The following is a 53,997-nucleotide window of genomic DNA, read 5'->3' on the forward strand; positions in this document are numbered from 1 at the left end:
TTTATTATTCCCTCTTTTATTCCCCCTTTCATTAACCCGCACCGCATTTTCAAACCATTTGATTCCATAAGCCCCATTTTTAAATCAGTGGGGCTTACAGAGTTAAATTCAAAGGAGAAATGATGGCAAAAGTAGAAGTAGAGTTAAAAAAAATCCATCAAATTTTAGTGGATAGTGAATATTTTTACCAAGTTCCCGATTACCAACGCCCTTATGTGTGGGATAAAGATCATTTAGGGGCTTTGATTGATGATTTGGTGGGTAGCTATACCAACAACAGAGAAGACGAGTATTTTTGCGGCTCTATTGTGATCGCTGAAAATCCAAAAGATAAAAGATGGGATGTTGTGGATGGCCAACAGCGCTTAACGAGTTTTATCATTCTGGCTTGCACGATTTTAAGGCTTTATAAAGATAGTCTTGGGCAAAAATCTAAAGCTTTTATTAAAGAGAGTATTTATGACAGATACGATAAAGAAAAAGAGCGTCTGAAGTTTTTAACCGCTCAAAATTACAATAGAATTTTTGAAAACACGGTGTTAAACCATTTGGAGTTTGAAGACAACATTAAAAAGAGCGAGTTGAATAAGAAATTTGACGAAAACACTTATTTGCGTAACGCTTATTATTTCAAGGAACTATTGAATGAGAGCATGGAAAATGGTTCCATAAGCGATATGGATGATTTTGTCGAGTGGTTTTATGAACACATTGTTGTGACTAGGATCATTTGTTTTGAGCAAGACAGCGCGATGCAAATCTTTCAAGTGTTAAACGACAGAGGCCAACCCTTAAGCCCTATTGATATTTTAAAATCCAGTTTGATGCAAGAAATCAAACAAGATAGTGAAAAGCGTAAGGATTTTATAACCACTTGGGACAAATTGGTTGAAGCTTGCAAGAGCGTTGAAGGCATAGATATTGATTTGGAAGACTTTTTTAACATGTATTTAGAATACGCTGATCCTAGCGCTTCTAAAAAGAGAGCCGATAAGGGATTAAAAAAGGTGTTCAAAGACAGCAAAAAAGACGCTTGCGGGTTCATCTATGAGATTAGCGAGTTCATGAAAGCCTATACCGCATTGCTAAAAAAACAAGATCGATACATCTATTTATTGAGGTATCTCCCCTCTAGGTATTGGGCTAGTATTTTAACGACAGCCCTTTATGTCAAATACCCTGATTTTGACGCTTTAAAAGAGCTTTTAGTGTCTTATTATTACCAAACTTGGATTGCAGGAGGCACGATCACGCGCATCAAGCAAACGAGTATCAACATTATCAAAAATGTTAAAAGCAATAAGGGCATTGAAACCATCAAAGAGCTTATATTGTATAACATAGACTCTTATAACACCTTTAACCAATACTTTTATAACTTATGGGAGAGCCCTTCTGTTTATCCTAGCAAATGGGTGCGTCCTGTCTTAGCCCTAGCTAATTATTTCATGACAGATGAAGAGAAACCCCATTTTATCGTTATGGATGCCGAAACCCAAGTGGAGCATGTTTTGCCCCAAAGCCCCAAAAAAGGCAGTCAATGGAATGCGGATTTTAACAAAGAAAAAAAAGAAAAGTGGGTGAATAATATCGCGAATTTAACCCTTTTAAAGCGTAAAAAGAACGCGCAAGCTTTAAACGGGGATTTTGATGAAAAAAGAAAAATTTATGGCGGCAAAGACCCAAGCAAAGTGATTAGCTGTTATGACATCACTAAAGAATTGTATAGCAATTATAGAAAGTGGAATGAGAAGTCCCTAAAAGAGCGATACAAATCTTTGTATAACACTATCACGCCCATTTTACACATAGAAGGGCAAAAAAAGGAATTTGAAGAGGAATGTGAAGATGATTTTGATCTAGAATGATTAAAGATCATCAAGCATCAAAACAACAAAGGGGATAATCAATGCCTAAAAAAGAGCTATTAAAGATGTCAAAGAAAAGGATTTTTAAAGACTTCTTAAAAGAAGCCAAACAACACCGCCCCATTGTTTTTTATACAGATAACGATTGCGATGGCATGTTGGCTGGCAGCGTTTTAATGTCTATGTGTTACAGATTGGGTATTAAGGATTTCTTTTTCTTTAGCCCCTTAAGGAATGCACATGGCTATGGTTTCACCGATTTAGCTATAAATGATTTGTTGTCTAAACCTTGTATTTTTAACCCTAAAACCAACCAATTAGTCCGCCTAGATTGCATTAAAAACCAATTCCAAAAAGACCCCTTATTGTTTAGCGCTGACTTGGGGGCGGATTTGGCCGCTAACACCGAATTACAAGAAATCTTATTAGAACATTTTGAACAATGCATCATCACAGACCACCATAAGAGTTTTGAAGTTGATTGGATTGATGAAAACAAAATCGCCTACATTAACCTGAATGATGAAAAAGACGCTAACTATTATAGTGGGGCTTTCACAAGCGCTTTAGTGTTTGGTCAAATCTTTCAAATACAAACCACTCCTTTAGAAGAAGAATTGATCGCTATCACGCTTTTAAGCGATCGCATTGATTTGGATCATGGGGATAATTTGGATATGGTTTTGAATTTAGCACAACCTAAACATGACCGCATTAAATGGTTTTTTAAAGATAAAGAGCTTTCTTTAGCCCAAGACGATTTAGATGGAATTTCTAACTTATACGGCTTTAATTGCATCAATTATATCAACGCTTTAAGCCGTTTGAGTGGGGCTAGAGAGTTTAAGGGTTGTTATGATAGCTATTTGCACTATCTGGTTTTAAAACATTTCAATCCCCTAAACGATCCGCGCTTAAGCGTCTTTAATGTTAAGGAATTCAAAAGATACAACGACATTAAAAAGAAAATGGTGAAAGAAAGCGAAGAAAACGCTCAAATTTTTTCTTGTAACAAAATATTAGTGGCTCTTTTAGATGAAAGCTGCTCTATTAAAGTAGGTGTTAGCGGTTTAGTGGCTAATAACTTTTTAAAAAAATACCCTTCCAATCGCTCCCTTTGTATCTATAGAGACAATAAAGACGGGTATAGCGGTAGCGCTAGAGGTGGTGGGAATTTTTTAAGCCAGATTAAAACCATTCCTTTAATACAAGCTGGCGGGCATGAAGAAGCTTTTGGGTTGAGCTTTGCAAAAGAGGATTTTAAAAAAGTGATCAAAAGCTTACAAGCCTTATAAAGTCAAATAACGCTAATGATGAATTTTAAAAAAAGGACTTGACATGTTATTGGATTATGATTTTTTATTGTTATTGAATGATGAGAGTGGGAAGCCAACTAGATACTACTATTTGTTACAAGATTTTGAAAAGGATTTTGTGGCTAGTGAAGTGGCTCAAAATAGAGCGAAGCGATTCGTTAAGGAGATCATTGGGAGCGAGAAAGTCTCTAAAACTAAAAACAGCGCCATTGAAGTTTCTAACACGAAAGCTTCTGCTATTAAGAACGAAGCGATTGGAAGCGGCGATCTTAAAAAGGTGTGTGAGAAAATCAAAAGCGGGCTACCCTTTGGGATCATCTCAGCCTTTAAACCCTTTAAAGACGCTTTTTACAGAGATTTCAATGATAATGAGCAAAAATTACTGATAGGGGCGGCTAAAAGCGGTTGCATTCAATCTAGCGCTGACAAACTGGCTCAGTTAAAAACGCGCTTAATCTACTGGCAAGACAAATCTGTTAAAGTGGATTGGGATAAACCCATTTTGATTAAGGACTTCTTTAAAGGCAATAATTACCTTTATAGGAGGCTTTGTTTTTTATTGGGGAAGCATTTTATAGACAGATTTTTAAAGAATAACGCTAAGGCGAGCGTGAAAGACTTTATGTCTAGTAAGGAGTTTGTCGCTAAATACCGATACACCCCCAAGCAAAATACAGAAAGAGCGAAAAAGTTGCAATCGTATTTAGAGAATAAGCGTGATTTTATAGGGTTTGTTCAAACGCTTAACTCTTTAAAAGACAGCCCGCAAGATCCTTTTTTACCCAATGAAGAAATAAGCTTTTTGGTGTTCGCTAATGAGCCTACTATCATATTTAATTTAAGGGACTATTTATTGGTGTTAGTGCAAATATTTAACCAACAAGCGATCTGTTATTGTGAGAGCAAATGCCCTATAGAATTAATCAACGCTTCACCGGGTAAGGACTTTAACAAAACACAAGACAGCTTCTCAGACATCAAATTCTCAACGCCCAATCAATTAGAACAATCTCTCAACGCTCTTAAAAACAAGCTAAGCGCATTCTTCTCAAAACACCCTGATAAACATAACGGCATGGAGTTCAATGAAATGGCTAAAACTCAAATAGAAGCGCTTTATATGCCGCAATCTAGCGATGGTTTTGATGATTTTCGCGAGCATCTTGAAGATAGTATTAAAAGTTTTATCAGAGCGAAAAAAAATCGTTATGGTTTTCCTAAAATCTTTGATGTTGCAGACATAGAACAAGAAGAGAGGGAAGTCATTGAATGGCGAGAAAAAAAGAGAGCGTCAAAACAAAGTTATAAACAAAACCTTCAAATCAACAAAATCGCTAACGATTTAAAGCGTGATAAGGTAGTGGATAAAAGAACGATTTTAAGCGTGATAGACGCTGATATGGAGCGTGGTTTTATCCCGCCTAAAGATTTGTTAAAGCAATTAGAAAAAATCAGCGCTTCTCTTTCTAAAGACATCGTCATAGCGATAAAGCAAGTAGAAAAATTAGAGCTTAACTACGCGCTAATAGATAATATCCAACACAACACGCTTGATGACACGCTTGATTTTACCTTTATTGTTGGGGATTCTTTGAGCGTTCAGTCGCTTTATGTTACCTTTAATCTTGTGATTGACATTGATAGACCCATGAGCGAGCAGTTTCTCAACCATATTGGGGAATTGGGGAGTTTTAAATCTAGAGAGGAAGCGTTAGAGTGGGTGCGATTATCGCAAACTAAACTGATCATTGAAGCGCCTAGGGAAGCGCTAAAGAATGCGGAATTATCGCAAATTGAAGAAATATTGACCGGCTGTATTTTTAATGGCGCTTACCGCCTTCAAGACGATCTTAAAAAAATAAAGTTGGATTAAATTAAAGGAGTAAAACATGTTAAAAGGGTATAAAAAATTTTATTTTCCAAAGTATTCTAGTTTTGGTTATTCTTGCGAAATCAGACCCTTTGAAAGCCATAGAAAAGTGAAAGACTTTTTGAAGTCCTTTTACAATAAGGAATACGAAAAAATTGCCGAGCATTACCGCAAAGGCATAGGCGTTAAAAAGGATTTAAGAAAGGCTAAAAAATACTTTTTTAAAGACAAAGAACAAAAAGATTTTTTAGATAAAAAAGAGACAAAAGAGCATGAAGAAAGCACTAAACTAAAAATTACAACATTAAAAAATAAGCTTGAAAAAGAGTCGCACGATACAGAAATCCTTTTAGAGTTAGGGGAAATCTATGCTCGTGATCTAAAAGATTACAAACTGGCCATGGAGTGTTTCAAACAAGCTTTACCAATTTTAGAGAAAGAGCCAAAAGATGATTATAAACTCGCACGCACTTATGAAACCGTGGCATCATATGGAGCAAAAAATCTTGATACTAATGGATGCGATAAAGAAAAACAACCTGATTTTAACAAACTCGCCCTAGAGCGCTATCAAAAAGGGGCTGAACTCAATAATGCACCTTGCTGTGTGGCTTTAGCCAATCGTTATGAAAACACATTTTATTTTTATGAGAACAAGCCAATCAGCGATGCGCTTAAAAAAGCCAAAAAAATGCTTTTTTACTACCATAAGGCTAGAGATTTAGGCTCTATTGAAGGGCTAAATGGTTTGATTGGCATCTATCGTTATGGCTTAATTTATGATGTTAGAAAAATAAAAAGTAAAGTTATCATTCCTAAAAATACCCCTAAAGCGATTGAATATCTTAAAGAAGCTCTTTCTCTCAGTGATAGCGAAAGAAAGGCTGATTATTACCACGCTTTAGGAAGAATCTATAGTTATAAGAAGAATAAGAAAATCCTGGATCATGACAAAGCGTTAGAATATTTTTATAAAGAATTAGAATACAGCCCTAAAACATTGCGTAGTTATTGGGATGCTTGTTTATTAGAAATCGCGCAAATCTATAGAAAAAAGGGGGATTTAAAGAAATTTTTAGAATTGAATTTAGAAGTGTTAGCTTTTTATAACACGCATCAATATTTTAAGAGACTTGGAAGCAAGAGAAGGTATTTAGAAAGGTATTATTCGAACCAAAAGGGTTTTGCTAACCCACTAGGGCATATCATTAGCCTGTGCCACAAATTGGGTCAAAATACGGATATAGTCATTACTTATTTAGAGGGTGCGGCAAATCGTTTTGACTTTTTGTATCACAAGTTTTTAGGCGAGATTTTTGAATACGCTAAAGGCGTTGAAATGGATTTAAAAAAAGCGTTATTTTACTACCAACAAGGAATTAGAACGTTTTGCGAATTAAAAGAGAGAAAGAAATTACAAGCATGTGAAAAAAGGGTTCTAGAAAAAATCAAGCAATATAAAGGGCAATAGACATGGAAATTTTAAATAAAATTCAAACCCCAACAAGGAGGAACAAGCCATGCCAAAAAGATAAAAAACACTAAAAAACATTGAACGACCGATTATAGCGGAATTTAAAACAAATTTTTACCAAGGAGTATTTTATGGGTTTTCAAAATGAAAATAAATTAAAAGTAGGGGCGTTAGTCAAAGCCACCATCAATAACAAAGTGGTGGAGGCTAAAGTCATTAGCATTGGGTTTAATCGTGTAACCTTAAGGAGCCAAAAAGGCAACGAAGCCACTTACGCTTTCAATAGCGAAAAATTCTTAAAATGGTTTAAGGAAGTGCCTTTGAGTGAAGTTGCGAATAATCACGCTGAAAAAAGCGGTGAGGATTTGTTGAAAGGGATTAAAATCGTTACGAGCGGACAGAGTGTTAAAGAAAGGACTTCAACTCCTAAAGAAAAAGAGGATAGGTTTAAACTCGCTTTTGGATTTAAAGAGGCTAACGATGAGAGTGCGAGTGTGTCGGAGCTTATGATTAGGGAATATACTCTAACCGAGAGAAAAAGTAGGCTCGGTGTGTTATTATCTCCGATGCTCTTTGGGGGTATTGGTAATCAAATCTCCACGCTTATTATTACCGCCCTTGCTAATGCAAAAGGCTTTAATAAGCATACTGATGTGGAGTGGGTTAAAATGATTGATAACCGAGATGAGGAATTGTGCGATGTGGATAGTTTTGATAACTTGGATAGGGTCGCTCTTACCTTGTATTGTAATGTAATCAAGTATTATGCGGAGGGTAGAGAGGAGTTTCAAAACGATTTTAACGATTTTTCTCCGAGTGGTTTTTGGGCGAAAAATTTACCTAAAAACAAAAACGAGGCGTTGTTTGTCGCCCAACTCTTATGCGATGGCGGTATCAATAAGTATGGTTTAAGCTGTGCGGGTCTTACTGAAAATTTATTAAAAGACATTGAACCTAATCTCGGTTTAGCGACTATAAGTGAAATTGATGAATATCTCGCTAATTTAGATAAAGAGGAGGGTGATGTAGAATAAACCCCTCCCCTCCCCCTTGTGGGGTGGCTCTCCTTTTTTAATCTCTTTTCTTTTTTATTCTTTAGTTTTCTTGTATCATAAGCGTTATAATTGATTTATAGCGATTAAAGCCGTTTAAATCCATTTATAGCGCTCTTTAAGAAATCGTGCGCAAATACCCGTTTTCGCTCAGCATGACATACAAGCGCCCCATGATTTCTTTCTTTTCTTCCATGTCCAGTTGGTTGTTGTCTTCAATTTTTTGTTTTAAAAGGCGCTCAATTTCTTTAGTGTCATAGTCCAAATCGTCTAACACGTCTAAAATCGTTTGGGCTTCGCAAATATCTTCCACTTCATAATCGCCTTTTTCATCAAAAACCACGCTAAATTCCGTAGGGTGCGTGAATAAATTGTGCTTCATGCCTAAAACTTCTTGATACGCTCCCACTAAAAAGAACGCTAAAAAGTATTCTTCTTCATCTATATCTATATCATGCAAAAACAAGGGCTTCGTGGAATCAAAAGCGATTTCCCCATCGCTATCGCAAGTAATATCCCACAAGCTCGCGCTCCTGGTGGGCTTTTCATCTAATTTATTCAAGGGCATGACCGGGAAATTCTGTCTCAAACCCCAATAATCCGGCAAGCTTTGGAAAAACGAGCAATTCAATAAATAGCGCTCTTGGACCTGCTCTTGAATACGTAAAATATCGTTATGATCCTTGACATAAAGCAATTGCACCGCTTTTTTGACGATCAAATGGGCTAAAACTTCAGTGTTGCTCCTGTCAATCAAATCAATATAGCCCAAATCAAAAAGCGTGAATAACGACTCGGTGTGATCAAAACTGTCATGCAAGTATTCAATGGCGTTTTTTTCATTGATATTAGCGAGCAAGTCTAGCATTTCATCAATCAAGGGGGGGTTATTATTTTCTTTGATTTTTAGGGATTTTTCATTGTATTCATGCGAAAACAATTCTAACACCGGGGCCACTAAAACGGCATGGTTAGCGGAAATATAACGGCCTGATTCAATGAAAATATCCGGCTCTATTTCTTGCTTATTTTTCACAATTTCCCTCAATAAAAACACCACATCAGCGCTGAATTCCTCTAAAGTGTAGTTTTTATCTTGGTGGTGCTTGTGCTGGGTGTATTCTACGGCTAACCCCCCTCCAATATTCACGCTATTAAGATTTTTAGCGCCCATTTTACGCAATTCTGCATACAAGTTACCCGCTTCTCTTAAAGCCTTTTTTAAGGGCGAAATATCGCTGATTTGAGAGCCTATGTGGAAATGTATCATGTAGAAATGCTCTAGTAAGTCGTTTTCTTCTAAAAGGCGCATCGCTTCTAACACTTCAGTGCTGCTAAGACCAAATTTAGAATTGATCCCCCCACTCTTTGCCCAAACGCCAGTGCCAGCGCTGTGCAAACGGATGCGAATGCCAATTTTAGGGCATGCTACAAAATCGTTTTGTTTAGCCACGGCGATAATGGTTTTTAACTCATTCAAACCCTCAATCGTTAAAGTGATCTCATGCTGCATGCTTTTAGCGATAAAGCCAAGCTCAATCATTTCTTTGTCTTTAAAGCCATTCACGGTGATAGGGGCTGTGGGGTTGGTGTAACTCATCGCAATGATGAGTTCAGACTTGCTCCCGGCCTCTAACCCGTAATTCAAACCCTTAGCCCCCTGCACTAAAGGGAAAACAAACGAGGGCATTTGATTGACTTTTAAAGGGAAAACCGCCTTAAAAGCCCCGCTGTATTGATACTCTTTAATCGCTGAAGAAAACGCATCAAACAGGCTTTTGATTTGTTTTTGCACCAAATGAGGGAATCGCACCAACAAAGGCCCTCTATAGCCCTTATCGCGCACGCTTTGAACGATTTCTAAAAGCGAGGGGTTTTTGCCATGACAAACTTTAACCAAGCCTTTTTCTATCTTAAATTCGTTATTGCTCCAAAATTTAATCCCATAATCATGGACTTCTTGCATTTTTTATCCTTTTGTTACGATAAGGTTTTAAAGAGATGGGGGTTGTTTTTAAAATCTTTGATCGCTTCTTCATAAACTTTTTCAATTTGAATGACTGAATTTTCTAAAGTGTAGTTTAAAGCGCTTTTAGCGTATTCGTTTTGCATTCTTTCTCTTTCAAGCTTGTTTTCTAACCACCAGTCTATTTTAGCGCTCAAATCTTTAGCGTTATTGGACTCAAATAATGATCGTTCATCTAGCGCGAATTGCCTGGTCGCGCTTAAAGGGCTATTAGCGATAACAGGCACAATCCCCACGCTAATGGCTTCTAAACACGCAATCGCTTCGCTTTCCACATTGGCTGTGTGCGCATAAAGGGTACAAGTTTTTAAAATCTCTAACAATTCATTGGAATTGACAAACCCAAACTCCGTTTTTACGCCTAGTTTTTGGGCTAGAAGTTTGATTTTTTTCTCATCAGGCCCTTTGCCTTTGAGTAATAATACAATGTCTTGTTTGTATCGGCTTAAAGAGATCGCTTTAATGAGAACGCTTTGATTTTTTTCACTAGAATAGCGCCCTACCATAGCGATTTTAAAGGGCGTGGTGTCAAAAAGGCTTTTTTGTGGGTGTTCGCATTTAAACATGGGATCAAAGCCGTTAGAAATAGCGTATTTTTTCCCTCCATAGTTGTATTTTTCTAATTCTTCTACAATGAATTTTGACGGGCAATGGATATGGTGGATATAGCGGTAATGCGAAGATTTAAACCACGAAAAAAGCATCATGTTAAACCAAGAAAATTGCCCCAATTTCATGTTATAAGAAATATGCTCTGGCTGTAAATGGAAAGAGCCAATGTAAGGCACTCGCATTTCTCGTGCGATTTTTACGGCTGTTTTTTCTAGCAAAAAAGGCAAATAAGTATGGATCATATCCGCTCCCTTAAAAGCCTTTCGTAGAATTTTTTTATCCGGTTTAGCAAAAAGAATGTGTTGTTTGTGTGAAATTTCTGTAACTAGGGGGATATAGCGCTCTTTAAGGTTGTAATACCCCTCTTCTTCACTCCCTAAATTATCCACATGAGGGGCAACCACTCTCATCGCATGCCCTCTTTTTTTCAGCGCTTCAAAGAAACGAAACGCTGTCATAGAAGTGCCATTACTGGTGTCTTTAAAGCTATCCACGACTAAAACAATAACCATTTAACTACTCTTCTTTAAAATTGAATTTAAAAGGCTTTTTATCAAACACCACGATTTCTATCATTCCCTCTAAAACCTGAATGTCTAACACAAACGCCTCTATTTTTATTTCAGCTTTTTTCACGCCATCTTGAATGACTTGCGCTTTAATGAGCGCTTCTTGATTCAATTCTAGGGGGGCGTAAAAATTGATGTTATTAGAAACCACCACACTGTGTCTTTTATTCAACGCGCACAAGGCCGCATAATTGCACGCAATAAGCACAAACCCGGCATGCACAAAATTTTCTTCATACACCATGCTTTCATTGCCCTTGAAACGCGCATGGGCTATATCTTTTTCCAAAACGATTAATTCAGTGCCAACGCTTGGTTTGAAATTCTTACAAGTCTCTAAAGAGTCATAATCCACACGAACGACTGATTCTTGCACTATTTAATCCTTTATTAAAGCTTGCTTGGTTTGAGCATTTTAAAATACCCCCTTAAAGGAGCGTCATACCCCTCTAAAGTTTTAGAGTGATCCGTTTTATCCAAAAAATCTTCCAAACTTTGCCCCAAAATAAAATCCGTTTTACGCTGTTCTTTAGGCGTGGTCTTTGAAACGCTAAGAATCTCAAAATTTTCAAACCCCACCCTTTCGCACCACCCTTTTAAAGCGCTAACGCTAGGGATAAAATAAACATTTTTCATTTTAGCATAAGTTTTTTTAGGGCAAAGGGCGATGTCTAGGGGCGAATCAATAATAAGCGTATCTAGCACCAGCTCCCCTTTTATTTTCAAAGCATGATACAAGGCTTTTAAAGCTTCTAGCGGGCTTTTCCTGTGGTATAGCACCCCTAAGCAAAAAATGACATCAAAAGCGTTAGGGTATTTTTCACGCAAATCCTCTACCCCCAAAGACTCATAAATGATTTTTTTTTCTTTATCAAAAAAGGGGGCTAAAAATTCAAATTGTTTTTTGACTAAAACGCCCGGATCAAACCCCACCAAACTTTTAGGCTTATATTCTAGCATCTTAAACAAGTAATAGCCGTTATTGCAACCCACATCAGCCACGATTTTATCTTTTAAAGGAGTGGCGTTTTTGACTAGATCCCATTTAATGGAGCTATCCCATTCGCTATCAATCTTGATTTGAGAAATTTCAAAAGGACCTTTACGCCATGGCCTTAACGCCATGATTTCTTCTAAAAGGGTTTTTGGATTGAGATTGTCGTTACAAATGAGCATGACTTACCATAGCGTGGGGGTTTTTTTAAAAAGGGGGGGGTTTAAAAGGGATTCTAAATGATGAGAGCTAATCCCATAAATAAAAGCGAAATTAAACGCTAAATTTTTTAATTGCTCTTTTAAGTTGTTTTGGGTGGTGTAACAATAAGGGTTATTTTTTTCAAAGAAAGCCGCGCTGTTTTTACGACAAAATACGACAATTTTCCCCCACGATAAAGTCTCAAGGGCTTTTTGAAGCATCATTTCAAACAATTCTTTTGACGCCTCAGCAACAACCACCCTTGCCGTTGCACCATAAGGGGCTATTTCTAAATTTTTATTCACAAAAAAGGGTTTGCAATGATCTAAAGGGTATTCTTTTTTGCTTAAAAGATTCAAATCAAACGCAATTTGTAATTTCTCGCACAATTGAATGACCCTTTTTAAAGGCTCTAAAAAGATGCATGGCATTTTGAATTCGTATTCTTGTTTTTCATAGACTAAAGCGTTGCAAAAAAACGATTGGTTGAGAATCATTAAACGGCTTTCTTTTAAATCTTCTTTCAAGCGCTCCTGCTTATAAAACAAATGAAACCACTCCAATTTATCAAAAAAGGCTATTTTACACCCCTCTATAATGAACAAATCTTCAAGGCTCTCTTTCAAGCACCATACAAATTCGCTCACGATGATTTTAGAAGCGATCTCTAATTCTATGGGGCTTAATAACGCCCCGACCACGTGCTCATTCAACAAGCAAAATTTAAACAAATGGTTCAAAGAATGCTCTATATCTTTAAGCTTGATCCATGCCACATCCTTATCGCTTAAAGGATATTCTCCTGTGTATAAAATCCCATAAGCCCCTAACTCTAAAGCTTTAGGAATGAGCGTGTGATCTTTAGCGACAAATAAAGAGCCTTTTTGGACTTTGTTTAAAGACAAAACAATGGAATTAAAATAGCTGATTGAGGGCGTGTTTTGCAATTCGCCCAAACTCAACTCTACGGCTTCATTCACCCCTAATCGCATTTAGCTGATCAAACTTCCTGCAATTTTTTCTCTGGTAGGGCTAATTAAAGCCAAATTATCGCTATCTTGCACCGTTAAAATCATGCCCTCACTCATTTCACCCATAAGCTTTGCGGGTTTTAAATTAGCCACCACGCACACCATTTGACCCACCAAGCTTTCAGGCTCATAATCCAAAGCGATCCCTGAAATAATCTGCCTCAAACGATTTTCGCCTAAATCCACTTTTAAGCGCAATAATTTATTGGATTTTTCAATCCTTTGAGCTTCTTTGATAAGCCCTACTTTAATCTCTACTTTTTTAAAATCCTCAATGCCGATATAGTTTTCTTGTTGTGATTGGGCTTTTTCTTCTGGCTTTTTTTCTTCTTCTTTTCTGGCTGGGGTTGTTTCCTCCACTTTCTCCACTTTCTCCATTTTGGAAAATAAAGGCTCGGTGTCTTGTAAAACCATATCTTGTAATTTTTTAGCCTTTAAAAAGCGTTCGTAATTATTGGGCGTGATTTCTACACGAAAAGCGCTCGCTAATTTAGCCGCGCTCTTTGGCATGAACGCATAAAGTAAAAAGCTTGATTGCAACAGCGCATTTGCGATCAAGCTCAATAAGGCTTCTAGTTTTTCTGATTCGTTGTTTTTATGCAAGACCCACGGCTCTTCTTTAGCGATGAGTTTGTTTAAAAAATCATAAACATTAAACAATTCCTCTAAAGCTTTATGCAATTGCATTTTAGGCACAAAAGAATTAGCGTTATCTAAAATTTGATGCGCTTTTTCTAGCTCTTTAGGATAATACGCGGTGATTTTGGCGCTTTTTAGAGAATAATTGAAATATTTTTTAGCCATGCCTAGCAAACGATTCAGCAAATTCCCCAAATCGTTGTTCAAATTCGCATTGATCCTTTCTACTAACGCTTTTTTAGAAAAATCCCCATCTTGCCCAAAAGGCACTTCACGCAATAAAAAATAGCGTAATTCTTCAATCCCATACTCCATAGCGAGCTTTTGAGCGTCTAAAACATTACCCAAGCTCTTACTCATTTTCACGCCCTCTATCGTCCACCACCCATGCACGCAAAGCTGTTTGAATAGCGGTAAATTCAAACTCATCAAAAAAGCTGGCCAATAAATAGCATGGAAGCGCAAAATATCCTTACCCACAATATGCCTAGCGCGTTCAAAATGCGCCATTTTATTGTCTAAACCGTTCAAATACCCTAACGCGCTCGCATAATTCAATAAAGCGTCCAGCCAAACATACACCACATGTTTAGGATCGTTCATCTTTTTAGGCAAAGGAATGCCCCATTCAAAGCTCGTGCGCGTGATAGAGAGATCCAATAAACCCTGCTCAATAAAAGAAGTTACCTCATTTTTACGATAAATAGGCAAAATCGCTTCAGGATTTTTAGCATAAAATTCCAATAAAGGCTTTTCATACGCGCTCAATTTAAAAAAATAACTCTCTTCTTCTAAAAGCGTGGTCTCCCTCAAGCAATCAGGGCATAGGACTTTATCGTTCGTGTTGTCCGTTTTAGAGATCGCGCAATAACTCTCACAGCTCACGCAATAATACCCGCTATAAGCACCTTTATAAATATCCCCTTTTTCAAACATGATTTCAAAGGCGTTTTGCACGCATTTTTGATGCTCGCTGTCTGTGGTGCGGATAAAACTATCATAATCTAAATTGAAAAAATCCCATTGGTCTTTAAAAATCGCGCTAATGCTATCGGCGTAAGCTTTGGGGCTTTGATTCCTAAGCCTCGCGCTTTGTTCGATCTTTTGCCCATGCTCATCGGTGCCGGTTAAAAAAAAGACTTCTTCGCCTTGAAGCGTGTAATACTTCTTTAAAGTGTCCGCAATCAAAGTCGTATAAGCATGGCCAATATGAGGGATGTCATTCACATAATAAATGGGGGTTGTGATCAGTGATTTTTGCATCTTTATAATCGTGTTACCTTAAATTTGTTTAAATCTCTTAATTTTAACATGCTTTTAAAAATTTAGAGAATAGAGGTTGAATTTATGCTTATTTGTGGGGTGTTTTTAGCTTAAAATTCATTATAATTAACGCTCAAAAAATTGAAAAAGAGTTCAAGGAATAGACAGATGATTTCAAAATTTTTGCTCAAAAGCATGTTCAAGCAGTGGAAAAACGGCGATTATCAGGTCGTTTTTTGGGACAATAGCGTTTATAGGAATGGCGAACATTCGCCTAAATTCACCCTTAAAATCCATCGCCCCCTAAAATTTAGCGATATTAAAAAGGACATGTCTTTGACGATCGCTGAAGCTTATATGGACGGCGTGATTGATATTGAAGGCTCTATGGATGAGGTGATGCACTCTTTGTATTTGCAAACCAATTATGAGCATTTGCACAAGCATGATAGCGCTAAAGCCGTTCAAAAACCCATCAAAGAAAGCTCCAACATTTCTAAACATTACGATTTAGGGAATGACTTTTATTCTATCTGGCTGGATGAAACCTTAAGCTATTCATGCGCTTATTTCAAAAAGGATGATGACACCCTCCATGCCGCCCAACTCCAAAAACTGGATCACACTTTAAAAAAGCTCCATTTAAAGCCTGGCGAAAAACTGCTGGATATAGGCTGTGGTTGGGGCTATCTCTCTGTAAAAGCCGCGCAAGAATACGGGGCGGAAGTGATGGGGATCACCATTTCTAGCGAACAATACAAACAGGCTAACAAACGAGTCCAAGAGCTAGGCTTAGAAGATAGGGTAACGATCAAATTATTGAATTACCAGGATTTAGACGGGCGCTTATACCGCTTTGATAAAGTGGTGAGCGTGGGCATGTTTGAGCATGTGGGTAAGGATAATTTACCCTTTTATTTCAAGAAAGTTAAAGAAGTGTTAAAAACGGGTGGGATGTTTTTGCTCCACTCCATTTTATGCTGTTTTGAAGGAAAGACTAACGCATGGGTGGATAAATACATTTTTCCAGGTGGTTATTTGCCCTCTTTAAGGGAAGTGATGAGCGTGATGAGCGAATGCGACTTCCACTTGCTCATGGCTGAAAGCTTGCGCATCCATTACGCTAAGACTTTAGACATTTGGCGAGACAATTTCAACCACAATCTAGACCAAGTGAAAAGACTCGGCTATGACGAACGCTTTATCCGCATGTGGGATCTGTATTTAAGGACTTGTGCATCGGCTTTCAGGGTGGGGAGCGCGGATTTATTCCAATTGCTTTTAACCAACAGCGTGGATAACACTTTCCCCTTAACCAAAGAATACATCTACCAATAATTTCAGATTTTAGCCCCTTCTTTCAGGCTAACTTCTGGCAAACTCTCCACATACAAACTCTGTGATGGAAAAGCAAAGCTCAAATGGTGCTTTTCTACAATCCCCATGATTTTTAACATCACATCTTCTTTGACTTCTAGCCACTCTTCCCAAACCACTGTTTTAGAAAAGCAATACACTAAAATATTAATAGAGCTGTCCGCAAACTGATCTAAAAAGACAAACAAATTGTTTTTATACCCTAAAAAATCATCAATAGAAACAATATCTTTTTTAAACATGTAGCGGTAATCGCTCACATTTTGCAAAGCACTATCGGCTCCATTAGCGATTTTAGGGTGGTTTTCTAACATTTCTTTAATGTCTTTCACGCAAAGCTGTAAAGCGCTTTGACTGGAGCTATAAGTTAAACCTATTTCCATTTTAATACGCCTTCCCACTTTACGACGACTCCAATTCCTGATGGGTTTTCCGGCTAATTCTGAATTAGGCACGGACAAAAGAGCGTTGTCAAAGGCTCTGATCGTGGTGCGCCTTAACCCCATTTCCACCACCGTGCCCTCCACTTCACCGCACACGATCCAATCCCCTTGAGAAAACGAATTGTCTAATAATAAAATGACCGAAGCAAAAAAATTCGCCAACACATCTTTAACCGCCAAAGCCACCGCTAACCCCCCAATCCCTAAAGAAGCGATGATGGCTGAAACGTTAAACCCTAGTTGTTTCAAAACCCCTAAAAGCGCGACAATAAAAATCAAAAAATACACGACTTTTAAAATCAAGTTGATCACTTCTTTTCTAAAATTGTGCGTGCTTTTGGTAGCCATATTCGTAACTAACGCTTCCCCATAGCCTTTAAAAAGCGCTATCACTAACCATGCTAAAAGCATGATATACACCGCGCCCACCCACATAGAAACTTTAGGGGGCGATGCGTTAGGGTAGTAGAAAATATCTAAAGCCACATCGCAACTAAATAACGCTAAAAAGACAGAAACCGGCGAAACAATGCTGCTTTGCACATTGACATGCATTTTTTTATTGCGCTGCATGATTTCAAAAATACGATCTAACAATAGGGCTAAAAGCCAAGTGATCAACTTCCTTAAACCCAGCAATAAGGCTAAAATCGTCAAAGCCAGCACGATTTTACTCACTTGCAAGCTATGGGTTGTGAAAGGCAAGACCTTGCTGATTTTGTTTAACACAAAATCCATATTCACTTCCATGATCAAGTTTTTAGGAAGCACTTCTTTAGGGTGGTTTTTAATGTAACGCAAGACTTCGGTATAAGTGTTCAAACGCAATTCATAATCGCTAAACATCTGCTCTAATTCATGCATTTTAACATTGTCTAAATTTTTAGGGAAAGTGTAGAGTTTGAATTGCCCTAAACGCAAAAGGAAAGAATCGCTGATACTTTCCACATCTTTTTGTTCGCTAAAAATATCAATACTGCTCCTAATTTTATCTATAAAACGATACAAAATTTCATCTATCAACAAAATATCTAAAGACAATCTGTCTTTCATGAAAGTGTAGAAATTATCACCCTTAATGCTTCTAGACAAACGCTTTTTGATTTTCTCTTGCTCTTTTAAATTTTGATTGATATCAATGCCAATTTTATCCCTTTCATTCAACACTTTAGAAGTCAAACTTTTAATCAAGTCGTTCTTTTGGGTGTTATACAGAGAGATTTCAGCGCTTCTTTCAGGGTTTTTTTTGTAAGTTTCAATGACTTGATTGAGCTGGTTGATTTGATTGAAAATCAAAAACAAATCCACCGCATCTGTTTCATGCTCTTCAACCGCCCTCAAAGGATTTAAAAACAATAATACCAATACCCACCACAATAATAAACGCATGCAAAAACCCCACTAAAACAAGATAAAATCTTTCTCACAATTTCTAGCGATTATACCAAAAATAGAAACACTCCACCCCATAAAGTTACCCATGCAATTTGAAAGTGCTTTTTATTTATCCCTAAAAAGCGGGCTTTATCCCAATTGTGAGCCTCTTTTCAGATCGCTATATCGCTTGATGCGATGCTTTGAGTATTTTTACATTTTATGATTGAAATTCAATTAAAAACAGAGCCTTAATTTTTAACAAGTCTTGCTTTATATTTGATATTTTTATAGCAGGATTTTGCACAGGTCGTAGTCAAAAAGCTTTCCTTGTTCGGTGCGATAAAGTCACGGATAATGTGCATGTCTTTTATTCTTATTACATGTTTCACTTTTTATGTTTTTATAACCGCTTTTATTAATGTTTTCATGTATAAGATCTGTGTTTTAGAGATTTCCAACCCTACCACTTGTGATTGGGCTATTTTGATGATCAATCTTTAGAAGAAAGAACCATAAAAATGTAGTATCCTATGCCTATAAGAAAAACAAGAATTAAGAAAATGAGTAATCCCCACTCTAAAGAATCCATAACTCCTCTTTAAAGAATGTCAAAAGTGGTGCGCTTGGCAGGACTCGAACCTGCGACCTACGGCTTAGAAGGCTGTTGCTCTATCCAGCTGAGCTACAAGCGCATGGTATTTGGCGTTAGGTGGTGCGCCCGAAGGGAGTCGAACCCCTAACCCCCAGATCCGAAGTCTGGTGCTCTATCCAATTGAGCTACGAACGCTTACAATTCAAATAAAGGAATGACTAACATAAAACTTGGTAAAACGCTTATTTAATGAGATGGGGTGGAAGATGGGAATTGAACCCACGACCCTCAGGACCACAATCTGATGCTCTAACCGACTGAGCTACTCCCACCATTCAACGAAAGGAAGCGACATTCTACCAAAGAATTTTAAACAAAACAATAAATTATGCAAAAAAGTGGTCGGGGCGAAAGGATTCGAACCTTCGACCCCTTGGTCCCAAACCAAGTGCGCTAACCAGACTGCGCTACGCCCCGAAATTTTCACATGAAGCGTTATTATAGCTGAATTTTTTGATTTTTGAGCGTAATTTTTCAAAAATACCGCTAAAATCAAAAGTGGCACTCAAAAATGGTATTAATCCAACTCCCCCACCCTTTTAAAAAGCTACTTTTTAAAAACAGCTCTAAAGGATTTTTAAGCTTTTTATTTCTTAAAAACTACTTTCGTTTTTTCATTTCACTAGAAACTTTTTCATAATGTTCCATGTGTTTTTTGCTTAACTCTTTGGTGATATTCACCATCACTTTGTGATAGGCTTGATTCATGATTTTTCTAATGGCTTGGTCATGGTCGGTTTCTTTAATCCTATGCACAAAAGTTTTGGGGACAAAACCTCCAGAATTGGTGCGTCGCAATTCCACTCTTTCAATCACAGCCTTAATCTTTGAAACATCAATACCAAAACTATGGATAATATCTTCACTTTTTGGCTCAACAAAATTCAAGTTCAAATACCCTGAAGACATATCTATCACTCTTTCTTCGCTAAGCGCATCGTTCTCTTCTACAATATCTTCTAAGATAGCCACATCCCCGTCCATGCGTAAAACGAGCAACGCTTTTTCTTTGATGTCTTGAGGGATTTCGCTAGCATCTTTAAATTGCGAAACGCTATAGCCTTTTCTCTCTAAAAAACTACTCAATTGGAGGAATAAAGACTTCTCAAACTCTTTTTGATAATTTTCAGGGATAACTTTATTAGCCTCTATCTTAGGATCGATTAAGACAACTAAATGGCCGTTTTTAGGCTCTTGCTTGCCTTTAATAGGATAGTGGAAATGCAAATCCACGGACTCGCCCATGTTATTGTGCTGCTGTTGCTTTGCAGGCATTCCATCAGCTAGAGCCGTATAAAACGCCCCACTCACTAGTAACGATCCTAAAACGATTGCCAAACTACCTTTTTTCATTAAATTCCTTTCTTTCTTTTTCTTTAAAATCAATTCCTAATCTTACCCAAAAAATCCCACTTTTAGCGCTATTTTTAAGATAATCATTCCCATTCAATCGTTCCTGGTGGTTTAGAGGTAATATCATACACCACCCTATTGATACCGCTCACTTCATTAGTGATGCGGTTAGAAACCTTTTCTAAAAAAGAATGCTCTAAAAATGAGAAGCTCGCTGTCATGCCATCGCTCGCGTTTACCGCTCTTAAACAAATAGCGTTTTCATAAGTGCGGTTATCCCCCATAACCCCCACAGAATTGACATTCAACAGCACGCAAAAAGCTTGCCAAACCTTGTCATACAAATTGGCTTTTTTTAGTTCCTCTATAAAAATAAAATCCGCTTCTTGCAAGCGTTTGATCTTACTCTCGCTGACTTCGCCTAAAATCCTTACAGCAAGCCCAGGCCCTGGAAAGGGGTGGCGCATTAAAAAATCCTGGCTAACGCCCAATTCCTTACCCAACAAACGCACCTCATCTTTAAACAATTCCCTTAAAGGCTCTATGAGTTTAAAGTCCATCCATTCAGGCAGTCCGCCCACATTATGGTGGGTTTTGATCACTTTTGAAGGCCCTTTAACGCTCACGGATTCAATCACATCAGGGTATAAAGTGCCTTGGGCTAAAAACTCAATTTTGCCTTTTAAATGGTGCTTCTTAGCTTCTTTTTCAAACACTTCAATAAAGGTTTCGCCGATGATTTTTCGCTTCAATTCAGGCTCGCTCACGCCATTTAATTTAGACAAAAAGATTCCTTTAGCGTCTATCGTGTTTAAAGGGATCTGCAAGTCTTTAAACATCGCTTGCACCCTTTCTTTTTCATTTTTACGCAACAAGCCATGATCCACAAAAACAGCGATCAAATTATCCTTAATGGCTCTGTATAATAGCGTAGCAACCACCGTAGAATCCACGCCCCCACTCACCGCACACAAAACCTTAGCGTTAGCGATTTTTTCTTTCAACCGCACGATTTCTCTTTGAGCGAAATGCTGCATGCCCCAAGTTTTTTCACAGCCGCAAACTAAAAGGGCAAAATTTTCTAAAATCTTACCCCCTTCCTCGCTTTGAATGACTTCTGGGTGGAATTGCAAGCCAAAAATCCTGCCGTTTTCAATCGCGCAATGGGGGGAATTAGAGCTTTTTGCGAGGGTAGTGAAGCCTTTAGGCAATTCTATGACTTTATCCATATGGCTCATCCACACAAGGCTTTTAATTTTCACGCTTTCAAAAATCACAGAATCTTGAGTGATTTCTAAAACAGCCTTACCAAATTCTTGCTCATTCGCACCAACCACTACCCCCCCAAAAAAATCCACCAAATATTGCATGCCGTAGCAAATCCCTAAAATCGGCACATTCAAATCAAAGATTTTCCCATTAGGCTTGTAAGCGTCTTTAGCATACACGCTCGCTGGCCCCCCACTCAAAATCAAACCTTTAGGGGCTTTTTTTTGAATGTTTTCTATGCTTTCAAAAAAAGGGACTATTTCTGTATAAATCCCGCTCTCTCTCAATCTTCTAGCAATCAGCTGTGTGTATTGGCTCCCAAAATCTAATACTAAAATCATCGCTCATTCTTTATTTTTGTGGGATCTGTGTTTTATTGTATTGATTTTTGTAATTCACCCTATAGCTTTCAGCCAACTCAGGCGCCTTTTGCACAAACCAGCGTTCTAATTTTTCTAGTTCGTATCTGTAATTTCCACCTTTTGAGCAATATTGAGAATCAATCAGCGAAAACGCATAGAGCGTTTTATTTTCTTTAGATTGGAATAAAAACTCCTTATGGAATAGCGCTTTTTCAGGCATGCCGCTCATCAGATCCTCAGGCAATAAAAAAGCGTCAAAATCACAAAGCACTTTTTTACTCAACTTATTGCTTTTGGTGAAAACAAAAACGATCTCTTTTTTCATGTCTTGTTTAAAAGCTAATGAAAGCACATTCAAAAAGGGCGGAGTCAAACCTTTATCCACCCTAACCTTAAAAGCTTTAGAATCCCCTAATAAGACCCCCATAGACAAAACCAACCCCACGCAACATTTCAAACTCGTTTGAAAAATATTCATCTTTTATCCTTATAAGCGTCAATATTGAAAACAGAAATTAAACGCATTGATTGGGTATTATAATATAAAAATTGAGAATTACGCTTCAGCTTGGCTAGCGCTCAAGCCTTTAGCGCTTAAGTCTTTCTAAAACACCCTCATGCTAGTATTTCCACCCCTTTTAAGCCCCAATAATGCTTGGCGTTGAAATGGAATGATAGGGCTTGACCAGTTCATACTTTCTAAGTCTCCTGATATTAACTAAGGCGGTATTGGCTGAAATGGCTTGTGTCATGCTGCTTGTGGGGCGTAAAGAAGTGAGCGTATTCACATGCCCTGCATTGCATCGTGGGTTTCTAACCCTAACATCTTCTGGATCATACCACGCCCCTTTTTGGATACTCAAAACCCCTTGACGGATATTCTTAGTTACAAACGCCCCTGCTAACAACCTCCCCCTAGCGTTAAACACTTCTACAATTTCACCATGCCTAATGCCTAATTTATTAGCGTCTAGTTCGTTGATCATTACAGGCTCTCTGCCTTGAATTTTATACACATTCCTAACCCAAGTGTTATCAAGCTGTGAATTGACACGGTATTTTGGGTGCGGAGAGATTAAATGGAACGGATAAATCTCAGCCATTTTAGAGCCTAGCCACTCAGCTGGCTCAAACCAAGTAGGATGCCCTTTAAAATCAGCCAGTTTAAAATCCGCGCATTTTTGAGAAAAAATTTGAATTTTCCCGCTCTCTGTATCCAGCTTATTATTAATAGGGTCTTGCCTGAATTTCGCATGACGCACAAACTTTCTCGCATTTTCAGGGATTTCAAACTCCACAAAGCCATCCCTCCAAAATTGATCAAACGATTTCAAAGTAGGGCCATCGCTTTTTTCATAAAGGCCCTTAATCCATTCCATGTAACTCTTAGATTCCGTGAATTTCTGCTCTGTTTCATTGCCCCCAATGCGTAAAGCAAGCTGTCTGAAAATCTCATAATCGTCTTTAGATTCATAAACAGGCTCTACCACCTTACGCATGGCATAAACCACATTTTTAGAATAACTCCCTCCAAAAGTAATATCATCTCTTTCCATAGTGCTAGTGGAAGCAAAGACAATATCAGCAAATTTTGCCGTAGGCGTCCACCAAGGCTCATGCACGATCACGCAATCTAAGGTTCTTAAAGCGTGAATAAGCTCGTTTGTATCAGCTTCATGCCCTAACAAATCCGCCCCACAATTATAGATCATTTTGATTTTAGGCAATTTGAGTTTTTTACCCATAAAATCAATTTCTTTATCCGGATTCAAAACCGCTTCAGAAACCCTAGATGCTGGAATAACGCTTTTTACAGAATTATGCCCTTGTAAAATCATAGGAACAATTCTTGCCCCTGAGCTTGCTTGAGCGTTCCCTCCATAATGCATAGAAAAGCCAAAGCCCCCACCAGATAAGCCCACTTGACCAATCATGCTGGCTAAAACAATTAACGCCCAATCCGGCTGCTCGCCATACTGAGCTCTTTGCATGGCCCAATTACCCGCTAAAAAAGTGCGTTTAGAGACAAACAAATCCGCTAATTCTTTGATTTTTTCTGCGTTCACTCCAGTGATTTGAGACGCCCATTCTAAAGTCTTAGGCACCTTATCGCTCTCTCCTAGCAAATAGGGTAAAAATTTATCAAAACCATCAGTGTATTTAGCGATAAACTCTTTATCGTATTGATTGCTTGTATAAAGATAATGCATCATGCCCAGCATTAACGCTACATCAGTGTTAGGGCGAATGGGTATCCATTCAGCGTTAAAGGCTTGAGCGGTTTCGGTATAAATGGGATCAATACTAATGAATTTAATACCGGCTCTTTTATACTTAGGGTAGTAGCTGTCATTGACATGGTTTGGCACAAAATAATCAATGCGGTTGCACTTGAATAAATCCGCCCCCCACATGACATACACCTTACAATTTTTAATCATCTCTTCATGCGTGGTTTGTTGCGAATAAACTTCCATATCCCCTACAATCATAGGGTTTATTCTTGCGGCCGCGCCATTACTATATTCCCCATCAGTGCCAATAGCCCCCCCTAAAGTCGTATTAAAAAAACGCCATGCTAAATGATGACAACGATGCAAGCTGCCCGCATGCCCCCAACCACCATAACTGGCATTATAAATGTTTTCTTTAGGGATTTCTTTAAGCTTTTTAGCCGCTAAATCCAACGCCACATCCCAACTCACGCGCACAAACTCTTCTCTCCCTCGCAATTCTTTGTGGTTTTTTTTGTTTTCTAAGAAGCTCTTACGCACGCAAGGATACTTCACCCTGCTATCTGAATACACCCTATCAACCATCGCTTTTAACATCATGGTAGGGTTATAATCGCTCTTTTGGGGAACAATATCTTTAATCACTCCATTTTGAACCTTTGCGATAAAGGGGCCAAAATGCGTTGCATGCGGAATGGATTCTACTTTTTCAAAAACACCAACAGCTTTCAAAACATTAGTGCTAGCGAGCACGATTGGGATTTTTGTTAGGATACTTCTGCGTGAAATGGACATGATTCTCCTTCAAGCTTGCATTCTGTTAAAATACCCCAAATTCTAACACATATTCACCTAAAATTACCGCTAATAAGCCCTCAAAGCATGGGTGTTAATTTAAACTATTTTTTATTCACGCTGCTCATGTCAGCGACTTTCCCCCACATCAAGCGGTATTTCCTTTTCATAAATTCAATTTCTTCTCTCGCTTGATTGAGTTCATCGCGCAAAAGATCAATGGTCTTTTTATCTTCTTCATAGACTTCTTGCATAGAGATTAAAGCGTCTTTTAAAAACATGTTTTCATTTTTAAAGGCTGAAATCGTTTCATCTTTAGCGCCAATGACTTTATCATGCAAGTTTAAAATCGTGTTAATGGTCTTTTCCACAAACACAGGCTCTAAAGAACGCCCGTTCATATCCATAGAAATCAAATTGTTTTCTACCTTTTTAATTAAAGCGTTTGTTCCGCTGCTCGCATCAATTAAAAGCTTGTTGTTGCTTATTTTGCTTTTAATTTTACCAAGATTCACTAATTCCAAAATCCTTTCTTTAGGAAGCCCTGAAAGGCGACTAAACTCTTCTAATTCAAGCCATGCTAAAGCGCTCAAATCTTCTAAAACCACCGGCTCTTTAGACTCTTTTTCTTTATCCTCTACCTCTTGCTCATTTGGTTGCACCGCTTGCACTTTGTTCAAATCTAAAATATCCAAATTTTTCCTTAAAAATAGTTTTAGCTTAACGCAATTTTTTAACCGCTTTTTTCAAGCTGTCTAGCAAATAATCAATATCGTTTATGGAATGCGTGAAGTGCAAACTCACTCTAAGCCATCCGGGTTTAGCGTTAAAATCGCTTGACTTTTGAGCGTTAAGATTCAATAAATCATGCCCATAAGGCCCCGCGCAAGAGCAACCTGCACGGGTCTCAATAGCGTATTCATAGCTTAAAACTCTCGCTAAATCATAGGGCGAAATCCCCCCAATATTAAAAGCCACTACCCCCACCCGATGCGCTGTTAAATTCCCATAAATATTAATAGCGGGCAAGTCTTTTAAGCCATGCACAAGCACTCTTAAAAGGTTGTTTTCTTTCTTATGGATAAAATCCAAACCGCATTCATCTCTCAATTGATACGCTAGAGCGCTCCTGTAAAATTGCAACAATCCTGGCGTGCCAAACTCTTCTCTCAAAGGCAATTCATCAATAAATTCATGCCGTGTGCAATTAGCGTATTTAATCACGCCCCCTGCGCTAAAACTCGGGGCGATTTGAGTGTCAATCAAATCTTTAGAAATGCCTAAAAGACCGCACCCTCCAATGCCCCCTAAAAGCTTATGAGGCGCATAAAAACCGGTTTGGTATTCGCAATCTTTAGGGTTAGCATGCGCGCTAAAATTCGCTAAATCCAAAGCTAAAGCGGCCTTATATTTCTTGCACAATGATGAAACTTCTTTTAAGGGCGTAAGCAGTCCGGTTACATTAGAAGCCGCGCTCATAGAAACCAGGCTGTTAGGGGATTTTTTTAAAACTTGCTCTAAAATTTCTAAATCCAATAAGCCATGTTCATTCAAAGGGATACGCACCACTTCACACAAGCCTTCACGCCAACTGATTTCATTAGAATGATGCTCATAAGGCCCTACAATCACACGCTTTAAAGCCATATCTTTCAAATACGGCTCTAAATTTCTCTTCGTTTTTGAAGGGATACACACCCCTAAAATTTCTTGAAATTTCTTAATCGCTGAGCTCGCCCCATACCCTGCGCTCAAGACACAATGATTAGCGCTCAAATTTAAAGAACGCTTCAATTTTTCTTGGCACTCTTTTAAAAGCATGCCCATTAAAATCGCATGTTTAGAAGCGACAGAATGAGCGTTCGCGTAATAAGGCAGTAAGGATTTCACGCGCTTTTCCACTAAAACGCTCGCCAAACCTGAAGCCCCCCAGTCAAAATAAGACACCCCTTTTTTTAAAATAATACTGGATTTCACCTGTTCTAAAGGGCTCTCGTTAGGGTTGAGCAAGGGAGCAAAACTCCTGTTTAAAAACGCTTGCACGAACTACCACCAACGCTTTTAATGTTTGTCTCCGCTTAAAATATGAAAATGCAAATGCATCACCTCTTGCCCCGCGTTTTTACCCACATTCGTTAAAAGCTTGTAACCCTTCTCTTTGATGCCTAATTTTTCCACCACTTCAAAAATAAAACTTGTCATTTGCGCCATAAGCTCTGGGGTGATGCCATTAAAATCCTGAATGCTTTGTTTAGGGATCACTAACGCATGCACTTTAGCTTTAGGGTTAATGTCATAAAAGGATAAAAAACGCTCGTTTTCTAAAATCTTAGAACAAGGGATTTCGCCTTGGATTATTTTTTCAAACACATTCATGTTTTTTTGCTCCCTTTTAAGGTTTTTCTTTTATTAAAGTTGTATTATAGCTTTTTAAAAATAAAATATAAGGATCGTTATTGCACACCTTAATAGAGCAATTAGAAAAGGTTACTAATAGCAAAGAGTTAGAAGAAGCGCGCTTGAATGCTTTGGGTAAAAAAGGGGTTTTTGCGGATAAATTCAACCAGCTCAAAAACCTGAACGGCGAAGAAAAAAACGCCTTTGCTAAAGAAATCCACCATTATAAGCAAGCGTTTGAAAAGGCCTTTGAGTTGAAAAAAAAGGCGATTTTAGAGTTTGAATTAGAAGAACGCTTGAAAAAAGAAAAAATTGATGTGAGTTTGTTTAACGCTATTAAAACAAGCTCTTCTCACCCTTTAAATCACACCAAAAATAAAATCATTGAATTTTTTACCCCATTAGGATACAAGCTTGAAATCGGCTCTTTAGTGGAAGATGATTTCCATAATTTCAGCGCTTTAAACTTGCCCCCTTACCATCCTGCAAGAGACATGCAAGACACTTTCTATTTTAAAGATCACAAGCTTTTAAGGACCCACACTTCGCCCGTTCAAATCCACACCATGCAAGAACAAACCCCACCCATTAAGATGATTTGTTTAGGCGAAACCTTTAGGCGCGATTATGACTTGACCCACACGCCCATGTTCCACCAAATTGAAGGGCTTGTCGTGGATCAAAAAGGGAATATCCGTTTCACGCACTTAAAGGGCGTGATCGAAGACTTTTTGCATTACTTCTTTGGCGGCGTGAAATTAAGGTGGCGCTCTAGCTTTTTCCCTTTCACAGAGCCAAGCGCTGAAGTGGATATTAGCTGCGTGTTTTGCAAGCAAGAAGGCTGTAGGGTTTGCTCGCACACAGGCTGGCTGGAAGTGTTGGGCTGTGGCATGGTCAATAATGCGGTGTTTGAAGCCATAGGGTATGAGAATGTGAGCGGGTTTGCTTTTGGCATGGGGATTGAAAGATTAGCCATGCTGACTTGTCAAATCAATGATTTGCGCAGTTTTTTTGAAACTGATTTGAGGGTGTTGGAGAGCTTTTAATGAAACTGAGCGTCAATGATTTGAATGTTTTTGTCAATATGCCTAAAGATATAGCCAAACTCTGTGAGGATTTGAGCCGCTTAGGCTTAGAAGTGGAAAGCTGTATCCCTTGTATCGCTCCTAAAAATGTGGTTGTGGGTAAGGTTTTAGAAAAAGCCCCCCATAAAAACGCCGAAAAACTCAGCGTGTGTCAAGTGGGTGTGGGCAAGGAAGTGTTACAAATCGTGTGTGGGGCTAAAAATGTCGTGCCAAACCAATTCGTGCCAGTCGCTCTAAACGGGGCGCTAATCGGCTCAACAACCATCGCTAAAACGGAGCTTAGGGGGATTGAAAGTTGCGGCATGATTTGCTCTAGCAGCGAATTGGGCTTCCCTAAAATCAATGACGGCATCTTGGAATTAGATGAGAGCGTTGGGGAGTTGGTTTTAGGGAAAGAATTAAACGAATACGCCCCTTTCAACACGCATGTTTTAGAAATTTCATTGACTCCCAATCGTGGGGATTGCTTGAGCGTTTTAGGCGTTGCCAGAGAGATTAGTGCGTTTTATCACACGCCCCTAAAACCTATCAAGGCTTTAAATTTTACGCCAAAAAGCGATTTGATCACGCTTAGTGCGGGTGAAAATATTGAGTCGCATCTGGCTTATTATTTGATTTGCAACCATTCATTAAAAACCCCTTTAAATATCAAACTTTCGCTCGCTCATAATAATGCCTTAAGCGGGAACGATCTAAACAATTTCATAGAATTTAGCACGCATTTTAGTGGGGTAATAATGAATGCTTATAGCCTGAATAAAACCCCTATGGATTTGAGCGTGAAAAACGATGAAAACGACCTTGAAAGCGTTTATATCAACCATCAAAAACGCTCCACTATCGCTATCAAGCATCAAGATCAAAAAGATTTGAACGAGTGTTTGCTTTTAGAAGCGAGCTATATTGATCCGATAAGCCTGTCTTTAAAATTACACGCTCTAAAAGATAAAACGCTTCAAAAAGACAATGCCCTTATTTATAGGAGCGCTAGGGGGAGCAACCCTAATTTATCAGACGGCTTGAATTTTTTAAGCGCTCATTTAAAAGCCACGATTTTAGAAAGCAAACAGACTGAGCATTCTTTAAAAGATTACGCCCTTAAATTCCAACTTGAAGACATTACCGAAATTTTGGGGCTTGTTGTAGAAAAAGAAAAAATTCAAAGCATTTTAAAAAATTTAGGCTTTAAAGTCAGCGTAAAAGAGCCAAACTCAAAACCCCAAATTTTAGAGGTTATTGCGCCAAATTTCAGGCATGACATCAAAACGATCCAAGATATTGCTGAAGAAATCTTGCGCTTTGTAGGGATTGGCAATTTGATTTCAAAGCCCCTTCATTGTGTCAGTAGCAAAAATTCAAACCCCCATTATGACACGCACCGCTTTTTTGAAAACCTTAAACACAAGGCTCTCGCTTGCGGTTTTAAAGAAGTCATTCATTACGTGTTTTATTCTAAAGAAAAGCAGCAAAAACTAGGCTTTGAAGTTTTAGAAGATCCCCTAGAATTGCAAAACCCTATCACAACGGATCTCAACACCCTAAGAACGAGCCTTGTTTGCGGGCTTTTAGACGCCAGCTTAAGGAATAAAAATTTAGGGTTTAAAAGCATCGCCCTTTATGAAAAGGGGAGCGTGTATAACGCTAAAAGAGAAGAGAACCAAAAACTAGGCTTTTTAGTAAGCGGCTTACAAAAAAAAGAAAGCTACCCTGACGCTAAAGGCAAGGCTTGGGATTTTTATTCTTTCGCTGAATGCGTTTCAAAAGTTATAGGGGATTTTAGCCTGGAAAAGCTAACCATTCAAACCCCCATCAACCACCCCTACCAGAGCGCTAAAATCATTCAAAATCATGAAATCATAGGCGTAATCGCTAAAATCCACCCTAAAGTGATCCAGGAATTAGATTTGTTTGAAAGCTATTACGCTGAGATAGACGCTTCTAAACTCAAACGCCCTGCCATGCTATTAAAACCCTTTAGCATTTACCCTAGCAGTGTGAGGGATTTGACTCTCATCATTGATGAAAACACCGCTTTTAGCAGGATTAAAAAAGCCCTAAAAGACGCTCAAATCCCTAATTTAAGCGAGATTCTACCCTTTGATATTTTTAAAGAAAGCGATAACACCATAGCCTTAAGCGTGCGTTGTGTGATCCATTCTTTAGAAAAAACCCTGAATGATGAAGAGGTCAATTCAGCCGTGCAAAAAGCACTTGAAATTTTAGAAAAAGAATTTAACGCCCGCCTTAAGGGATAATATAAAGGATAATATGTGATAGAGCTTGACATTAACGCTAGCGATAAATCGCTCTCACACAGAGCTGTTATTTTTAGCCTACTCGCTCAAAAACCTTGTTTCGTGCGGAATTTTTTAATGGGAGAAGATTGTTTAAACTCTTTGGAAATCGCTCAAAATTTAGGGGCTAAAGTGGAAAATACCGCCAAAAATTCTTTTAAAATCACGCCCCCAACGGCTATAAAAGAGCCCAGTAAGATTTTAAATTGCAACAATTCTGGCACAACCATGCGTTTATACAGCGGGCTTTTAAGCGCTCAAAAAGGGCTTTTTGTTTTAAGCGGGGACAATTCCTTAAACGCACGCCCCATGAAAAGAATCATTGAGCCTTTGAAAGCTTTTGGAGCAAAAATTTTAGGGAGAGAGGATAACCATTTCGCCCCCTTAGCGATCTTAGGGAGTCCTTTAAAAGCTTGTAATTATGAAAGCCCTATCGCTTCAGCTCAAGTCAAAAGCGCTTTTATTTTAAGCGCCTTACAAGCTCAAGGCGCAAGCACTTATAAAGAAAGCGAGCTTAGCCGTAACCACACAGAAATCATGCTTAAAAGTTTGGGAGCTGACATTCAAAATCAAGACGGCGTTTTAATGATTTCACCCCTAGAAAAACCCCTAGAAGCCTTTGATTTTACTATAGCTAATGATCCGTCTAGCGCGTTTTTTTTCGCCCTCGCTTGCGCGATTACGCCAAAAAGCCGCCTTCTTTTAAAAAATGTCTTGCTCAACCCCACTCGCATAGAAGCTTTTGAAGCGTTGAAAAAAATGGGCGCTTCCATAGAGTATGCGATTAAGTCCAAAGATTTAGAAATCATCGGCGATATTTACATAGAGCATGCCCCTTTAAAAGCGATCGCTATTAATCAAAATATCGCCAGTCTTATTGATGAAATCCCTGCTTTAAGTGTCGCTATGCTTTTTGCAAAAGGCAAAAGCATGGTGAGAAACGCTAAAGATTTACGATCTAAAGAAAGCGATAGGATTAAAGCGGTTGTTTCTAACTTCAAAGCTTTAGGGATTGAGTGCGAAGAGTTTGAAGACGGGTTTTATATAGATGGATTAGAAGATATAAGCCCATTAAAGCAGCACTTTTCTAGGATTAAACCCCCTATTATCAAAAGCTTTAATGATCACAGGATTGCGATGAGTTTCGCTATTTTAACTTTAGCACTGCCTTTAGAAATTGATAATTTAGAATGCGCAAACATTTCTTTCCCGCAATTCAAACGCTTGCTCAATCAATTCAAAAAAGGGAGTCTTAATGGAAATTAAAATGGCTAAGGATTATGGTTTTTGTTTTGGCGTCAAAAGAGCGATACAAATCGCTGAAAAAAATCAAAACAGCTTGATTTTTGGATCGCTCATTCATAACGCTAAAGAAATCAATCGTTTGGAAAAAAACTTCAATGTGAAAATTGAAGAAGATCCTAAAAAAATCCCTAAAAATAAGAGCGTGATCATAAGAACCCATGGCATTCCTAAGCAGGATTTAGAATACTTGAAAAACAAGGGGGTCAAAATCACCGATGCGACTTGTCCGTATGTGATCAAACCTCAGCAAATTGTGGAATCCATGAGTAAAGAAGGGTATCAAATCGTGCTTTTTGGGGATATTAACCACCCTGAAGTCAAGGGCGTGATAAGCTATGCCACTAACCAGGCTTTAGTCATCAATTCGTTAGAAGAATTGCAAGAAAAAAAACTCCAACGAAAAGTGGCTTTAGTCTCCCAAACCACCAAACAAACCCCAAAACTCTTACAAATCGCTTCTTATTTGGTGGAAAGATGCACTGAAGTGCGTATTTTTAACACGATTTGTAACGCTACTTCCTACAACCAAAAAGCCGCTTTGGATTTGAGTAAGGAAGTGGATATTATGATAGTCGTGGGCGGTAAAACTTCTTCAAACACCAAACAGCTCTTAAGCATCGCCAAACAGCATTGCAAAGACAGCTACTTGGTAGAAGATGAAAACGAATTGGAGTTGGCGTGGTTTAAGGATAAAAAATTGTGCGGGATTACCGCTGGGGCTTCCACGCCGGATTGGATTATAGAAAATGTCAAGCAAAAAATCAGCACGATTTAACACATTTTGAAAATTTTCTTTAAAAAAACCGCTAATTGTTAGTTTTTAAACGATTTTGTAAGCCAAAAAAGGATACAATACCCTTAAGGATTTTATATTTATTTTATAGTAAGGCAGTCAATGAGCAAGATAGCAGATGATCAGAACTTTAATGACGAGGAGGAAAACTTCGCAAAACTCTTTAAAAAACAATTAGAAAAAGAAGAAACCCTAGAAAAAGGCACTATCAAAGAAGGGCTAATCGTTTCCATTAATGAGAATGATGGTTATGCCATGGTGAGCGTGGGCGGTAAGACAGAAGGCCGTTTGGCTTTGAATGAGATCACCGATGAAAAGGGGCAGTTGCTGTATCAAAAAAATGACCCCATTATCGTGCATGTGTCCGAGAAAGGTGAACACCCTAGCGTTTCCTACAAAAAGGCCATTTCCCAACAAAAGATTCAGGCTAAAATTGAAGAATTAGGCGAAAACTATGAAAACGCCATTATTGAAGGCAAGATCGTAGGCAAAAATAAAGGGGGCTATATCGTGGAGTCTCAAGGCGTGGAGTATTTCCTCTCCCGCTCGCACTCTTCTTTAAAAAATGACGCAAACCATATTGGCAAACGCATTAAAGCGTGCATCATTCGCGTGGATAAAGAAAACCATTCTATCAATATTTCTCGCAAACGATTCTTTGAAGTCAATGACAAACGGCAGCTTGAGGTTTCTAAAGAATTGTTAGAAGCCACAGAGCCGGTGTTAGGGGTCGTGAGGCAGATCACCCCTTTTGGCATTTTTGTAGAAGCTAAGGGGATTGAGGGCTTGGTCCATTATTCTGAAATCAGCCATAAGGGGCCAGTAAACCCTGAGAAATACTACAAAGAGGGCGATGAAGTCTATGTCAAAGCTATCGCTTATGATGAAGAAAAAAGACGCCTTTCACTCTCCATAAAAGCGACCATAGAAGACCCATGGGAAGAGATCCAAGACAAGCTAAAACCCGGATACGCCATTAAGGTGGTGGTGAGCAATATTGAACATTACGGGGTGTTTGTAGATATTGGTAATGATATTGAAGGCTTTTTGCATGTTTCTGAAATCTCTTGGGATAAAAATGTCAGCCACCCTAGCCATTACTTGAGCGTGGGGCAAGAGATTGATGTGAAGATCATTGACATTGATCCTAAAAACCGCCGCTTAAGGGTTTCTTTAAAACAACTCACTAACAGGCCTTTTGATGTTTTTGAATCTAAACACCAAGTAGGAGACATTATAGAAGGCAAAGTGGCAACTTTAACGGATTTTGGGGCGTTTTTGAATCTGGGTGGGGTGGATGGTTTGCTCCACAATCATGACGCTTTTTGGGATAAAGATAAAAAATGCAAAGACCACTATAAAATTGGCGATGTAATCAAAGTGAAAATCCTTAAAATCAACAAAAAAGATAAAAAGATTTCTTTGAGCGCGAAGCACTTAGTTACTTCCCCTACAGAAGAATTCGCTCAAAAGCATAAAACAGACAGCGTGATTCAAGGCAAAGTGGTGAGTATCAAGGATTTTGGCGTTTTCATTCATGCTGATGGCATTGATGTATTGATCAAAAATGAAGATTTGAACCCCTTGAAAAAAGATGAAATCAAAATAGGGCAAGAAATCACATGCGTGGTGGTTGCGATTGAAAAATCTAACAACAAGGTGCGTGCTTCTGTGCATAGGCTAGAGCGCAAAAAAGAAAAAGAAGAATTGCAAGCTTTTAACACGAGCGATGATAAAATGACTTTAGGGGATATTCTTAAAGAAAAACTCTAAAGAGTGATTTTAAAAGCATGAGAATGGCATGAGATTTAAGAGTGTTGTTGCTTTTATTTCCCTAGCTGTCGCTCTTGGCGTTTTAGCCTATTTGTTTTTAAGCGTTAAAAAAGAAATGCCCGCTGCTTCTCATGCGATCTCTCAAACCAATGCGATCTCTCAAACCAATAAAAGCCCCTCTCAAACAGATGCAAAAAGCCATGACATCAACCTAGAAGAAAATAGCCCCACTGAAACCTCTCATAATGAAAAAGCCCCCCATAACGAAGAAGATCATAATAACGCCTTTTCTCAAAACCTTGATGCTCAAGAATCTATCAATTACCCTGTTATAGAGCATCATTTTGAAATCCCTTTTGAAGAAAAAAAAAGGGAGTATTCAAAGCTTATCATTAAGGATTTAAAGGACTATCAATGGTGGTGTTTAAAAGAAATCCTCAAAAAAGAACGAATTGATTACGCTTACGATAACACCAAAAACCAACCCAATCTCATCATCTATTTAGATGAAAACAAAAAAGAACGCTTGCTGGCTGATTTAGACTATTATAAAATACGCTATCATGCTGTTTTTTAAATTCAAAGGATAAAAATGTATCAAGTAGCCATTTGCGACCCCATCCATGCTAAAGGCATTCAAATTTTAGAAGCTCAAAAAGACATTGTCTTGCATGATTATTCCAAATGCCCTAAAAAGGAGCTTTTAGAAAAACTCATCCCCATGGATGCGCTCATCACTCGCAGCATGACCCCTATCACAAGCGATTTTTTAAAGCCCCTAACCCATTTAAAATCCATTGTGAGAGCGGGTGTGGGAGTGGATAATATTGATTTAGAAAGCTGCTCTCAAAAAGGCATTGTCGTGATGAATATCCCTACCGCTAACACGATTGCCGCTGTGGAATTGACCATGGCGCATTTGATCAATGCAGTGCGCTCATTCCCTTGCGCGAACGATCAAATCAAACACCAAAGGTTATGGAAAAGAGAAGATTGGTATGGCACGGAATTGAAAAATAAAAAACTAGGCATCATTGGTTTTGGGAATATTGGCTCTAGGGTGGGCATTAGGGCTAAAGCTTTTGAAATGGAGGTTTTAGCCTATGATCCTTATATCCCTTCTTCAAAAGCCACTGATTTAGGGGTCATTTACACAAAAAATTTTGAAGACATTTTGCAATGCGATATGATCACTATCCACACCCCCAAAAATAAAGAAACCATTAACATGATAGGTGCTAAAGAGATTGAACGCATGAAAAAAGGGGTTATTTTAATTAATTGCGCTAGGGGTGGGCTTTATAATGAAGACGCTCTTTATGAAGCTTTAGAAACCAAAAAAGTGCGTTGGCTTGGCATTGATGTCTTTTCTAAAGAGCCTGGCATTCATAACAAGCTTTTAGATTTGCCTAATGTTTATGCGACCCCCCATATTGGCGCAAACACTTTAGAGTCCCAAGAAGAAATTTCCAAACAAGCCGCTCAAGGGGTTATGGAATCTTTAAGGGGTTCAAGCCATCCGCATGCTTTGAATTTACCCATGCAAGCTTTTGATGCAAGCGTTAAAGCCTACTTGAATTTAGCGCAAAAATTGGGTTATTTTTCCAGTCAAATCCATAAGGGCGTGTGCCAAAAAATTGAACTCAGTCTTTGTGGGGAGATCAACCAATTCAAAGACGCCCTTGTAGCTTTCATGTTAGTGGGGGTGTTAAAACCTGTTGTAGGGGATAAAATCAATTACATTAACGCTCCCTTTGTGGCCAAAGAAAGAGGCATTGAGATTAAGGTTAGCCTTAAAGAAAGCGCTTCGCCCTATAAAAACATGCTCTCTTTAACTTTAAATGCGGCTAATGGTGCAATCAGTGTGAGCGGCACGGTGTTTGAAGAAGATATTTTAAAACTCACCGAGATTGATGGGTTTCATATTGATATAGAGCCAAAAGGTAAAATGCTTTTATTCAGGAATACGGATATTCCAGGCGTTATTGGGAGCGTGGGGAATGCGTTCGCTAGGCATGGCATTAATATCGCTGATTTTCGTTTGGGGCGCAACACGCAAAAAGAAGCTTTAGCGCTCATTATTGTAGATGAAGAAGTTTCTTTGGAAGTTTTAGAAGAGCTTAAAAACATTCCTGCATGTTTAAGCGTTCATTATGTGGTTATTTAAGGTAGTTGGATGCGAGATTTTTTAAAGCTTTTAAAAAAACATGATGAATTAGAAATCATTGACACCCCCCTTGAAGTGGATTTAGAAATCGCTCATCTGGCGTATATAGAAGCGAAAAAGCCTAATGGAGGCAAAGCCCTTTTATTCACGCAACCCATAAGAAAAGAGCATGACCAGATCAAAACCTTTGGCATGCCTGTTTTGATGAACGCTTTTGGCTCTTTCAAACGCTTAGATCTTTTATTAAAAACCCCTATAGAAAGCCTGCAACAACGCATGCAAGCGTTCTTACACTTTAGTGCTCCTAAAAATTTTACTGAGGGTTTGAAAGTCTTAAAAGATTTATGGGATTTAAGACACATTTTCCCTAAAAAAACCACTCGCCCTAAAGATCTCATCATCAAGCAAGACAAAGAAGTCAATTTGTGGGATCTGCCCGTTTTAAAAACTTGGGAAAAAGATGGCGGGGCTTTTATCACTATGGGGCAAGTCTATACCCAAAGCCTGGATCATAAAAAAAAGAATTTAGGCATGTACCGCTTGCAGGTTTATGATAAAAACCATTTAGGCTTGCACTGGCAAATCCATAAAGACTCCCAACTCTTTTTCCACGAATACGCTAAGGCTAAAGTCAAAATGCCTGTCAGCATCGCTATTGGTGGGGATTTGCTCTATACATGGTGCGCGACAGCCCCCTTACCTTATGGAGTTTATGAACTCATGCTCTATGGGTTTATGAGAGGAAAAAAAGCGCGCGTGATGCCATGCTTGAGCAATCCTTTGAGCGTGCCAAAAGATTGCGATATTGTGATAGAAGGGTTTGTGGATTGCGAGAAATTAGAGCTTGAAGGGCCTTTTGGGGATCACACTGGCTATTATACCCCTATTGAGCCTTACCCTGTTTTAGAAGTCAAAACCATTAGCTATAAAAAAGATTCCATTTACTTAGCCACTGTGGTGGGCAAACCCCCTTTAGAAGACAAATACATGGGGTATTTGACTGAACGCTTGTTCTTGCCTTTGCTTCAAATGAACGCCCCCAATCTCATAGATTATTACATGCCAGAAAATGGGGTGTTCCATAATTTGATTTTAGCCAAAATACACACACGCTATAACGCTCATGCCAAGCAAGTCATGCATGCTTTTTGGGGTGTGGGGCAGATGAGTTTTGTCAAACATGCGATTTTTGTCAATGAAGACGCCCCCAATCTAAGGGACACCAACGCTATCATTGAGTATATACTGGAAAATTTTTCTAAAGAAAACGCGCTCATCTCTCAAGGCATATGCGACGCATTAGATCATGCAAGCCCTGAATACGCTATGGGAGGGAAACTCGGTATTGATGCGACCTCTAAAAGCAATACCCCCTACCCCACGCTTTTAAACGATAACGCCCTACTAGCGCTTTTACAAGATAAAATGCAAAATATCGTTCTTTTGAAGCAATACTACCCGCACACCCGTAACCCCATTTGCGTGATCAGCGTGGAAAAGAAAGACAAAAGCGTCATTGAATTGGCTAAAAACTTGCTCGGTTTTGAAGAGCATTTACGCATTGTCATCTTTGTAGAGCATACCAGCAACGATTTAAACAACCCTTACATGCTGTTATGGCGCATCGTTAATAATATTGACGCTAATCGTGATATCCTCACCTCTAAACATTGTTTTTTTATAGACGCTACCAATAAGGGCGTTATGGATAAACATTTTAGAGAATGGCCCACCGAAACCAATTGCTCCATGGAAATCATAGAAAATTTGAAAAAGAAAGGGCTTTTAAAAGATTTTGAAACTTTAAATCAACAATTCCATCTCACGCATTCTTTCAGCACGAACAAAGAAGATCTATAAAGAATAGCCATAAAGAAGGATTATGTTAGATTACCGCCAAAAAATTGATACCCTCATCACCAAAATAGAAAAGGCTCGCATCGCCTATTCAAGGCACCACATTGTCAAAATCGTGGCTGTTTCAAAAAACGCTTCCCCAGAAGCTATCCAACATTACTACAACTGCTCTCAAAGGGCTTTTGGAGAAAATAAAGTTCAAGATTTAAAAACTAAAATGCATTCTTTAGAGCATTTGCCCCTTGAATGGCATATGATAGGCTCTTTACAAGAAAATAAAATCAATGCGCTTTTGAGTTTAAGACCCGCCCTTTTGCATTCTTTAGACTCTTTAAAACTCGCCCTAAAAATAGAAAAGCGTTGCGAAGTATTGGGCGTCAATTTAAACGCTCTTTTACAGGTTAATAGCGCGTATGAGAAAAGTAAAAGCGGGGTGGTGCCTGAAGAAGCGCTAGAAACTTATTCTCAAATCAGTGAAACTTGCAAGCGCCTCAAGCTTAAGGGGCTTATGTGTATAGGGGCGCACACCGATGATGAAAAGAAAATTGAAAAATCCTTTATCACCACCAAAAAGCTTTTTGACCAAATAAAAAATGCGAGCGTTCTTTCAATGGGCATGAGTGATGATTTTGAATTAGCGATTGCTTGCGGGGCGAATCTTTTAAGGATTGGCTCTTTTTTGTTCAAAGAGTAAGATGCTAGAAACTTATGCACTTAAAAATGGGGCTGTTTTTATCTCTGATGCGCATTTTTTGCCCAAAAGCCCTCATTTAATCCATACGCTTCAAGAACTTTTAAGCGCCAAACCCCCACAAGTCTTTTTCATGGGCGATATTTTCCATGTGCTTGTGGGCTATTTACCCCTAGATAAAGAGCAGCAAACAATCATTGATTTAATCCATGCGTTAAGCGAAATTTCACAAGTCTTTTATTTTGAAGGCAACCATGATTTTTCCATGCGTTTTGTATTCAATTCCAAAGTAGTAGTTTTTGAGCGCCAAAACCAACCCGTATTATTCCAATATGATAACAAACGCTTTTTACTAGCCCATGGGGATTTATTCATCACTAAAGCGTATGAATTTTACATCACGCAGCTCACTTCCACTTGGGCTAGATTTTTTTTAACTTTTTTAAATTTTGCGAGCTTTAAAACCTTATACCCTTTTTTGAAAAAACGCATCTATCAAAAACCCGTCCGCCTTTGGGAATTAGATCCAAAAGAATTAAAAGCCTTTATTGAAAAGCGCCTAAAAGCCTATCAAAACTATATTAAAGATCTTAACATTGGTAGCATTGACGGCATTATAGAGGGGCATTTTCATCTCAAAAGCGGCGTAAAAATCCCCTTGAATGCGCCGATTTATTGCCCACTGCCTTCCTTTTATTACGAACAAAGCCTTTTTAAGGTATCATCAAATATTTTAGAACCATCTCAAAATAAGGACGCCTAAATCATGGCAGAAAAAACAGCTAACGATTTAAAACTAAGCGAGATAGAACTCGTGGATTTTCGTATTTACGGCATGCAAGAGGGCGTCCCTTATGAGGGGATTTATGGCATTAATGTGGCTAAAGTCCAAGAAATCATCCCCATGCCCACCCTTTTTGAATACCCCACGAATTTGGATTACATCATCGGCGTGTTTGATTTGCGTTCCACGATCATTCCGCTTATAGACTTGGCTAAATGGATAGGGATTATCCCAGATAAAAGCAAGGAAAACGAAAAAATCGTCATTATCACTGAATTTAACAATGTTAAAATGGGCTTTTTAGTCCATTCCGCTAGGCGTATCAGGCGCATTAGCTGGAAAGATGTGGAGCCTGCATCCTTTAGCGCTTCTAATAGCATCAATAAAGAAAATATCACCGGCACGACACGCATTGAAAATGACAAAACCCTGCTCATTTTGGATTTAGAAAGCATTTTAGACGATTTAAAACTTAATGAAGACGCTAAAAACACCAAAGACACCCCTAAAGAGCGTTTTGAAGGCGAAGTGTTGTTTTTAGACGATAGCAGAACGGCGAGAAAAACCTTAAAAAACCATTTGAGTAAATTGGGTTTTAATATCACTGAAGCTGTGGATGGGGAAGACGGGTTGAACAAATTAGAAATGTTATTCAAAAAATACGGGGACGACTTGAGAAAGCATTTGAAATTCATTATTTCAGATGTTGAAATGCCTAAAATGGATGGCTATCATTTCTTATTCAAGCTCCAAAAAGACCCCAGGTTTGCTTATATTCCTGTGATTTTTAATTCTTCTATTTGCGATAATTACAGCGCTGAAAGGGCTAAAGAAATGGGGGCTGTAGCGTATTTAGTCAAGTTTGACGCAGAAAAATTCACCGAAGAAATTTCTAAGATTTTAGACAAGAATGCGTAATTCTTTTCATAAAATTGTAAAATACTCTTATCTCAAACGCTAAAAGGGTTTTAAATGGATGATTTGCAAGAAATAATGGAAGACTTCTTGATTGAAGCCTTTGAAATGAACGAGCAATTGGATCAGGATTTAGTGGAATTGGAGCATAACCCTGAAGATTTGGACTTGCTCAATCGCATTTTTAGAGTCGCTCACACCATTAAAGGCTCTAGCTCGTTTTTGAATCTTAATATCCTTACGCACCTCACGCACAACATGGAAGATGTCTTAAATCGCGCCAGAAAGGGCGAAATCAAGATCACGCCTGATGTTATGGATGTCGTGTTGCGCTCCATTGATTTGATGAAAACTTTACTCGTAACGATTAGAGATACCGGATCAGATACCAATAACGGCAAAGAAAACGAGATTGAAGAAGCGGTCAAACAGCTTCAAGCCATTACAAGCCAAAATTTAGAGGGCGCTAAAGAAACTTCAGGGGCTAAAGAAACCCCAAAAGAAGAAGCGAAAGAAGAAGTTAAAGAAGAAGCGAAAGAAGAAGTTAAAGAAAAAGCGAAAGAAGAAGTTAAAGCAAATAAAACCCCTACTGCAGAAAATCCCGCAAGCGATAACCCGCTAGCCGATGAGCCAGATTTGGATTATGCTAACATGAGCGCTGAAGAAGTGGAAGCGGAGATTGAACGCCTGCTTAACAAGCGCCAAGAGGCCGATAAAGAGCGAAGAGCTCAAAAAAAGCAAGAAGCCAAACCTAAACAAGAAGTTACCCCAACAAAAGAAACCCCCAAAACAGAAACCCTCAAAGCCCCTAAAACCGAAACTAAAGCTAAGGCTAAAGCCGATACTGAAGAAAATAAAGCCCCCTCTATTGGCGTGGAGCAAACCGTTAGGGTGGATGTGCGCCGCTTGGATCACTTGATGAATCTAATCGGTGAGCTTGTTTTAGGAAAGAATCGCTTGATCAGGATTTATAGCGATGTGGAAGAACGCTATGATGGGGAAAAGTTTTTAGAGGAATTAAACCAGGTGGTTTCTTCTATTTCAGCGGTAACGACAGACTTGCAACTTGCGGTGATGAAAACCAGGATGCAACCAGTGGGCAAGGTGTTCAATAAATTCCCTCGCATGGTAAGGGATTTGAGCCGGGAATTAGGCAAAAGCATTGAATTAATCATTGAGGGCGAAGAAACCGAATTGGACAAATCCATTGTAGAAGAGATTGGCGATCCGCTCATTCATATTATCCGCAACTCATGCGATCATGGGATTGAGCCTTTAGAAGAAAGAAGAAGGCTTAACAAGCCTGAAACCGGTAAAGTGCAATTGAGCGCATATAATGAGGGTAACCACATTGTGATTAAAATCTCTGATGATGGCAAAGGGTTAGACCCTGTGATGCTTAAAGAAAAAGCGATTGAAAAAGGGGTGATTAGCGAAAGAGACGCTGAAGGCATGAGCGATAGGGAAGCGTTTAATCTCATTTTCAAGCCAGGCTTTTCTACCGCAAAAGTCGTTTCCAATGTTTCAGGCAGGGGTGTTGGCATGGATGTGGTGAAAACCAATATTGAAAAGCTCAATGGGATCATTGAAATTGATTCAGAAGTGGGGGTAGGCACGACTCAAAAGCTTAAAATCCCTCTCACTCTGGCTATCATTCAAGCTTTACTCGTGGGCGTTCAAGAAGAATATTACGCTATCCCGCTTTCTTCAGTTTTAGAAACCGTGCGCATCAGCCAAGATGAAATCTACAGCGTTGATGGCAAGAGCGTGTTACGCTTGAGGGATGAGGTGCTTTCTTTGGTGCGCCTTTCTGATATTTTTAAAGTGGATGCTATTTTGGAATCCAACTCAGATGTGTATGTGGTCATCATTGGCTTGGCTGATCAAAAAATTGGCGTGATCGTGGATTATTTAATCGGTCAAGAAGAAGTGGTCATCAAATCTTTAGGTTACTATCTTAAAAACACTAGAGGCATTGCTGGCGCTACGGTGAGAGGCGATGGGAAAATCACCCTTATTGTAGATGTGGGGGCGATGATGGATATGGCAAAAAGCATCAAGGTCAATATCACTAATTTAATGAACGAATCCGAAAACACCAAGAGCAAAAATTCTCCTAGCGATTACATTGTCTTAGCGATTGATGACAGCAGCACGGACAGAGCGATTATCCGCAAATGTTTAAAACCATTAGGCATCACGCTTTTAGAGGCCACTAACGGGTTAGAGGGCTTAGAAATGCTTAAAAATGGCGATAAGATTCCGGACGCTATTTTAGTGGATATTGAAATGCCCAAGATGGACGGCTACACTTTCGCTTCTGAAGTGCGTAAATACAATAAATTCAAAAACTTGCCTTTGATCGCAGTAACCAGTCGGGTAACTAAAACCGATAGGATGCGTGGCGTTGAATCCGGCATGACTGAATACATCACCAAACCTTATAGCGGTGAATATTTAACCACCGTGGTGAAGCGCAACATTAAATTAGAAGGAGACCAATCGTGAGCAATCAATTAAAAGATTTATTTGAAAGACAAAAAGAAGCTAATGCAGGTTCTAAACAAGAAGACAATGAAGAAATTTTGCAATTCATTGGCTTTATTATTGGCGATGAAGAATACGCCATTCCTATTTTGAATATTTTAGAAATCGTCAAACCCATTGGTTACACGCGAGTCCCTGAGACCCCAAACTATGTGCTTGGCGTGTTCAATTTAAGGGGTAATGTCTTCCCGTTGATTAGCTTGCGTTTAAAATTTGGCTTGAAAGCTGAAAAACAAAATAAAGACACTCGTTATTTGGTGGTGCGCCATAACGATCAGATCGCTGGGTTTTTCATTGATCGCTTAACTGAAGCCATTCGCATCAAGCAAACGGATATTGACCCGGTGCCAGAAACTTTGAGCGATAACAATAATTTAACTTATGGCATTGGGAAACAAAACGACAGACTCGTAACCATTTTAAGAGTGGAAGAAATCTTAAAGAAAGACTTTTAAAAATTTTAGTTTATCCATAGCCCCTATGGGCTTTGAGAAAGACTTATCCCGTTAAAAAGCTTGATTTTAATCAAGTGATAATGTTTGATTCAAAACAGAGTTTTTTTAATCTTTTCTTTTAAAAACAGCGTGAAAATTTTTTAAACGGATTAAAAAGAATCTCTCATTTTTTAGTTTTTATCACCAACGCTTTTTAACAAGTGGGGCTTTTGCATTGAGACTTACCAGATTGTAGCCCCCTCCTTTTAAGGATTTCCTATTTCAACACTTTTAAAAGTGCTTCATAATCAGGCTCTTCTAAAATGTTTTGAACGATTTCTTTATAGATAACCACTCCCTTATCATCAAGAACAAACACCGATCGAGCGAGTAAGCCTTGCAAAGAGCCTTTGCCCAACAGCACGCCATAATTTTCCCCAAAAGCCTTATACCTAAAATCGCTTAAGATTCTTAAGTCCTTAATGCCTTCAGCGCCGCAAATTTGCCCTTGAGAAAAAGGTAAGTCCATAGAAATAACGCTAAAACTCACAGAAGGCAGTTTGCTAGCTTGCTCATTGAAGTGTTTGGCTTGGAGCAAGCAAACCGATCCGGTTAAACTAGGAAGCGCACTAACGACCTGAAAACGCACGCCTTGCTTCAACAAATTGACTTCTTGCAAATCGCCATTCACCAATTTCACATCAGGAGCTTTATCGCCCACTTTCAAGGCTTTCCCTTCTAACTGATATGTTTCTTCTTTAAAAGTAACTTTTTGCATGGTTAAATCCTTTCTAATGAATTGCTATATTGCGTTAGAATAATAGTCCATTAAGATTAACTTTTAAAAAATTTAAAAAGAATTTGTTTAAAAAGTCGTTTTCATTTTAAAAAACCCCTTAAAATCTACAAAATTTGCATAAAGATCCATTTTTAAGAAAAGATTTACCAAAAAGTATTAAAAAATGATTACAATACGGCTATCTGATCACAAGGAGAAAACATGTTTACATTACGAGAGTTGCCTTTTGCTAAAGACAGCATGGGAGATTTTTTAAGCCCTGTAGCGTTTGATTTCCACCATGGGAAACACCATCAAACCTATGTGAATAATTTGAACAATCTCATCAAAGACACGGATTTTGAGAAAAGTTCTTTGTTTGATATTTTGACGAAGTCTAGCGGAGGCGTGTTCAATAACGCCGCTCAAATTTACAACCACGATTTTTATTGGGATTGCCTAAGCCCCAAAGCGACTGCTTTAAGCGATGAGTTAAAAGGGGCTTTAGAAAAAGATTTCGGATCGTTGGAAAAATTTAAAGAAGACTTCATTAAGAGCGCGACCACTTTGTTTGGCTCTGGCTGGAATTGGGCAGCGTATAATTTAGACACTCAAAAAATTGAAATCATTCAAACGAGCAACGCGCAAACCCCAGTTACGGATAAAAAAGTGCCGCTTTTGGTGGTGGATGTGTGGGAGCATGCTTATTATATTGACCACAAAAACGCACGCCCTGTGTATTTGGAAAAATTCTATGGGCATATTAATTGGCATTTTGTTTCTCAATGCTATGAATGGGCGAAAAAAGAAGGCTTAGGCTCAGTGGATTACTACATCAATGAGTTGGTGCATAAAAAAGCTTAAGCGTTACGGCTATTGTGGTTTAAAGGTTTTTAAACCACGCTTCTTTTTTGAATGAAAGACACTCTGTTTAATCAATCTCTAAACAAACGTTTTTGCTTTGATGAGAAAGTCGCTCATGTTTTTGATGACATGCTGGAGCGTTCCATTCCTTACTATCATGAAATGTTGAATCTGGGAGCGTATTTTATCGCTCAAAATTTAAAAGAAAATATCTATCTTAAGTCCTTGCCTAAGCCCTTGATTTATGATTTGGGCTGTTCTACTGGGAACTTTTTTATCGCGCTTAACCAACAAATCCAACAAGATATTGAGCTTATAGGGATTGACAATTCCATGCCCATGCTTAAAAAAGCACAAGAAAAATTAAAAGATTTTAAAAACGCCCGTTTTGAATGCATGAATTTTTTAGAGGTTGAGTTTAAAGAAGCGAGCGCGTTTTCATTGCTTTTTGTGTTGCAATTTGTCCGCCCCATGCAAAGAGAGGTGTTGCTCAAAAAGATTTATAACAGCCTTGCGTTGAATGGCGTTTTATTGGTGGGCGAAAAGATCATGAGCGAAGATCGGATATTAGACAAGCAAATGATAGAGCTATACTACCTCTATAAACAAAATCAAGGCTATAGCCACAATGAAATCGCTTTCAAAAGGGAAGCGTTAGAAAATGTGCTTGTGCCTTATAGTTTAAAAGAAAATGTCGCTCTTTTAGAAAGCGTGGGGTTTAAGCATGTGGAAGCGGTGTTTAAATGGGTGAATTTCACGCTGTTAGTTGCCAGAAAAACATGAGTTTTTTGAAACAATAAATATATAAAACATGAGTTTTTAAAAAATATCCACAGGATCCATATTCACGCTGCAAGGGATATTAGGGGCGGTTTTTAAAAACGCATGCACGCTTTTGATTAGGCTTAAAGGGTTTTTGGAACGCAACAAAATCAGGTAGCGGTAAGAAGAAGCGATTTTTTCAATGGGGGCTTTGAAATTAGAGAGCGTTACACCCTTTTCTAAACACGAAGAAAGGGTTTGAGAGGCTTTTAGGCTCAATTGTTGGGCTTTTTCTTCGTTTTTATGCTTAAACTCCAACAAACACAACCTTGAAAAAGGCGGGTAGAGTTCGCACCTTTCTTGCAATTCGTATTGTAAAAAATCTTCATAATCTTCTAAGAAATTTTCTAATAGATCCGTTTCGGTGCTTTGAATGAACACTTGGCCAGAAATTTGCCTAGCGCTCCTCCCAGCGATTTGATAAAGTAACGACACACCTTCTTCTAAAGCCCTGTAACTATTAGATTTAATGATATTGTCTATGCCTAAAACAACCGCCAAACTCACTTTGGCGTAATCATGCCCTTTGCTTATCATTTGAGTGCCAATTAGGATATTCGTTTTTTGAGCGTTGAAATCGTTTAAAATATTGTGGAGTTTTTTGGGTGTGCTGGTGTGATCTTTATCCAAAATCGCTATTTTAGTGCCTTTCAAAAGGCCTTCCAACTCGTTCAACACTTGCATGGTGCCTATCCTTTTACCCACTAAAACTTCGCTTTGGCATGCGTTGCAAATTTTAGGGATAGGGCTTGAAAAATGGCAATAATGGCACATGAGTTTGTTGGTTTTTAAATGCAAGCTCATATTCACGCTGCAAAAAGGGCATTGAACGCTTTTATAGCAATTTTGACACAGCAGGGTTTTGAAATTAGCCCTTGTAGGCACAAAAATAATGGCTTGCTCGTTTTTGTCTATAACTTGTTGTAGCGCTTCTAGGAGTTTGGGCGTGATAAAACGCTCGGTTTTTTCAAAAATAATGTTTTTTTGCGTGGGGGTGTAGCGCCCCTTTAAGCGCACTAAAGCCTTATCTTTAAAGCGTTTGTAACTATTCAAACTTGGTGTAGCAGAGCCTAAAATCACTTGAATGGGGAATTTATGGGATAAATACAAGCATAAATCCCTAGCGTTATACATGGGGCTTTGATGGGATTTATAAGAAAAGTCATGCTCTTCATCTACAATGATTAAACCCAACTCCTTAAGGGGTAAAAACAACGCGCTTCGTGTGCCTACCACTAATTTGATTTCTTGGGAATAAAGCTTTTCTAAAAATTGTTTTTTTTGGGTTTGAGAGAGTTTACTATGCCACAAGCCTAAATTTTCTTTAAAAACCCTTTTAAGGCGTTGTTGCATTTGAGGGGTGAGAGCGATTTCTGGCACTAACAATAAAGCGCTTTTTTTTTGCTCTAAAGTTTGAGCGATTGCATGCATATAAATCTCGGTTTTCCCGCTACCCGTATCGCCAAAGAGCAAGCTTGCTGAATGTTTTTGCAATTCTTTTAAAGCGTTTGTTTGCGTTTGGCTTAATACATTAAGAACAGGCTCAATTTTTTCTAACCCCACTAAATCGCATTCTTTAAAAGGGGTAAAAAGGCTTAAGACTGAAGAAAGATTAGCCGAGTAATATTGAGCGATAAATAGAGCGAGCTCTATTTGAAAGGGGAGTAAAAAATAAGGGGTTTTTTCTAGCTCTAGGCATTCAAAAGAGGGTTTTGAAACTTCTTCAAGAACGACGCCCAAAAGCGTTTTATTCCTTAAATGGATATTGACTAACGCTCCTTTTTGGTGCCGCTCCTTAGAAAAGTAAGTTAAAGGGGGGGTTTTATTTTTTAAAGGAGCGATTAAGTGATAGAACATGATGAGATTTTTTCTAAAAGCTTTTTGAGTTCATTGTGCAAATACTCGTTTTGACAACTTTCATGCAAATAATCCTTTAAAAGCTCTAAGGCGTTTAATTCTTGGTTATGGAAACGCTCTTTTAGGGTGCGTTTCATCTCATCGCTAAAGGTGTTATTGAGAGAGATTTTATAGCGTTTGCCTAAATAAGTGATTTCTAAGCTGTCGTTTTCGGAGTGCATGTTTTTAATGGTTTATGACAATAAATCAGAGATTTTGTCATAAAGACCTTGAATACCCTTATCTTTAGCGCTCAATTCATCGTATAAAATAGCGATTTGAATGTCTTTTTCTTCATTTTGCGCATTCAGCGTGGTGTTTGCTTGGCGTAAAGCGTTCAACTCTTCTTCTTGTTTTTTGATTTTTTCAATCAATTCATCAATTTTAGCGCCCAATTGGTTTAACAAACTTAAAGATTGCATAATAAGCCTTTCATGGTTTTTAAAAGTTATTATATCAAAGCTATTTAATTATCGCAAAATACCCCTATCCCCTTAAGGTAATGACTTTTAGCATCAAATAAAGTAACTAAAACCCCATGTTTTAAACAATTCTTATGGCGGTATTTGGTATTTTTGATTACCATAAAGCAACAAGATAGAAAGCTTGACATGGGAGTGGTAAATGCAAAAAAATATATTGAAAATAACTCTGTTGTTGGTTTTCCTCTTTTTAAGAAACGCTGTCGGTTTAGAGGATAAAAAAGCGGATCTTAAAAGCGTTCAAAATACGCCCAAAAATTTACCCCCTATCCAATTAAGGCTCGATCAAGCCTATGAAGATCTGATTAAAATGTTAGACAATATGGGAAAAAGCACGCCGTATGAGTTCCCCAAAATCAAAGAAATCCTGGAGCAAAGCGAAGAAGAATGGCTCAAAGTCGCCCATGAAGAATGCGTGGCGTTGGTTATGCTAATAAGCCCCAAAGCTTCTATTGAAAATAGCCCGATTTATAGGAATTGCTATGAAGCTTATATGAAGCAAAGAATCCATGATTTATATGATTTTTATATAGAAGGCAAAAAGGTGAAAAGAAAAATCAAAAAAGCCCATAAGCAAGAGACTGCTATTAAGCAATCCCAGCCCTTAAAAAAAGAACCGCCTAAAAGCGAGAATAAAAAGAGTTTAGTAAAACCCAGCTTAAAAGATGCGAGTATCCCTAAAGGGTATTATTTGCAAATTGGGGCTTTTTTGAACGCGCCCAGTAAGGATTTTTTACAAACGCTCAAAACTTTCCCTTACCAAATAAAGAAAAAAGACTCCCTCACGCATTATTTTATTGGCCCTTATAAAACGAAAGAAGAAGCCCTAAAACAGCTTGAAAATGCAACTAAAAGCTTTAAAAATAAGCCTGTGTTGGTGGAAAAATAGTTTTATTGGATTTTATAAAGCCACATGGCTATTAGCGCGACAAACAAACTCGCGCCCAAAAACACATAGCCTATCATTTTATAAAGGGGGATAAAATTTTTTTGAATTTCTTCTTCTGCAATAATGATTTTAGAAACCCCTAAGCGGTTAGTTGGGGCGCTGTCTGTGAGGTAAAAGCCCTGTTTTTTAAGTGCAAAATAAGGGGTTTTAATTAAAGCGTCATTTTTAAAAGAAGCCACAAACGCCCCGATATTAGAAAACTTGACTTTGTTGTCTGCATCCAACAAAACAAAGGGGGTGTTTTTGAATCGTTCTTCTAAGATTTTTAAAGGCTCTAAAGAAGAGGCATTATTGAGTTCTAAAAGGCTTTTAGCGATCGCATCAGCGGTGTATTGCATGCGTATTTGGGTGTTTTCTAAAAGGCTATTTTTCGCATAAAAGAAAAATAACGCTAACAAAACCCCCACTAAAAGCAAGATAGAAAGGGTATAAACGATTAAAAAACGCTTTTTAAAAGAATAGGGCATGACAAACCTTTTTATTGATAGCGGGTTGGATAACACAGCTTTTTATGATTGGATTAAAAACGCTCAAAAACAGCCTCTTTTTTCTACCATAACTTATTTAATTTTATGGTAAATTTTTGAAAAATTGTTATAATTCCTACACTTTTATTGGCAAATTTAATGAAGAAAGGAGTTTGGAATATGCTTGAAATATGGATAGATATGATAATTTGTATTTTTTATTTGCTCTTTTTTACGACTCCTTACATTGTAGGCGATATTTTGCAATTGAAATTTATCCGCCAAAAGCTCTGCGAGAAGCCTGTTTTACTCCCACAAAAGGATTATGAGGAAGCGGGAAATTATGCCATTAGGAAAATGCAATTATCCATTATTTCTCAAATTTTAGACGGGATCATCTTTGCTGGTTGGGTTTTTTTTGGTTTGACGCATTTAGAAGATTTGACGCATTATTTAAACCTTCCTGAAACGCTAGGTTACTTGGTGTTTGCTTTGTTGTTTTTAGCGATTCAAAGCGTTTTAGCTTTACCCATTAGCTACTACACCACCATGCATTTGGATAAGGAATTTGGCTTTTCTAAGGTGAGCTTGTCGTTGTTTTTCAAGGATTTTTTCAAAGAGTTATCACTCACTTTAAGCGTGGGGTTGTTGTTGATTTACACTCTCATTATGATCATTGAACATGTGGAGCATTGGGAGATTAGCTCGTTTTTTGTCGTGTTTGTTTTTATGATATTAGCTAATCTTTTTTACCCTAAAATCGCTCAGCTTTTCAACCAATTCACCCCCTTGAATAACCGGGATTTGGAGAGTCAAATTGAGAGCATGATGGATAAGGTGGGTTTTAAATCTGAAGGCATTTTTGTGATGGACGCTAGCAAGAGAGATGGGCGTTTGAATGCGTATTTTGGGGGCTTGGGTAAAAACAAGCGGGTGGTGTTGTTTGACACTCTGATCTCTAAAGTTGGGACAGAAGGGCTTTTGGCCATTTTAGGGCATGAATTAGGGCATTTTAAAAATAAGGATTTGTTGAAAAGTTTAGGGATTATGGGGGGCTTGCTCGCTCTTGTTTTTGCCCTAATCGCTCATTTGCCGCCGTTGGTTTTTGAAGGCTTCAATGTCTCACAAACGCCAGCGAGTTTGATTGCGATTTTACTCTTGTTTTTGCCGGTGCTTTCTTTTTACGCCATGCCTTTGATCGGGTTTTTTAGCCGAAAGAATGAATACAATGCGGACAAATTCGGGGCGAGTTTAAGCTCTAAAGAGGTTTTAGCCAAAGCGTTAGTGTCCATTGTGAGCGAAAATAAAGCGTTCCCCTATTCGCACCCTTTTTATGTTTTCTTGCATTTCACGCACCCACCGCTATTAGAGCGCTTGAAAGCTTTGGATTATGAAATTGAATGACCCTTTCACAAGCCCTAAACAAAGCCAAAAAAGAATTATCGCCAAAAGGTTTTAGGGGGGGATTAGAGTCTGAAATTTTATTAGGCTTTGTCTTGCAAAAAGAGAGGGTTTTTTTGCACACGCATGCCTATTTAGAGTTAAACCACGAAGAAGAGGCGCGTTTTTTTGAATTGGTAGGAAAGCGATTGAATGACTGCCCCATAGAGTATTTATTAGAAAGCTGTGATTTTTATGGGCGCTCTTTTTTCGTGAATGAGCATGTTTTAATCCCACGGCCTGAAACCGAGATTTTAGTCCAAAAAGCCCTTGATATTATTTCTCAATACCATTTAAAAGAGATAGGCGAAATAGGCATAGGGAGCGGATGCGTGTCTGTGAGTTTGGCTTTAGAAAACCCTAATCTCTCTATTTATGCGAGCGATATTTCACCCAAAGCTTTAGAAGTGGCGTTAAAAAACATTGAACGCTTTTGTCTAAAAGAGCGTGTTTTTTTAAAACAAACGCGCCTTTGGGATCATATGCCCATGATAGAAATGCTTGTCTCTAATCCGCCTTATATCGCTAGAGGTTATCCTTTGGAAAAATCCGTCCTCAAAGAACCGCACGAAGCCCTTTTTGGGGGGGTTAAAGGCGATGAAATCTTAAAAGAAATCATTTTTTTAGCCGCTGGATTAAAGATCCCTTTTTTGGTTTGTGAAATGGGGTATGACCAATTAAAAAGCTTGAAAGAATGCTTGGAATTTTGCGGTTATGATGCAGAGTTTTACAAGGATTTGAGCGGCTTTGATAGAGGGTTTGTGGGCGTTTTAAAAAGTTTTTTAAGATAAGGTTAAAACTTAATTACCCTTTTAGTGTTACAATAAAAACACTTAAAATCATAAAGGATGCCGCTTATGTATGTTGAAAAAATTCTCCAATCTTTACAGAAAAAATACCCTTATCAAAAAGAGTTTCATCAAGCCGTCTATGAGGCTATCACTTCTTTAAAACCCCTTTTAGACAGCGATAAAAGCTATGAAAAGCATGCGATTTTAGAGCGTTTGATTGAGCCTGAAAGGGAGATTTTTTTTAGGGTGTGTTGGCTAGATGATAACCATCAAATCCAAGTCAATCGGGGGTGTAGGGTTGAATTCAATTCAGCTATTGGCCCTTATAAGGGGGGCTTGAGATTCCACCCTAGCGTGAATGAAAGCGTGATCAAGTTTTTAGGCTTTGAGCAAGTGTTGAAAAATTCGCTCACCACTTTGGCTATGGGGGGCGCTAAGGGGGGGAGCGATTTTGACCCTAAAGGGAAGAGCGAGCATGAGATCATGCGTTTTTGTCAGGCGTTCATGAATGAATTATACCGCCATATTGGAGCCACGACTGATGTGCCAGCCGGGGATATTGGAGTGGGCGAAAGAGAGATTGGCTATCTGTTTGGGCAATATAAAAAATTAGTCAATCGTTTTGAGGGCGTATTGACCGGTAAAGGACTCACTTATGGGGGGAGCTTGTGCAGAAAAGAAGCTACCGGTTATGGGTGCGTGTATTTTGCAGAAGAAATGTTGCAAGAAAGGAACAGCTCTTTAGAGGGCAAGGTTTGCAGCGTTTCTGGGAGCGGTAATGTCGCAATTTACACCATTGAAAAATTGCTTCAAATAGGAGCTAAACCGGTAACGGCGAGCGATTCTAATGGCATGATTTATGATAAAGACGGCATTGATTTAGAGCTTTTGAAAGAGATTAAAGAAATCCGTCGTGGGAGAATCAAAGAATACGCTTTAGAAAAAAAGAGTGCGAAATACACCCCCATAGAAAATTACCCCAAAGGGGGGAATGCCGTATGGCATGTGCCTTGTTTTGCGGCTTTTCCTAGCGCGACTGAGAATGAATTGAGCGTTTTAGACGCTAAAACTTTGCTTTCTAACGGGTGTAAATGCGTGGCTGAAGGGGCGAACATGCCCTCAAGCAATGAAGCGATTGAATTGTTTTTGCAGGCTAAGATTTCTTATGGTATAGGCAAGGCGGCTAATGCTGGGGGGGTGAGCGTGAGCGGCTTGGAAATGGCGCAAAATGCGAGCATGCACCCTTGGGGTTTTGAAGTGGTGGATGCGAAATTACACCACATCATGAAAGAGATTTATAAGAATGTTTCTCAAACCGCTAAAGAGTTTAAAGACCCTACTAATTTTGTTTTAGGGGCCAATATCGCTGGTTTTAGAAAAGTGGCGTCTGCGATGATAGCCCAAGGGGTTTGATTACCCCACAATTTTACAAACCCCATTTTTTAACCCATCTCCTTATGGTGCGCAACAAAGGTAAGGATTTTTGATAAGCTTTGCGATAGATTTTAAAAGAGGTGTTTTGAGAGAGTTCTAATAAAGGTGAAGCGTTTTGTAAAAGGCGCTCATAATTAACCCTCAAATCATCATAATTAACCCTCAAATCATCATAATTAACCCTCAAATCATCATAATTAACCCTCAAATCATCAATAGATATTAAAGGCTCATTCAAATCACGATAGAAAATGA

At 38.5% G+C, this 53,997-nt stretch carries 44 protein-coding genes, 4 tRNA genes and 1 pseudogene; 25 read left to right on the top strand and 24 right to left on the bottom strand.

What is annotated here, in order from left to right:
* Positions 1–122 precede the first annotated feature (122 nt).
* The 5 genes from CXY28_RS03720 (at position 123) to CXY28_RS03740 (ending at position 7,562) form a co-directional block, all read left to right on the top strand.
* Entirely contained in the window at positions 123–1,868 is a 1,746-nt protein-coding gene (locus tag CXY28_RS03720; protein WP_198542603.1) for a DUF262 domain-containing protein, read from the top strand.
* Between the two features lie 41 nt (positions 1,869–1,909).
* A complete protein-coding gene (locus tag CXY28_RS03725) occupies positions 1,910–3,163 on the top strand; it encodes a single-stranded-DNA-specific exonuclease RecJ (protein WP_100979508.1) in 1,254 nt (417 codons plus the stop codon).
* Between the two features lie 43 nt (positions 3,164–3,206).
* A complete protein-coding gene (locus CXY28_RS03730; RefSeq protein ID WP_100979509.1) occupies positions 3,207–5,057 on the top strand; it encodes a hypothetical protein in 1,851 nt (616 codons plus the stop codon).
* A 16-nt stretch (positions 5,058–5,073) separates the two neighbouring features.
* Positions 5,074–6,525 (top strand): SEL1-like repeat protein, encoded by a 1,452-nt coding sequence (locus tag CXY28_RS03735; protein ID WP_100979510.1) that lies wholly within the window; start codon positions 5,074–5,076, stop codon positions 6,523–6,525.
* Positions 6,526–6,659: 134 nt separating this feature from the next.
* Positions 6,660–7,562: a hypothetical protein gene (locus CXY28_RS03740; protein ID WP_100979511.1), complete on the top strand. Its 903-nt coding sequence runs from the start codon at positions 6,660–6,662 to the stop codon at positions 7,560–7,562.
* A gap of 136 nt (positions 7,563–7,698) precedes the next feature.
* On the opposite strand, the gene speA is transcribed toward CXY28_RS03740, so the two are convergent.
* From speA to metG, 6 genes are read right to left on the bottom strand one after another with little or no spacing between them, the layout of a single operon-like run.
* The gene (gene speA, locus CXY28_RS03745) at positions 7,699–9,546 is read right to left on the bottom strand and encodes an arginine decarboxylase (protein ID WP_100979512.1); all 1,848 of its coding nucleotides are present in this window, start codon (positions 9,544–9,546) and stop codon (positions 7,699–7,701) included.
* Between the two features lie 14 nt (positions 9,547–9,560).
* A complete protein-coding gene (locus CXY28_RS03750; RefSeq protein ID WP_100979513.1) occupies positions 9,561–10,730 on the bottom strand; it encodes a glycosyltransferase family 4 protein in 1,170 nt (389 codons plus the stop codon).
* 4 nt (positions 10,731–10,734) lie between these two features.
* Positions 10,735–11,163: a hotdog domain-containing protein gene (locus tag CXY28_RS03755; RefSeq protein ID WP_001158310.1), complete on the bottom strand. Its 429-nt coding sequence runs from the start codon at positions 11,161–11,163 to the stop codon at positions 10,735–10,737.
* Positions 11,164–11,177: 14 nt separating this feature from the next.
* Entirely contained in the window at positions 11,178–11,963 is a 786-nt protein-coding gene (gene cmoB / locus CXY28_RS03760) for a tRNA 5-methoxyuridine(34)/uridine 5-oxyacetic acid(34) synthase CmoB (RefSeq protein ID WP_024118116.1), read from the bottom strand.
* A gap of 3 nt (positions 11,964–11,966) precedes the next feature.
* A complete protein-coding gene (locus CXY28_RS03765) occupies positions 11,967–12,974 on the bottom strand; it encodes a ferrochelatase (RefSeq protein WP_100979514.1) in 1,008 nt (335 codons plus the stop codon).
* A complete protein-coding gene (gene metG, locus CXY28_RS03770; protein ID WP_100979515.1) occupies positions 12,975–14,915 on the bottom strand; it encodes a methionine--tRNA ligase in 1,941 nt (646 codons plus the stop codon).
* A gap of 168 nt (positions 14,916–15,083) precedes the next feature.
* Here metG and cfaS point away from each other — a divergent pair, with 168 nt between their 5' ends.
* Positions 15,084–16,253, top strand: a complete 1,170-nt coding sequence (gene cfaS / locus CXY28_RS03775) for a cyclopropane fatty acid synthase (RefSeq protein WP_100979516.1) — start codon at positions 15,084–15,086, stop codon at positions 16,251–16,253.
* A 2-nt stretch (positions 16,254–16,255) separates the two neighbouring features.
* Here the strand turns inward: cfaS and CXY28_RS03780 are convergent, their stop codons facing one another.
* The 12 genes from CXY28_RS03780 to CXY28_RS03845 form a co-directional block, all read right to left on the bottom strand.
* Positions 16,256–18,124: a mechanosensitive ion channel family protein gene (locus CXY28_RS03780; protein WP_100979517.1), complete on the bottom strand. Its 1,869-nt coding sequence runs from the start codon at positions 18,122–18,124 to the stop codon at positions 16,256–16,258.
* A 603-nt stretch (positions 18,125–18,727) separates the two neighbouring features.
* A tRNA-Arg gene (locus tag CXY28_RS03790) sits at positions 18,728–18,804 on the bottom strand.
* Between the two features lie 18 nt (positions 18,805–18,822).
* Positions 18,823–18,899, bottom strand: a tRNA-Arg gene (locus tag CXY28_RS03795).
* A gap of 60 nt (positions 18,900–18,959) precedes the next feature.
* Positions 18,960–19,036: transfer RNA gene (locus tag CXY28_RS03800), tRNA-His, on the bottom strand.
* A gap of 67 nt (positions 19,037–19,103) precedes the next feature.
* Positions 19,104–19,181: transfer RNA gene (locus tag CXY28_RS03805), tRNA-Pro, on the bottom strand.
* Positions 19,182–19,364: 183 nt separating this feature from the next.
* Positions 19,365–20,117 (bottom strand): HpaA2 protein, encoded by a 753-nt coding sequence (hpaA2, locus tag CXY28_RS03810; protein WP_100979518.1) that lies wholly within the window; start codon positions 20,115–20,117, stop codon positions 19,365–19,367.
* Positions 20,118–20,200: 83 nt separating this feature from the next.
* Positions 20,201–21,727, bottom strand: a complete 1,527-nt coding sequence (guaA, locus tag CXY28_RS03820; RefSeq protein WP_100977785.1) for a glutamine-hydrolyzing GMP synthase — start codon at positions 21,725–21,727, stop codon at positions 20,201–20,203.
* A 10-nt stretch (positions 21,728–21,737) separates the two neighbouring features.
* A complete protein-coding gene (locus CXY28_RS03825) occupies positions 21,738–22,226 on the bottom strand; it encodes a hypothetical protein (RefSeq protein ID WP_100979519.1) in 489 nt (162 codons plus the stop codon).
* Positions 22,227–22,386: 160 nt separating this feature from the next.
* Positions 22,387–24,777, bottom strand: a complete 2,391-nt coding sequence (locus tag CXY28_RS03830) for a molybdopterin guanine dinucleotide-containing S/N-oxide reductase (RefSeq protein WP_100979520.1) — start codon at positions 24,775–24,777, stop codon at positions 22,387–22,389.
* Between the two features lie 104 nt (positions 24,778–24,881).
* A complete protein-coding gene (locus CXY28_RS03835; protein WP_100979521.1) occupies positions 24,882–25,472 on the bottom strand; it encodes a DUF3972 domain-containing protein in 591 nt (196 codons plus the stop codon).
* A gap of 25 nt (positions 25,473–25,497) precedes the next feature.
* Entirely contained in the window at positions 25,498–26,820 is a 1,323-nt protein-coding gene (locus CXY28_RS03840) for an aminotransferase class V-fold PLP-dependent enzyme (protein WP_100979522.1), read from the bottom strand.
* A gap of 18 nt (positions 26,821–26,838) precedes the next feature.
* Entirely contained in the window at positions 26,839–27,153 is a 315-nt protein-coding gene (locus tag CXY28_RS03845; protein ID WP_001100349.1) for a histidine triad nucleotide-binding protein, read from the bottom strand.
* Between the two features lie 80 nt (positions 27,154–27,233).
* On the opposite strand from CXY28_RS03845, the gene pheS reads away from it, so the two are divergent.
* The 13 genes from pheS to cheW all read left to right on the top strand — a co-directional run bounded on the left by pheS (position 27,234) and on the right by cheW (position 43,840).
* Positions 27,234–28,220 (top strand): phenylalanine--tRNA ligase subunit alpha, encoded by a 987-nt coding sequence (gene pheS, locus CXY28_RS03850; RefSeq protein WP_100977781.1) that lies wholly within the window; start codon positions 27,234–27,236, stop codon positions 28,218–28,220.
* Complete coding sequence (pheT, locus tag CXY28_RS03855) at positions 28,220–30,514, top strand: phenylalanine--tRNA ligase subunit beta (protein WP_100979523.1); 2,295 nt, start codon at positions 28,220–28,222, stop codon at positions 30,512–30,514. The genes pheS and pheT overlap by 1 nt, the downstream gene beginning before the upstream one ends.
* A gap of 15 nt (positions 30,515–30,529) precedes the next feature.
* Positions 30,530–31,819, top strand: a complete 1,290-nt coding sequence (aroA, locus tag CXY28_RS03860) for a 3-phosphoshikimate 1-carboxyvinyltransferase (RefSeq protein WP_100979524.1) — start codon at positions 30,530–30,532, stop codon at positions 31,817–31,819.
* Positions 31,809–32,633, top strand: a complete 825-nt coding sequence (locus CXY28_RS03865) for a 4-hydroxy-3-methylbut-2-enyl diphosphate reductase (RefSeq protein ID WP_000403562.1) — start codon at positions 31,809–31,811, stop codon at positions 32,631–32,633. Before aroA ends, CXY28_RS03865 begins: the two co-directional genes overlap by 11 nt.
* A 120-nt stretch (positions 32,634–32,753) precedes the next feature.
* Positions 32,754–34,424: a 30S ribosomal protein S1 gene (locus CXY28_RS03870; protein WP_100979525.1), complete on the top strand. Its 1,671-nt coding sequence runs from the start codon at positions 32,754–32,756 to the stop codon at positions 34,422–34,424.
* 28 nt (positions 34,425–34,452) lie between these two features.
* Positions 34,453–35,001: a hypothetical protein gene (locus tag CXY28_RS03875; protein WP_015644537.1), complete on the top strand. Its 549-nt coding sequence runs from the start codon at positions 34,453–34,455 to the stop codon at positions 34,999–35,001.
* Positions 35,002–35,016: 15 nt separating this feature from the next.
* Entirely contained in the window at positions 35,017–36,591 is a 1,575-nt protein-coding gene (gene serA / locus CXY28_RS03880; protein WP_015644538.1) for a phosphoglycerate dehydrogenase, read from the top strand.
* Between the two features lie 9 nt (positions 36,592–36,600).
* Complete coding sequence (locus CXY28_RS03885) at positions 36,601–38,451, top strand: menaquinone biosynthesis decarboxylase (RefSeq protein ID WP_100979526.1); 1,851 nt, start codon at positions 36,601–36,603, stop codon at positions 38,449–38,451.
* A gap of 22 nt (positions 38,452–38,473) precedes the next feature.
* Entirely contained in the window at positions 38,474–39,142 is a 669-nt protein-coding gene (locus CXY28_RS03890) for a YggS family pyridoxal phosphate-dependent enzyme (RefSeq protein ID WP_015644540.1), read from the top strand.
* A gap of 1 nt (position 39,143) precedes the next feature.
* On the top strand, positions 39,144–39,902 hold the full coding sequence (locus CXY28_RS03895) for a UDP-2,3-diacylglucosamine diphosphatase (protein ID WP_100979527.1): 759 nt from the start codon (positions 39,144–39,146) through the stop codon (positions 39,900–39,902).
* A gap of 3 nt (positions 39,903–39,905) precedes the next feature.
* Positions 39,906–40,841 (top strand): chemotaxis protein CheV3, encoded by a 936-nt coding sequence (gene cheV3, locus CXY28_RS03900; protein WP_015644542.1) that lies wholly within the window; start codon positions 39,906–39,908, stop codon positions 40,839–40,841.
* Between the two features lie 54 nt (positions 40,842–40,895).
* Positions 40,896–43,346 (top strand): chemotaxis histidine kinase/response regulator CheAY2, encoded by a 2,451-nt coding sequence (gene cheAY2 / locus CXY28_RS03905; RefSeq protein WP_100979528.1) that lies wholly within the window; start codon positions 40,896–40,898, stop codon positions 43,344–43,346.
* Positions 43,343–43,840, top strand: coding sequence for a chemotaxis protein CheW (cheW, locus tag CXY28_RS03910; RefSeq protein WP_000070759.1), 498 nt, complete (start codon positions 43,343–43,345; stop codon positions 43,838–43,840). The genes cheAY2 and cheW overlap by 4 nt, the downstream gene beginning before the upstream one ends.
* A 256-nt stretch (positions 43,841–44,096) precedes the next feature.
* Here the strand turns inward: cheW and tpx are convergent, their stop codons facing one another.
* Complete coding sequence (gene tpx, locus CXY28_RS03915) at positions 44,097–44,597, bottom strand: thiol peroxidase (RefSeq protein ID WP_100979529.1); 501 nt, start codon at positions 44,595–44,597, stop codon at positions 44,097–44,099.
* Positions 44,598–44,819: 222 nt separating this feature from the next.
* Between tpx and sodB the strand changes: the two genes are divergently transcribed.
* Positions 44,820–45,461, top strand: coding sequence for a superoxide dismutase [Fe] (gene sodB / locus CXY28_RS03920; protein WP_001917251.1), 642 nt, complete (start codon positions 44,820–44,822; stop codon positions 45,459–45,461).
* A gap of 51 nt (positions 45,462–45,512) precedes the next feature.
* A complete protein-coding gene (gene cmoA, locus CXY28_RS03925) occupies positions 45,513–46,244 on the top strand; it encodes a carboxy-S-adenosyl-L-methionine synthase CmoA (protein WP_100964707.1) in 732 nt (243 codons plus the stop codon).
* 36 nt (positions 46,245–46,280) lie between these two features.
* Here cmoA and CXY28_RS03930 read toward each other — a convergent pair whose 3' ends face one another.
* The 3 genes from CXY28_RS03930 to CXY28_RS03940 are packed head-to-tail and all read right to left on the bottom strand — an operon-like array spanning position 46,281 to position 48,601.
* Entirely contained in the window at positions 46,281–48,140 is a 1,860-nt protein-coding gene (locus CXY28_RS03930; protein WP_100979530.1) for a primosomal protein N', read from the bottom strand.
* Positions 48,125–48,361, bottom strand: a complete 237-nt coding sequence (locus CXY28_RS03935; RefSeq protein WP_000555362.1) for a hypothetical protein — start codon at positions 48,359–48,361, stop codon at positions 48,125–48,127. Before CXY28_RS03935 ends, CXY28_RS03930 begins: the two co-directional genes overlap by 16 nt.
* Positions 48,362–48,373: 12 nt before the next feature.
* Positions 48,374–48,601 carry a hypothetical protein gene (locus tag CXY28_RS03940; RefSeq protein WP_001191188.1) on the bottom strand — a complete coding sequence of 76 codons (228 nt, stop codon included), beginning with the start codon at positions 48,599–48,601 and terminating at the stop codon, positions 48,374–48,376.
* A 202-nt stretch (positions 48,602–48,803) separates the two neighbouring features.
* Here CXY28_RS03940 and CXY28_RS03945 point away from each other — a divergent pair, with 202 nt between their 5' ends.
* A complete protein-coding gene (locus tag CXY28_RS03945; RefSeq protein WP_100979531.1) occupies positions 48,804–49,550 on the top strand; it encodes an SPOR domain-containing protein in 747 nt (248 codons plus the stop codon).
* Between the two features lie 2 nt (positions 49,551–49,552).
* On the opposite strand, the gene CXY28_RS03950 is transcribed toward CXY28_RS03945, so the two are convergent.
* Positions 49,553–50,077, bottom strand: coding sequence for a hypothetical protein (locus CXY28_RS03950; protein WP_100966290.1), 525 nt, complete (start codon positions 50,075–50,077; stop codon positions 49,553–49,555).
* Between the two features lie 180 nt (positions 50,078–50,257).
* On the opposite strand from CXY28_RS03950, the gene CXY28_RS03955 reads away from it, so the two are divergent.
* From CXY28_RS03955 to gdhA, 3 genes are all read left to right on the top strand, one after another.
* Positions 50,258–51,481: a M48 family metallopeptidase gene (locus CXY28_RS03955; protein WP_100979532.1), complete on the top strand. Its 1,224-nt coding sequence runs from the start codon at positions 50,258–50,260 to the stop codon at positions 51,479–51,481.
* The gene (locus tag CXY28_RS03960) at positions 51,478–52,308 is read left to right on the top strand and encodes a peptide chain release factor N(5)-glutamine methyltransferase (RefSeq protein ID WP_100979533.1); all 831 of its coding nucleotides are present in this window, start codon (positions 51,478–51,480) and stop codon (positions 52,306–52,308) included. The genes CXY28_RS03955 and CXY28_RS03960 overlap by 4 nt, the downstream gene beginning before the upstream one ends.
* Before the next feature lie 66 nt (positions 52,309–52,374).
* Positions 52,375–53,721 carry an NADP-specific glutamate dehydrogenase gene (gdhA, locus tag CXY28_RS03965; protein ID WP_050825325.1) on the top strand — a complete coding sequence of 449 codons (1,347 nt, stop codon included), beginning with the start codon at positions 52,375–52,377 and terminating at the stop codon, positions 53,719–53,721.
* 13 nt (positions 53,722–53,734) lie between these two features.
* Here the strand turns inward: gdhA and CXY28_RS03970 are convergent.
* Positions 53,735–53,997 (bottom strand): annotated as a pseudogene (locus CXY28_RS03970) (glycosyltransferase family 10 domain-containing protein); the annotation flags it as partial.

This window comes from Helicobacter pylori, from assembly GCF_002832345.1.
GTDB lineage: Bacteria > Campylobacterota > Campylobacteria > Campylobacterales > Helicobacteraceae > Helicobacter > Helicobacter pylori_CP.

Excerpts from the sequence above, each read along its gene's own strand:
- CXY28_RS03720 (WP_198542603.1), top strand. The coding sequence starts at position 123 with ATGGCAAAAGTAGAAGTAGAGTTAAAAAAAATCCATCAAATTTTAGTG.
- CXY28_RS03725 (WP_100979508.1), top strand. The coding sequence starts at position 1,910 with ATGCCTAAAAAAGAGCTATTAAAGATGTCAAAGAAAAGGATTTTTAAA.
- CXY28_RS03730 (WP_100979509.1), top strand. The coding sequence starts at position 3,207 with ATGTTATTGGATTATGATTTTTTATTGTTATTGAATGATGAGAGTGGG.
- CXY28_RS03735 (WP_100979510.1), top strand. The coding sequence starts at position 5,074 with ATGTTAAAAGGGTATAAAAAATTTTATTTTCCAAAGTATTCTAGTTTT.
- CXY28_RS03740 (WP_100979511.1), top strand. The coding sequence starts at position 6,660 with ATGGGTTTTCAAAATGAAAATAAATTAAAAGTAGGGGCGTTAGTCAAA.
- speA (WP_100979512.1), bottom strand. The coding sequence starts at position 9,546 with ATGCAAGAAGTCCATGATTATGGGATTAAATTTTGGAGCAATAACGAA.
- CXY28_RS03750 (WP_100979513.1), bottom strand. The coding sequence starts at position 10,730 with ATGGTTATTGTTTTAGTCGTGGATAGCTTTAAAGACACCAGTAATGGC.
- cmoB (WP_024118116.1), bottom strand. The coding sequence starts at position 11,963 with ATGCTCATTTGTAACGACAATCTCAATCCAAAAACCCTTTTAGAAGAA.
- CXY28_RS03765 (WP_100979514.1), bottom strand. The coding sequence starts at position 12,974 with ATGCGATTAGGGGTGAATGAAGCCGTAGAGTTGAGTTTGGGCGAATTG.
- metG (WP_100979515.1), bottom strand. The coding sequence starts at position 14,915 with ATGCAAAAATCACTGATCACAACCCCCATTTATTATGTGAATGACATC.
- cfaS (WP_100979516.1), top strand. The coding sequence starts at position 15,084 with ATGATTTCAAAATTTTTGCTCAAAAGCATGTTCAAGCAGTGGAAAAAC.
- CXY28_RS03780 (WP_100979517.1), bottom strand. The coding sequence starts at position 18,124 with ATGCGTTTATTATTGTGGTGGGTATTGGTATTATTGTTTTTAAATCCT.
- hpaA2 (WP_100979518.1), bottom strand. The coding sequence starts at position 20,117 with ATGAAAAAAGGTAGTTTGGCAATCGTTTTAGGATCGTTACTAGTGAGT.
- guaA (WP_100977785.1), bottom strand. The coding sequence starts at position 21,727 with ATGATTTTAGTATTAGATTTTGGGAGCCAATACACACAGCTGATTGCT.
- CXY28_RS03825 (WP_100979519.1), bottom strand. The coding sequence starts at position 22,226 with ATGAATATTTTTCAAACGAGTTTGAAATGTTGCGTGGGGTTGGTTTTG.
- CXY28_RS03830 (WP_100979520.1), bottom strand. The coding sequence starts at position 24,777 with ATGTCCATTTCACGCAGAAGTATCCTAACAAAAATCCCAATCGTGCTC.
- CXY28_RS03845 (WP_001100349.1), bottom strand. The coding sequence starts at position 27,153 with ATGAATGTGTTTGAAAAAATAATCCAAGGCGAAATCCCTTGTTCTAAG.
- pheT (WP_100979523.1), top strand. The coding sequence starts at position 28,220 with ATGAAACTGAGCGTCAATGATTTGAATGTTTTTGTCAATATGCCTAAA.
- CXY28_RS03865 (WP_000403562.1), top strand. The coding sequence starts at position 31,809 with ATGGAAATTAAAATGGCTAAGGATTATGGTTTTTGTTTTGGCGTCAAA.
- CXY28_RS03870 (WP_100979525.1), top strand. The coding sequence starts at position 32,754 with ATGAGCAAGATAGCAGATGATCAGAACTTTAATGACGAGGAGGAAAAC.
- CXY28_RS03875 (WP_015644537.1), top strand. The coding sequence starts at position 34,453 with ATGAGATTTAAGAGTGTTGTTGCTTTTATTTCCCTAGCTGTCGCTCTT.
- serA (WP_015644538.1), top strand. The coding sequence starts at position 35,017 with ATGTATCAAGTAGCCATTTGCGACCCCATCCATGCTAAAGGCATTCAA.
- CXY28_RS03885 (WP_100979526.1), top strand. The coding sequence starts at position 36,601 with ATGCGAGATTTTTTAAAGCTTTTAAAAAAACATGATGAATTAGAAATC.
- CXY28_RS03890 (WP_015644540.1), top strand. The coding sequence starts at position 38,474 with ATGTTAGATTACCGCCAAAAAATTGATACCCTCATCACCAAAATAGAA.
- CXY28_RS03895 (WP_100979527.1), top strand. The coding sequence starts at position 39,144 with ATGCTAGAAACTTATGCACTTAAAAATGGGGCTGTTTTTATCTCTGAT.
- cheV3 (WP_015644542.1), top strand. The coding sequence starts at position 39,906 with ATGGCAGAAAAAACAGCTAACGATTTAAAACTAAGCGAGATAGAACTC.
- cheAY2 (WP_100979528.1), top strand. The coding sequence starts at position 40,896 with ATGGATGATTTGCAAGAAATAATGGAAGACTTCTTGATTGAAGCCTTT.
- tpx (WP_100979529.1), bottom strand. The coding sequence starts at position 44,597 with ATGCAAAAAGTTACTTTTAAAGAAGAAACATATCAGTTAGAAGGGAAA.
- sodB (WP_001917251.1), top strand. The coding sequence starts at position 44,820 with ATGTTTACATTACGAGAGTTGCCTTTTGCTAAAGACAGCATGGGAGAT.
- cmoA (WP_100964707.1), top strand. The coding sequence starts at position 45,513 with ATGAAAGACACTCTGTTTAATCAATCTCTAAACAAACGTTTTTGCTTT.
- CXY28_RS03930 (WP_100979530.1), bottom strand. The coding sequence starts at position 48,140 with ATGTTCTATCACTTAATCGCTCCTTTAAAAAATAAAACCCCCCCTTTA.
- CXY28_RS03935 (WP_000555362.1), bottom strand. The coding sequence starts at position 48,361 with ATGCACTCCGAAAACGACAGCTTAGAAATCACTTATTTAGGCAAACGC.
- CXY28_RS03940 (WP_001191188.1), bottom strand. The coding sequence starts at position 48,601 with ATGCAATCTTTAAGTTTGTTAAACCAATTGGGCGCTAAAATTGATGAA.
- CXY28_RS03945 (WP_100979531.1), top strand. The coding sequence starts at position 48,804 with ATGCAAAAAAATATATTGAAAATAACTCTGTTGTTGGTTTTCCTCTTT.
- CXY28_RS03950 (WP_100966290.1), bottom strand. The coding sequence starts at position 50,077 with ATGCCCTATTCTTTTAAAAAGCGTTTTTTAATCGTTTATACCCTTTCT.
- CXY28_RS03955 (WP_100979532.1), top strand. The coding sequence starts at position 50,258 with ATGCTTGAAATATGGATAGATATGATAATTTGTATTTTTTATTTGCTC.
- CXY28_RS03960 (WP_100979533.1), top strand. The coding sequence starts at position 51,478 with ATGACCCTTTCACAAGCCCTAAACAAAGCCAAAAAAGAATTATCGCCA.
- gdhA (WP_050825325.1), top strand. The coding sequence starts at position 52,375 with ATGTATGTTGAAAAAATTCTCCAATCTTTACAGAAAAAATACCCTTAT.